The organism is Peribacillus sp. B65, from assembly GCF_058513295.1.
Genome location: NZ_CP195840.1, coordinates 1,469,014 through 1,526,684, shown reverse-complemented (window position 1 = coordinate 1,526,684; position 57,671 = coordinate 1,469,014). Strand labels below are relative to the sequence as shown.

Genomic DNA, 57,671 nt, shown 5'->3' with positions numbered 1-57,671 from the left:
AAACTTATGTAACTATGCCTCTATTTTGGAAAAACGATTATTCAGCGTTTTGTCATCCGATATAATGATGTTAAAAGCAAGTTTAAATACGAAAAAAGCTTAAGAGTATTGGGCTCTTAAGCTTTTTAAGCATCAATCGATATATCTTCTTGCTCCGGCATATTCCTCCCCGTATCCCGATGTTTTTATTTCATCTATCCTTACATGTGTTGAGCTGTTAGGCGAATGGATCATTTTGCCGTCACCAATATACATTCCGACATGATGGACCCTCCCTTTCCCTTTTTCATAGGCAAAAAATAGTAAGTCACCTGGTTGAAGATTTTCTTGTTCTACCTTTTTGCCATGTTGCGCCTGAACGGAAGAGTCCCTTGGGATCGTTATTCCATTAGCATGGTACATTGTATAGGTAAATCCCGAACAGTCAAATCCAAAACCGGACATTCCAGCCCATAGGTAAGGAAGCCCTAAAAATCCTTTTCCTGATTCAACGATGTCATTTCCGGTTGGAGCAGCTATTTGTTTGTCATTTTGATAGACTGATACGTCCTGCTTTTCTATCCATTTTGCTCCATTACTCGGTGTCATCACCTTCACTTTATCTTTTTTCACCTGCAATAACGGGAGGCGGGTATCGAAGCTGACCTCCATGAATTTGGACCGAAGTTTCGAATCCGAATAAAGCCAAGTCTTTGGGGCATTTACAAGGGCATATCCTCGTTTAAATTGCTTCTCAAAAGAATTTCCGTCTTTTAATTGTGCCTTTGGCATCCATCCTGGATAACCAATATCATTGCGAGGCGTTGGTTGATTGGCAACGGCTACTTTCACCCATTCACCCCGTTCTTCTAAAATCGTCACTTTAGAACCGTATACTGCTTGTGTTTCCAGGTTACCAACAAGCCATAGCTTGTCTTCATATTTCATCGAGCCGATCCATGCATTCATATCAACGGGATTCGATGCAGAAGGAGCATCGATTTCCCTTAGTAATCCCGGCTCAGTCCAAAGAGTGGCCACGCTTACATCAACATAGGCAATTCTCTCCTTCTCTCTTGAACTAGCTTCATTAGGACTGAATACTAAAATACCAATAGCAAATAAAGACAGCACAAAAACGGTTAACCTTTTCAAAATAATCACCCTTTCGAATTTGTTTTTATTGAGAAAAAGAGGATTTCCTCTTGACTCCCAGTCCAGGTTTATCGGAAATTAGAAGTTGATCTTTCATAAATTGAATGCCTACATATGGCTCATTCTTAATCCATAATGGGGCATCTAAATCAATCTTCGTTATATTTGGGTGGGCGGTTGCCAGATGAGCCGCGGCCGCTACACTCACGGATGATTCCATCATACTCCCGATCATGCATTCCACCCCGGCTGCTTCTGCCATATCGGCAATTTGGAGTGCACGTCTAATTCCGCCTGTTTTCATTAATTTGATATTAAGGAGATCAACAGCATGTTCATTAAGGAGTTTCATGGCGTCACGAGGTGAAAACAAACTTTCATCGGCCATGATCGGCACTTGGACAGACCTCTTTATTTCTTTCAACCCTTCGATATCATGGGCTTTGACGGGTTGTTCCACTAAATCAACATTCAGCTTTCTTTCTTCGAGTTCATGAATAATGGAAATCGCTTGTTTTGTTGTCCACCCTTGATTTGCATCAATCCTGATCATAACCTGGTCGCCAACAGCAGCACGAATGCAGGCAACCCGCTCCACATCACTCTCCCAATCTTTCCCCAGTTTTATCTTCATCGTAGAAAACCCGCCATCAATGAGGGACAATGCCGCCTTTGCCATTTCTTCGGGTTCTCCAACGCTGATTGTCATATCATTTTTAAGGACGTTCGATTTACCGCCAAGATATTGATATAAAGGGAGTTGCCATCGTTTGCTGACTGCGTCGTACATAGCGATTTCAACAGCCGCTTTTGCACTTGTGTTACCTACACAGGATCGTTGGATAAGCTGAGACAATGCATTGATATTCTCGATGTCGTGCCCAATTAGATGTGGTGTGATCACTTCTTCAATGACCGTCATGATTCCTTTTGTAGAGTCACCTGTGATGGCAACCGTAGGGGCTGCAGCCCCCAAACCTTCCGTCCCATCCTCCAACTTTACGGAAACCATGATATTTTCAATTTCCATTGCTGTACGTAATGCAGTCTTGAATGGCTTGACAAGCGGCAAGGTTTCCACTGATACTTGTAATCTTTCTATCTTCATATTAACAACCCTTCCTTAAAAGCTTGAGAGTATATATGATGTAAGAATTCCAAAATAGGTGCCCAGAAGACTGCCCAGTACAGCCATCAATATCCCGACCGGTATTAGCGCCCGGTTGAAAGAACCTGCCAATATAGGAGCTGATGCCACACCCCCTATATTGGCCAATGAGGCAACTCCCATTGTAAATAGATCCAATTTAAAGATCTTGGCCAAAATGACCATGATCAATCCATGAAAGAATAGAATCATAAATCCGGATAAAATATATACAGGTGCTTGAAACAGCTGTGAAAAATCGGCATGGGAAGCAATTAATCCAATGACTATATAAAGCATGACTTTGGAAATTTCCATAGAACCGGCAATACGTCCAACCTTTGTGACAGCCAGAATTAAACCTAAGGTAGAAGCGATGATGATCGTCCAAGTGGTTCCATTCACAGCGGCACCGAGTACCGGCAGTCTCTCCCCAATTTTTGTTGCCCCTGCTGAAACAATTAATGCCAGCGCCAAGAAACCGATCAATTCCACGAATCCAAATTCCGCGTTGGCGGTTTCACCGGCTTCAAGCTCGGAAGTCATTTGATCAATGAAAGATGTATCCGCTTTAGTCCAAATGTTGAATTTTCCAGCAAGAGGCACCAGCCAAAACAAGAACATGACCCAAATGGAATAATTGACTGTATCCATGATCAACGCATAGCCAAAAATATTTTCAGGCACATCGAGTATGCCTTGCAAGATCACCATATTGGCAGATCCCCCTGTCCAGCTTGCGCTCAAAGCCGAGAATGCCTTCCAAGTTCCTTCCGCATAAAAGCCATTCATTAAAACGTAAGTAAGTGTGAACCCTCCAATAATGCTGAATGAAGCTGCAAAAAATGTTAACAGCATCTTTGGGCCAAGTCTGATTATTTTCCGCATATCGCATTGCAAAAGCATCAGCATCAACATGGCTGGCAGCAGGAGTCCTCGTATGGTGCTATATGCACTTTCGACTGACTCACTATCTGAAAAGACCCCAAATGTTTTCATCAGAGCCGCTCCAATATAAATAAGGACAATCCCAGGAACATACTTGAAGAACTTTCCTCCAATCTTTTTTTCCGCTACGGCAATCACGGCAGTAAATGCCAATAAAAAACAGACAAACATCACACCATCTTGAATCATATTCCATACCTCCTTATATTTAGGGATTTAGGGGATTTCATGATAATAAAATCTATTCAAACCCGCCAATGAAGTCTTCATGGCCCTACATAAAAAAATCCAGCTGCCAAAGAGCGCCTACACACTCTTTAACAGCTGGATTTCAATTGCGATTGACAAAAGAAGCAGCTATAACTTATAAAGTTGCTGATATTTAATGCTGGCATTTCTTAGGGCGACGGTCAGTGCTTTCTGAGATGAACCAAAGTACCGTTGCTCAATTTCTTTCTCCAATTCATCGGGCCTAAGAATGGATTTACCAACTAACATGGAATGAATGAAGCGTGATGTAATCGATATCGTGGTCGAGCATTCCGCATCCACTATTTCATGCGTTTCTCGATCAATGACGAACCCGATAAAAAAGCAGTTGAATTGCTGTGTAATTGGATTATTGGACGCCGCCTTCGATTCGCCGACTATATATACTGTATTCTGCTGAAACATACTTATTGTGCCTCCTGCCATTACAGACATCATAACAGGTATAAATAGGGTGACTATCTATATTATTACAATATGAAATGGTTACATATATTCTAATATATATAGCCAGCATTTGACAATATATTTTGTATATTAAGTCAATTACCGATTCCTGCGCAATAGGGTCATGATTCGACTTCCCCCGCACTTTATTCGGCCGTTCATGGATTAATTCGGCCTTCACAATCATTATTCGGGCTATGGTTCGGGATCCAACAGATCATTTCAGCCCTTCATACGGCTTATATTTCGCATACAACTCTTTTCGGCGATTGCGATCCTCGAAAGTGGTTGCTGCACCACTTTTTCGATTCTCATAAAGCTCGTCCATATCGACTGTACCGGTTATGATCGTATGTTCATTCATTACCGCCTCGGCTACTATTCCATTTGCTGGCCAAGCGCTATCACAGGGGCTAAGAATACTGGCGCTGCCATACCCGTTCGGCAGGGGTGCCCCTGGTTCTCCAACAGTGGGGCAATGAACAAAATATACCTGATTCTCGATTGCACGCGCATGAGCGCAATGGCGAACTCGCCAAAAACCAGCCTCTGTAAATGTGTATGATGGGCAAAAAATGATGTCGGCCCCATTCACTGATAAAATCCTTGAAATTTCAGGTATCTCCGCTTCATAACATACCGCTATCCCTATCTTAACCGGACCCACGGAATAAACTTCCAAATCATCACCTTCAGAAGTATGCCAATTTGCTTCAGCGGGAAAGATATGAGTTTTTTTATGCTCACCGACTGATCCGTCTTTATCAAAAATGTATGCAATATTGAAGTATTCCTTTTCGCGTCGTTCCAGATGCGTGCCGGCAATGATGACCTGTTTTCTTTTTCTTGAGAGTGACCTGAAAAGATCTTTGTATTGATTGGTATATTCATCAATCCTGGTAAGGGACGAAGCATCCTGTTCTCCAAAGGCCGCTGATAACCCTATGGTTAACAGTTCAGGAAAAATGATATAATCCGAGTTTTCGGGAACTTGGGTAATCAACTCTTCTACTTGTTCCTGAAATTCATTGAAGGTTGACACCTTTTCTACACGAAATTGACAAGCCGTTATTTTAATTTTCACAAAAGCCCTCCCAAATCATGCTTTTATCCGTACTTCGATTAGTCTTGTTTAAAAGAAATCAGGATATCTTATCCAGATCATTCATTTCGGTCTGTTGCATAGAGATATGTTTAGTCAGTGCACTTACAATGAATGTTACTAGTATATTAATCAATAAAGCTATGACGCCTGTACTGATATCATTAATTACATGTGGGGTATCCGGCAGGAATGTAGCAACCTTCACATCTGCAATTGTCGCATATAAAACAATCAGGACGCCTGCCAATATTCCTGCCATTGCACCATACTTATTGATAATATTTGTTTTTGGCAAGCTGCAAAACAAGGAAGGTGCCAGTTGGGTAATTAAACTGTATGACATGATATTCAAGATGGCCAAAGCCTCGCCGCCCGTTACCGTTACAATTAAAGCAATGATTGAGATACCAATAATAATGATTCTTGAGACAATCAATTGATGTGTTTCAGTTGCAGCGGGAACCAGAACTTTATAAAAGCTATTTGTCAGACCTACCGATGCAGCCATTAGCATGACTGAAGCCGGTACAAGTGCCGTCAATAAACCTGCAGCTCCGATAACCCCAATCACCCATGGATCGAATGTTTGGATCGCCAGCCTTAAAAGTGAGAGATCCCCATCAGCTCCTTGCAAACCCGGGATTTCCATGATGGCTGTAAACCCAATGAAAAAAACGAAAAGCAATAACAATGTGTATAACGGTAAAGCAATCGCATTTTTGCGAAGGGTTCTTTCTCCATTAGACGATAAAACGACCATGAATGTTTGTGGCAGCAAATAAAATCCTAGTGCATTCAGCAAAACGGTGGACACAAACCAGGACTGACTCAATCCCTGATCTGCCAAAACCAACATTTCCGGTTTAGCAGCCTGCACGGTCTCGAACATTGGCTGTATGCCTCCGAAATAATGAAATGGAATGTAAATCCCTAAAAAGATAACGACAACCAAAATCATGAAATCTTTCAGTATGGCTGTCCATGCTGAACCATGAATGCCTGAGATCATCACATAGGTAGTTACAACTACAGCACCGATGACACTTGCAGCAACTGGTGAAATTGCTCCGTAAGACGCTTCGGAAACAATGATACCTAATCCTTTGAGCTGTATGACTATGTACGGCACGAGGGCTAAGCTTCCCAACACAGCAACGATCATTCCCATTGACCTGCTTTTATATTTAGCCGCAAAATACTCTGGCTGAGAGATAATGGAATGACGTTTTGAATATCTCCATATTTTAGGAACGAGCCAATATGATAGGACGTAGGCTAAGAATATATAGGCGGGAACATAATAAGCAGCGGCACCTTTCGAGTAAGCCCACCCACTTCCGCCCAGGAATGTAAAAGTTGTATAAATTTCACCTGCTATCAGCAGAAAAATGAAGAATGTACCGAAGCCCCTGCCTCCTACGGCAAATTGCTCCATGTCCATATCCTTTCCTTTTCTTGCTTTTATCCCTAAATAAAGTGCTAGAACCAAGAAGATGGAAATGATGAGTAATGAGATATTCATTCAGAATCACTCCCTTTATTATCAGGATCGAACTTATAGACAATCATTAAGATAATCGATGCCATCACCATCCAAAATGCAACCCAAAATAACAAAAAAGGCATCCCCAATATGTACGGTTCTATTTTATTTGCGTAGGGCAATAAACCTAAAAACCCTATAAACGGAACAAAAAGCAATAGCTTAATAGCATCCAAATTATACCCTCCCCCATTTAGGTTCCTTACACGGATGCATCACCATCAGTCAAGCTGACTTTCATACTGAACTGATGGTTTGAAGCACCCTTTGTTTACTTTCATTACCTGCTTACAATCGACCATATTTTCGTCTTAAGATGACTGGATGGCCAGGACCGTTTCCAGTATTACATTGACGCCTTTTTCACAATCTTCCCAACTAGTAAGTTCCTCTTCACAATGACTTTTACCGTTGATGCTTGGAACGAAAACCATGGCAGTAGGTATATAACTAGCTATAAACTGTGCATCATGTCCTGCACCGCTTACCATTCTTTTATAGGGTAGGTCTAGATAATTGGTCGATTGCTCAAGCAAATTGCAAATGGATTTGTCGAACCAAACGGTATCCCTGTCCCACAATTTTTTCGCTTGGATGTCGCAGCCGTCTTCTGAACCTGTAGTTATAAGGCTTTTAATGACTTCCTCCACCTTTTCGATGACTTTGGAATCCTTATGTCTTGCCTCTAGCGAAAAAACCACTTTATTAGGGATCACCGTATGGATATTGGGAAACACATTCACCCTGCCCATCGTGAAAACCAAATCGTCATCAAGCATGCCTAGCTTCTGACGAGCCTCCATAATCAAGCTATTCGCAGTGAAGAAAGCATCTTTTCTCATATTCATTGGGGTGGTTCCTGCATGATCGGATTCGCCTGTAACTTCTATCTCATAGCACACCATACCAAGGACACATTCAACGACACCGATCGTGAGAGATTCACGTTCAAGAATGGGCCCTTGTTCAATATGCAACTCTAGAAATGCAGTCGCTTCTTTTAAACGAGACTCTATATCCCCTGCATATCCAATGGCATTCAAAGCACTCTTGAAAGTGGTTCCTTCACTATCCGTCTTTTGCAGCATGATGGATTTTTCGAATTTACCTGAAAGAACTCCCGACGACATCATGGAAGGCTCGAATCTGGCTCCCTCTTCGTTCGTAAAATTGACGATCATTACCGGAATTTTAGGTTGGATATTATTTTCGACCAGAGTCCGAACGACTTCCAAGCCAGCAGCTACACCCAAGATACCATCAAACCGACCGCCTTTTTTTACTGTATCCATATGTGATCCCATTACAATAGGAGGTTTATTTTCAAGTCCCGCCAAAGTAGCGTAAATATTCCCCATATCATCAACCTTAATTGTCATACCCAATTCTTTACAGCAAGCGCAAAAGTAATCACGGACTAATCGATCTTCTTCGGAAAGGGATAGCCTTGTGACTCCGTTGTTTTCTGTTCGTCCAAAATCAGCAAATTTCTCAAGCGTTCGACTCAGCCTCTCACCATTAATTAATAATTTTTGCTTTTTCATAGCGTATATCCCCCTTTTTTAATAACTTGCTAAATCCCACTTACGTTCGCTTAAGCCAAAAAAATGAAAGTGAAGGTCTTGTTGTTTTAGAGTAGTTACGCTAGATTATATTTCTACCAATGTTTCCCTATGATAAAGAATCTCCCCATTCAGAATCGTTGATTCAACTTTCAAATCCTTGATATTTTGGGAATCCACTTTCAATATACTATCATTCAATACTACTAGATCGGCCAGCTTACCTGCCTCCAGGCTGCCTTTGACATCTTCATCGAAACTCGCAAACGCGCCATTCCAAGTGTATAGTTTAATGGCTTCCAATACGCTAATCGATTGAACCGTACCTATTTTCGTACCTGACCTGCTTGTTCTATTAACTGCAACGTGTATGCCTAATAAAGGGTCGTGATCAGTAACCGGAGCATCGGAACCGCCTGCGGCCAAGATTCCATTATCAATAAAATCACGGGCGGCGTACATGTGGTTGACCCTATTACCGTAATGTTCAATATATATATCACCGAATTCATAAGGAAATGGGGGGTTGGGGATTGGGATGATTTCAAGTTCTTTCATCCTCATTTGTAAATCTGGAGAAGATATTCCGGCATGCTCGATCCTATGTCTATGATCTTTTCTTGGCGATTCATTCAAAGCCTTTTCCACGCAATTTAAATACATCTCTATCGCTTTGTCTCCTTGGGCATGGACTGTGATCTGATAGCCTTTTTTATGTGCTTGACCTAATACTTGATAGATTTCCTCTTCTTTATAATAAAGAATTCCGGAATAACCTGGATCACTCGAATAGGGCTTACGGGTAGCAATTGTCGGTCCGGTACTGCTGCCATCCGTAAACAATTTAGCTGGTCCGATTTTGAATCTTTCGTCCCCAGTTCCGGTTATGACTCCCGAATCCACCATTTTATTTACAAATTCATGGGAATTATTCAATGAACCGACCATCGCATAGATTCGGACACGAATATCCTTATTTTTTATGGCCTGCTGCATTAAACGGAAACTTTCAGGACCATGGGCACCTGCTTCATGAATGCTTGTTATGCCTGCTGCTATGAAATGCTCAGATGCTATTTTCACTGCTTTCAACAGTTCACTCTCAGAATAACTTGCTCTGTCGGCCATTATCATATTTGCTGTTTCAATGAGTTTGCCTGTAATTCTTCCCTTCCTATCCTTTTCTATGATCCCTCCAGTTGGATTCTCTGAGTTCTCATCTATTCCGGCAATCTCTAACGCCCTGCTATTCACCACACTAATATGGCTGCATGTACGGGTTACAATAATGGGATGGTCCGTTGAAATAGCATCCAATTCCGCTATTGTAGGATAACGTTTTTCTTTCACAGCAGTCTCATTGAAGCCCCAGGCACGAATCCATTCACCTTTAGGGATTGTCGAAGCTTGCTTCTTCAGATCGACTAACAGATCTTCTACCGATTTGATATGCTCAGCTTTACAACTTACTGCCAATTGATTGACACCGTACAATATAAGATGAATATGAGAATCTATAAATCCAGGTAGTAATGACTTTCCCTGCAAATCAATCACATTTGTTTCATCACCGATAAATACCTTGATTTCCTGATTCGTTCCGACTGCCAAGATACGATCACCTTTAATAGCAAGGGCTTCTGCTACTTCATTTTTTTGATTTACGGTTATGACCTCGCCATTTATGAACACAATATCTGCTTTCAAACAACACACCCCTTCCTTATTGGTCATACTCATTACCACTTCATCATCATTTACTGCCTTCCACTTTCACATATCGGAATATTCTGTTTTTAATAGATTCATTATATCCACACCAGTTAGTGAAATCATTAGACAAATAGTCAAAAATTCAATTGTTTTTTTATACCTTTTATATAATTATGTCTTATTTCCAATGGTTTGCTGGCCCAGTCGCCTAAAGGACAAAAAAAAGGATAGATAGCTGCTGATATGCCTATCTATCCCTCCATTTTTCAATTTACAACCCATTCAATCTCCCGATAATGCCAATGGTCAAATACTGTTTGTTAGCATTAAAATCCCATGTCCAGTATCGAAGGCTTAATTCACTTTTTTCCACTTTTTCAATAAACGTTTTTACCCCTATCAATGCTGCCCCGTATCCCACGTTCGAGGCCAATGCAAAGATGGCATTCAGCCCTTCATTAATGGTATCCATATACTCAGGTTCGATTTTTAAGATATCAGACCATGTAATACAGAATCCTTTTTGCTTGGCACATTTAGATATAGAGTGATTCATTGTACGAACGATTTCATCCCTTAAATCTAAAATTCCATTTTTCAGCTCTTCTGCGTCTTTATTCTGATAGTGGTTTGCATGATCAGAAAGCAGTTCCTTGGCCCAATTATAAAATAGTTGGGTATAAATGGCGGAAGTTGCCACGATATCAAAATCATTATAATAATTAGCAAAAACCCTTTCAGAAAGCTGACCTAACCGATTCTCGGTATCCTTTAAATATTGAATAATTCCCTTTGCCGTTTCACCACGATTCAGCATGGAAGATAGGTGGCGATCAAAATCCACTTTATCGAGGCCTGTTACATCGATTGCAACAAGTTGAATTTTCTCACGGGTACGTTCAGGCAAATTCGCCGTACCCTTTTCCATACTTTCCATATCAATATCAAATAGATATATGGAGTTGCACTTAGTTGCCAGATATTCTAAATCCAAATCATCGCAATTGCCTGCACCAACGATAGCCACTTTATCAACGAACGCTTTTTTCGAAAATACGGCATCGAATAAACCTGTAACTTGTAGACGATGCTGTTTCCAACGCAACTTTCTGTATTCATCCCGATTATGATTCATTTTTCTTTGATAGGTTTCCAAGTTGATCTCCCCCTTTGGGTATTAACCATTTAAATATTGTAACAAAGTATCCCGATATTTTGGAGGTAAGGTAATTTAGATTTCGCATAGTAAAATAAGCGGTAAAAATGTTAGAATAATATGGGAATTATTGAGAAATAGCAGAGATAACAGGAGGGTGTTCCTTGAGTAAAACAAAAAAGATTTTACTGGCTTTACTAGGTGTTTTTTTAATCATCTTGTCCGGTGTGATGCTTCTTATGTTTTCATTCACACAAAGTATGAAAGCAGATCCTGATGAAGAAAAGAAAGTCCGGGATCAAGCTGAACGATATTTAGAGAAAACTTTTGATGAAGGAACCGAAATATATGATGTCTTATACGATAATATGGGAAACTGGGGCCATTTTGAATACGCAGCTAAAGTGAAACATGAAAAATATGGGACTCAATTTCTAGTTTTCTTCAATGATGAAACAGGGGAAATGGAGGATACATTCCTATCTGAAAAATGGCAAGATGATGCAGAAAAAGAAATCCGGCCTTATGTTGAAAAAGAACTAGGTGACGTGTTGATATCCAAGGAACTGGGAGATATTACAGAGAATGAAGATTGGGAGGAGATTCAAGAAGAAATAGGCGATTATAATCAATTACTCTTGGTGTTTGATGAGGGTGTCGGGAAAGAATTGAAGATTGATCCGAATATACCGGCCAGCTATATAGATTATGATGTTTCCCCAACCATACGGATTACCCTTTCACGTAAGAAACAGGACGCAGATGAAGACCGTTTTACCGCAGTCATCAATGCCTTAAAAAACGATAGAGTCCTTAAACATGGAAACATGATTGTAGAATATATCAGTACTAATGGTGTGCCGCTTGAAGATGAGGAATGGAGTGAAAAATTTTAAAACAATCATATAGTTTAACAGTAAGGTAAAGAGCAGCAATCCAGCCTGCCGCTCTTTATCCTGTTTTGTTTAATGGAAAACAAACCCTTCCATATGACTTTTAGCCCTGTCAAATTATCCAATTTTTTGGTCGGAAATATTTTTGATTCTTCTGATCGTCTTTTTTTTCATGCTATTTGCCGCTAGTACACAAACCATACTGAAGATGAATAAACAAAGAAAGAAGATCCATGCTGCACGGTAACTTTCTGTCAAATCATAGATTACACCCGAAACGATCACACCCAATGAGCCTGCCGCCACAAAAAAAACTTGCACTATGCCAAAGATGGAGCCGAAGTCCTTCTTTCCAAAGATATCATTTGTCATGAAGGGAGGCCCAAGAGTGGATATCACAATGCTAAAGCCAAAGGCGATGGCGAATAAGAATGCGAATGCCTGTGTCTTCGCTAACAATAGCGCTGCCATAGCAATCGTCATGCAGGCGCCTACATAAATGGCGCCGCCTGCCGTACCGTACTTATCCAAAACAGCTCCTAAAATCAATTTCCCAACCGTATTTGCCAAAGATAGTATTCCAAAAATGGTGCCAGCAAATATGGCTGGATGCCCTATATCGATCAAGTATGCCGGGATATGCATTTGCACCCCGCCAGCGACTAATGCAAAACAAACGATTCCAAGTACGAAAATCCAAAACATTGCTGTCTTCTTTGCTTCCCCCATCGTTAAGCCATTCTGTTCAGATTCCACATTAGTTTCGGCCATTTCCATTTTGTCAGAGCCCAATGGAACAAGGCCCTTTTCTGCGGGACTTTTCTTTGCAAATAGAAGAACCAAGGGTAATGTTAAGACAATTATCAGTATCCCTGCTATTACGTAGGCCGTTCTCCAACCATAATTTGAGATTAATTTTGTAATGATCGGACTGAGTACCGCTGCCCCAATTCCAGATCCCGCAAATGCCAAACCCATGGCCTTCCCTTTTTTCTCATAAAACCAATTGGTTAACATGATTGATATGGGAATATTGGAAAAGCCTGCAACACAGATGCCAATTACAAAGCCAATGATACTAAAATATACAGCTGAGTTTGCAAGCGAGTATGACATGAATCCTGCTCCGGCCATTACTACGCAAATTGACATGATCAATTTCATATTCCCTTTAGTGAGTAATTTACCCATGATCGGAGAAGCAACGGCCACTCCAAGGCCAGCAATGGAAAGTGCAATGGAAAAAGTGGTTCTGCTTATTCCTAAATCCTCTGTAACCGGGACCATGAACAAACTGTGCAGGGAATTTATTATCGAGAAACCGGCGAACATGATGAAAAAGCCACACAACACTACATACCATCCATAAAAAATGCCTTTAGAATCTTGTGCCATTTACAGAACCCCCAGTCCACTATTTACAGCAAATTCCCTGCTAATCTCATAAGAAATCATCCTATTTCCATATAAACGGTCTTTTCACGGGTATATTCAAGAATGGTATCCGTTCCAAATCCACTGCTTTTTTGGCCTCCAAATGGGAGTTCAGGCCCCACCCTGCGAAACAAGTTCACCCACACATTACCCGATTCCAGTTTGCGGACCATACGGTGTGCCCGATCCAAATTCGAAGTCCATACTCCAGCTCCTAAACCAAAATCACTGTCATTGGCTATGGTAATGGCTTCCTCTTCCGTATCAAAGGGGATAACGGTCGCTACCGGACCGAAGATTTCTTCTTGACAGATACGGAGAGAATTACTATTGACCTTGATCAATGTTGGCTCAACCCAATAGCCGTCAGCTAATTTGGGTTCATCAGGTAATAGGCTTACACCTCCATGACGGCCACCGATGATGATTTCCCCTCCTTCCTTTTGGCCTAATTCTATATATGAGAGGACTTTTTCATATTGAGCAGCGTTAGCGATCGGTCCCATTGAAATGGCTGGATTCATTGGATCACCCAGTTGAATTTGCTGTTCCATCACTTCTTTCATCCTAATGATCATTTCATCGAATATGGACCTTTGAATTAGAATCCTCGATCCGCCTACACATAGTTGGCCTGCGTTGCCGCTAAATATCCCAAAGTTTGTCACCCCTTGTGCTGCTTTTTCAAGGTTTGCATCCGCAAAGACTATGTTTGGCGATTTCCCGCCAAGTTCCAAAATCATGGGCTTAGGATTTCGTGCGGTCGATTGTGCTATCGCCCTTGCCGTTCCTCCAGAACCGGTCAGACTGATTTTGTTCACATCTGGATGGCTTACTAGAGTATCTCCCACTTCCGCTCCAGTTCCTGATACGACATTGAGGATTCCTGGCGGGAGGATTTCATTAATCAGGTCTCCGTATCGTAATGAAGCGACAGAAGCCAATTCAGATGGTTTGATAATGACAGCATTTCCTGCCGCAATCGCATAAGCCGCTTTAATGGTAAAAGTGAAAAGCGGTGAGTTCCATGGAAGGATTCCTACTACTACCCCTAGAGGTTCCCTCAATGAATAACCTACACTTGAAGGTCCCAATTGGACGGTATCTCCCTTACTTCCAATAGCTGTAGCACCTGCTGCATCATACCAAAGGCTTGCTAAACTGGGAATGAGGCCGTGGCTCGTTTCCCAGATCACCCAACCATTGTCTCTCGATTCCAACTCAGCTAGCTCTTCACCATGCTTTACGACCAAGTCACCTATTTTCCTCAGGTAAGCAGCCCGGTCCATAGCTGGTCTCGAAGACCAATCGGCAAAAGCGCTCCGGGCTGCTTCTACCGCCGCTTCAGCATCTTGAGCCATACTGCAAGGAATGGTTGCCCAAACCCTGCCTGTTGACGGATCGTAGCTCTCAATCCGCTTCCCGGAAGAAGCGGGAACCAGATCGCCATTAATCATATTCTTGTACTCTTTCACTTTATATGAAATTTCCAACCTTCATCTCCACCCTTCGGCTTAGTAAGACATGAATGTAACCCCTTCTGCTTTTCTACCAACCTAATGCCGTAGCGGCCTGTTTGTAATATTGTTCAGTGCTTCCTAAATAATTCTCATAGAACCTTGCACGCTTAACAAAAAGGTGACAATCAATTTCCTCTGTAAACCCGATTCCACCATGAATTTGAATATTGTCTGACGAAATACGTATGAATGCTTTCGTGGCAAATATTCGTGCACAGGATATGGCTTGAACTCGATCTTCTGCACCGCTTTCCAATGCCCAGTTAGCATAATAAGCTAAAGATCTGGCTGTTTCGAGATCCATTTTCATATCGACGATCCTATGTTTAATCGCTTGGAATCTCCCTATCGGCTGACCAAACTGTTCACGAATCTTCGCATACTCTGCTGCCATTTCCACCACTTTCTCCATACACCCGACTATTACTGCCGAGAGAGCCGCATTGAAAGAGAGTAATCCTTCTTGGATGGCATCCCACCCTTGATGCATCGATCCAAGTACCTGATCCATTGGAATTTCAACATCATTGAAGGCCAATGCTGCCAATTGTCGGGTTTCGTCAATGTTTTTCTGGCTTTCAAGCGTCAAATTCGTTTCATTTCGATCGACGATAAGTAATGTAATCCCTTCATTTCGGTTACCTTTGCCTGTGCGGACTAACACTATATAATGATCAGCCAACTCAGCATCGGGAACCATTGTTTTCACTCCGCTTAATATCAACTGACCGTTTAGGGATTTTGCCTCCAGGTTGATACCAGAAGGACCGTAACTCCCACCTGGTTCTAACCAAGCTAGCGAGAATGTTTTTGTACCAGCCGAAATTTCTGCTAAATACCTACCTTTTTGTTCTTCAGTACCGAATTTCTCTAATAATGGCACAGCTAGTGCATTGGTTTCTAAGTATAAACCCGGGAATAAAGAACGGCCGGTTTCTTCAAGTACAGGTATTAAATCAAGGTGACCTAAGCCCATTCCCCCGTAATCTTCCGATATATTAATGCTTGTACATCCTAATTCGGCAAGCCCCGAAAATAAGGCCCTTAGAGATCCAGTTTCACCCTCTATGTATGCACGGGCCGTTTTTGTTTGCCCGGCACCATCTAAATATTTCCGGACATATCCGCGGAACATTTCTTGTTCTTGATTTAAAGAAAAATCCACCTTCATTCCCCCTTTTCAACTTAACGCCCCATATCTTTTGGTAGACCTAGAATTCTTTCCCCAATAGTGTTCTTTTGAATTTCGCTCGTTCCACCTCCAATTGTTTGTCCAAAAGAATAAAGATAATTATCCTGCCAATATGAGTTGGAGGTGATTGCATCTTCTTTCCACAGAATACCCTTATGTCCTTGTAATGAAATGGATTGGGACAACAGCTCTTTAGTAAGTTCACTTACCATCAATTTATCCATCGAACCTTCTGCACCAGGATGACCATTTTTTAATGTCTTAGTTAAATTACGATAATAGTTCAAAAGTGAACCGCGTGAGCGAGTATATAAATCTACCATTGTATGACGAACAAGCGGATTGTCCATCAATGGCTCTTCATCTTCCTTCAATTCTTTAGCTAACCCTACAAGTTCATTAAATTGTTGCTCCAATGTAAAAACTTGTGCTCCGATTCCCGTTCTTTCATGCATAAGCAATGCAATCGTAACTTTCCAGCCTTCATCTACCTCCCCAACTATTTCAGCATCGTATGCAATCGCATCATTCAGATAGACTTCATTAAAATCATGCTGACCATCCATTTGAATGATGGGCCTTGTTTCCACCCCCGGCTGATTCATATCCAATAGGAAAACCGTTATCCCTTTATGCTTTTTATCAAAACGATTCGTCCGAGCCAGTAAAAAGCATCGATCAGCTAAGTGGCCAAAGCTTGTCCAAACCTTCTGACCATTAATGATCCACCGATCTCCGTCCTTTACGGCGCTTGTTTGAATGGCGGATAAATCGGATCCAGCATTCGGTTCGGAATATCCTTGACACCATACTTCCTCCCCTGTGAGAATTTTTTGGATATATTTTGCTTTTTGTTCGTCCGTTCCAATCTGCATTAGAGTGGGTCCCACCATATGGATGCCTACATAATTCACAAGCGCCGGAGCCTTTACTCTAACCATTTCCTGTTGATAAACTATTTCCTCCATCAACGTCGCTTCTCGTCCGCCATATTTTTTTGGCCAGGCAATCGCTGCCCAGCCTCCTTCATATAATTTCCTTTGCCAATTCCTGAGGAAAACGGCATACTCTCTTTCATCTTTTGAAACATTACTGGTTCCTTCATGCCAACCTTCAGGTAAATTTCCTTTAAGCCACGCTCTCAATTCAAGACGGAATTCTTCTTCCTTGGTTGTAAACGAAAAATCCATAGATATCTTCCTCCTTTAATGCTTGCAAATTACACTTCTATGACTGAATCCATTGCGGCAGTGACCGTTCATCCGTAATTTCCTTCCAAACCATCTTAACTGGCATACCCATTTCAATATCTTCTGGTGAACAATGCAGAATATTTCCGATTAACTTGACCTGGGGCAGAGTATCTAATTCGACTATGGCAATTACAAGCGGTAAATCATCCTGGAATCCAGGTAAGAAGGGCCGATAGGAAACGATATATGAATAGACTTTACCGTTAATATCGCTGCCTTGGCTTTCCCAGCTAAGTTCCGAACTGCCACATTTTGCACAGCTCGGACCGGGAGGATGGGAATATTGATGACAGCAATTGCATTTTTGAAGAATCAGTTCATGACGATCTGCGCCATCCCAATATGGACTATTATCCTGTGTTTTTAGCGGAATAGGTTTTTGGTATTCCATTTTGTTCCCTCCTAATTTCTTAAAATCATGGCACCGGCCATATCCGGTCCAGCCCAGCCAGTACAGATTCCGATTTCACAATTTTCCACTTGCCGATCGGTTCCTTTGTATTCGTGACGAATTTGACGTACGATTTCCAATACGTTATTCATTCCATGTGTATATCCTTCCGATAGCATTCCTCCTGCTGTATTCGAAGGTAATTTCCCGCCGATCCGCAAGTTTCCTTCGGCTACAAAGTCACCGACCTCTCCGCGCGGTGCAAATCCATAAGCCTCCAACTGCCGAAGTACAACCCAGCTATAACAGTCATATATGGATGCAACGTCAATATCTTCAGGTTTCACTCCAGCCATTTTATATACTTCAGGCGCGACATAGTCAGCAGCCACTTCGGTTAAATCATTCCAATAATGTGCATGGGACACACACTGCCTAGCAGATAAACCCATGATGTATACCGGTCTGGACTTGCATCCTTCAGCACGTTCTGCTGAAGTGACAATGATTGCATTTGCTTCATCGGATTCCAGGCAGAAATCATGTTTTTTAAATGGATAGCTTAAATAGGGCGTTTTAAGATATTCCTCCATCGTTAATGGTTTACCATAAAAGTATGCTTTAGGATTCCTTTGAGCATGTTCGTAAAAAGCTAAACAGACATGCCCAAGATGTTCCTCTGTCAGCCCGGTTTCATGCATATGTCGCGTCGCAAAAAGTCCGAACCACTGAGCCGGACTGCCAGCACCGTAAGGAATGATGAAGCTTCCGCCTTCTATGGCTGTTTGAAGCATATTTACATCCCATCCGCCTCCGCCCATCCTTACGCCTGAGCGTCCATTCATGGAACGATAAATCAACACCGTATTCAATTGACCTGATTCGATTAATCCAACAGCGTCAGCTATCAGCATTTCGGTACTGCTTCCCCCGCCCAAAATATCCTTAACATATTTGGGACGGACCCCTAAATATGTTGCTAATTGATGAGATGTACAAGAATCGTTTTCCGAATAGCTCATGAACCCATCAATATCTTTCGCTTGAAGCCCAGCATCATTCAATGCAGCTCGAGCAGCGTCCAACGCCAAATGTAACGGGGTTGTACCGGAATTCTTAGAACGCTCACTTTCCCCTACACCGACAATGGCATAGCGATTTTTAATGCTTTCCATAATAAACCCTCCTACTATTTGATAACTTGTAACCTTTATTTAATCCGTAAAACCACTTCACCTGTACCGACAACTTGTTCTGGTTCCTTTTCTGCAATAACGTAGAGCCTTACAAAGCGTTGACCTCTTTCTTCATACAAATTTTTAACGAAAGCAGAACACGTGATCCGATCTCCTGGTACGGTTACAGCACCAAATCTCATTTTAAAATTTGCCGGTACAGCTTGATCACCAGCCAGTTTCATTACATATTCACCGAGAAAGCCCATTACAAGCATTCCATGAGCAATCACACCCTGCATGCCAATCTCTTGTGCGAATGCATCATCGGTATGTAATGGATTAAAATCCCCTGAAGCTCCGGCATATTTAACAAGTTGTACCTTGGTTACAGGTGGCTTGAAGAGAGATTCAAGTCTTTGACCTTCATGTAAACTTTCATAGTTCAACATCCCTGATTCCTCCTGTTTTCAGTTTGCTGGAATTTGATATTGATACTTTAATGCCATTAAATATCATCATGTTTTTTCAGACAGGAGCGTGATCACTCCTAATGGGCCGATAGATGATATTTGTTCGGCTTATGACCACCATTTCACCTGACTCATCTTTCATTTCTGTATCAAGTACCAAGAACTGCATCTTTCCTTTTCTTCCTTCCCGTTCGTATACATTTGATACTTTCATCTGACAATGCAATCTATCACCTGGCCTAATGGGGCGGGAATAAATAAACTCCTGTTCACCATGCAGCATTCTCTTTTGTTCGAGGCCCAAGTCAAGGCTTTCGCCGCTATCCTGACCAATGGCAATCGGGAAGGTTGGCGGTGCTATAATGCCACCATATGAAGTTTTCGCAGCATATTCTTCATCCACATATAAGGGATTAAAATCACCAATTGCCTCAGCAAATTGGCGGATATGCCTCTTTTCGACTTCAAATATAAATTCAGCTCCTGTTAATCCGGTCAAATGATCAAGTTCCATTTGCTCTCTACCCCCTAATAACGGTATTATCATCCACATTATTTTTTACAACAATCATGGCATCAGCGGCCTTGATTCCATTTTCATAGACCAGCAATGGATTAATATCCAATTCGTCAATGGAATGTTTATAATCTGTAACTATAGAGGAAACCTTTAATAACACATCAATGATGGCTTCAATATCAACCGGTGCTTTCCCGCGTGCTCCCATTAAAATGTCCTTGCCCTTGATTTCTTCAATCATTTCAAGTGCATCTTGCCTTGACAGTGGAGCAATTCTAAACGAAATATCTTTGTAGATCTCAACGAATATTCCCCCTAGACCAAACATGATAACCGGTCCAAATACAGGATCATCACTTGCACCAACAATGATTTCCACTCCATCAGGTAACATTTCCTGAACGGAAATGCCGTTTATTGTAGCTTCAGGTTTATAATTTAGTGCATTCCGCTTAATATCTGTAAAAGCTTTCCTGACCTCAAGATCGGTCTTTACATTCAATCGAATGGCATCAGCTTCCGTCTTATGTGGTATATCCGGTGAATTGACCTTTAACACAACCGGATAACCGATACTGTTAGCGATTTGTACTGCATCGTTTTCATTTGCAGCTATAACACGCTTCGTGGTAGCAATCCTGTATCTTTCCAAAACCATACTAGCTTCGGATTCACTTAAAGCAGTACCGGGCTTCAGCATGTCCTGTAAGTTTTGTTTCTCTATTTTCTTTGTACTATTGGAAACTTGATTTTCAAGATTTTTTCGATAAAATTCACTGTATTCAACTAGTTTCGCCAGCCCTCTTATCGGATTAAGGTTCCCAGGGATCACCGGTATGCCATTTTTCACGAGCTCATCGGTACCAAGGGGAAGGGTCATGCCGTCTAATGGAAAAGTGGTAATGAAAACAAATTTATCTGAGCTTGTACAAATTTCAATAAACTCTTGAAGTAAAGGGTGCTCGGCAGTCCAATTAAAGGGAAACTCAGTAAAAATGATGTTATCGACATCCGGATCTTCTACAAGTGCCCTCAATGGTGCAAGAAATAACTCAGGATTGGAAACAGATGCGGCCGCTGTTAAATCCACAGGGTTGGAAGCGCTTGCATATTCGGGTATATTACGTTTGATTTCTGTTATTGTCTTTGAGCTCAGTGGGTTGATGGTAAGTCCGTATGATTCACAGCGATCCGCTTCATTTATTCCCCTCCCGCCTGAACTGGTGATAATAACCGTATTGCGTCCATTTGGAAGCTTCTTTGATAGGAATAGCTTTGAAAAAGATATGATATCTTCATAATCATCGGCCCTTACGATGCCAGCCTGCTTAAAAAAGGCATCATATACTTGATCCGATCCCGCAAGTGAACCTGTATGTGAAGCAGCAGCTCTGCTTCCAGCCTTGCTCCTTCCGGTTTTCATGACAATTATGGGTTTATTTCTATCCAATGCCTCTTTTGCCAGGCTTCGTAATTTTTCCGGGTTTTTTGCACCTTCCAAGTAGCCGCTTATCACACTTGTTTTTGAATCATGGATCATATATTCAATGACATCCGAGAATTCAGTTTCCATTTCATTTCCTACACTCACGAAATAATTGAAACTCAATCCATTCTGAGCTGCTGCCATATAAGTCAAAACACCAAACGCACCGCTTTGGGAGACATATCCTACCCCTCTTTGGTCATTTATTGGCACTGATTGAATGGCAGGGGAAAAAGTGCCAATCAAGCCATTCGACAAATTCACTAATCCAACACAGTTGGGACCCACTATCCGTATTCCATTCTTTCTTGCAATATCTGTTAACAATTCCTGTTGCTTGATGCCTTCTTTTCCTGTTTCAGAAAAACCAGCAGCAAAAATGATGGCTGCTTTCACTTTCTTTCGTGCACATTCCTCTAATCCTTGCTGCACCTGATTCGCCCCAAGGCAAAAAATGGCTAAATCAATTTCATTCGGAACATCGGACAAAGATTCATAGCACTTAATCCCTTCAATCTCTTTTGCTTTACGATTGATTGGGTAAATCTCCCCATTAAATTGACCATCCAAAAGGGCTTTGACCTGTAAATTCCCGATTTTGTATTCACTCTTGGAGGCACCTAGGATTGCGATGGATCTTGGATTGAATAACGGCTCAAGCGTTTCATGAGAATTGTTTGAATGTTTATTTTCTATCATGAATCTTCCCCCCTACTAAAAAAAGATATCTTTGAACTAATCTTACATGGAGGGGGTTAATATTCTAGAAATTGATAGTTTGTTAAATTCATTTAAAACATTAGGAAGTTAATTATTTTTAAAAGACGAAAATTCTCATATACAGCAGGGTTAAAAGAATAGAATGAAAAATATGTGTTCTGGATGACCCCGACTTCTTACATTCATAGCCCCGACATTGGAACAAGATAAACGCCAATGCTTTTTATGTATATAGCAACACAAACAACCCTCCTCCTGATAAAGGAATAGGGTTAATTTGTTCATGATCAATTAATATGTTCCTGTTTTTCCAGCCATTTCTTCATTTTCGTTTGAATTTTGGAGGATGGAATTTTCATCCCCCTCTCAATGTTACTGACATATGGGGCTGATATCTCCAGTTCTTCTGCTAATTGATATAAAGAGAGGTTGAGTTTTTTTCTTGTAATTCTTATTTGCTCACCAATATGATCGCTGCTCTTCAGGTTAGCCTGGTCTTGCTTTGCAAGACGATTGCCAGTGTGTGATTTTTGTTTCTTTTCTATGGAGCGATATTGCTCTTTTATGATATCAGGCGGTTCTATTAATATCATCGAATTCAGCCAAATACTGGCCCATCCTTTATAATCGGCTATGGATTCATCCCACTTTTCATAATGCCATGATGCAATTACGCCATCATCCAGTAGAACATCCAAAGCTTTCTCGAAACGTTCCCTAGTTCGGGATGGTGTTCGGTCATTTAATTTTTCACCGATCGATTCCAATAGGGTACTGGTTTTATTCGGCTGTAAAAAGTCACCTTTTCTTGCTTGGGTCCTCCAACGCCAGCTTAGATATCTTGTAAGCCGTTTTTCCCGAAGTTGCCTATATGGATTATATTGAAGTGCTTTTATTGAAAGTAGGGCAACTTGCCGTGCAGAACCATTAAGATATTTGGCGAAAACCTTATCGATCGTGAACGTTATCTTTTTCCTGTCTGCTTCTTCTGATATATCATATTCAACGCCATTACGATCTTTAAAGATAAACGTCCTCCCTTGTAGTTTTGTCTGAACAGGCTTACCTTTTTCATAGATGGTAGCTTTGTTAATGTTAATCCATATGCTTTGTATATTTGTAAGCGATTTCAAAATTTGAGCACGCTGTTTGGCCTCGTAACCACCTCGACGCCCAAACCCACCAAGTTTTGGCTTTAATCCTCGAATTGAAAGGAGGTCATTTAAATAAATTTCCACTGTTTCCTCATTATGAGCAGCCTTTGACAGGAAAAGGCTGCAAAGAGCATCAAAAACATCTACATCCACATCAGATAAAGAGTGGACTCGGTTCCAGGCTTCTTTCACATTCGTCTGTCCATAGGTTATATGATCGTTACCAAAAGGGATTATTTGTATGAAGCCTTCTGTATTACCCTTTAATATTGGGGTTGCAGGCCAAGGAATGTTTCCAATGATTTCGAAATTTTTTTTATAAATTGCATCTCTAACTGACTGATATGGAGCACTATTCATAACAAGCAAATGATCTTGGACGGTAAAGTTGAAAGTAAAATCCCTCATTGTGGATATTAATAAATCTGATGTCTGAAAATCCCTCTTAAAACATAGCAGGTTTTCTATCTTTTCGATCGTATTGTTTTCGATATTAAATTCACTCATGATTTTATCGATCCACTCTTTAATATATTCATTAACGATATCTGTTACTCTCGATAAAAATCCAGTGTTTTCAGTAAAATGTTTTGTGAGATGCTCGTAAAATAACTTATTTAATGCTTGATCATCAAGTCTTTCCATTTCATTAAAGCCTATTGATAAGGCTATTTCTTCAAGGACCCATTCTTTTACTAGCAGTCTAAACCAGCTGTAAAATTCCTCCCAAACCGATCTCTCTGCCAAAAAAGTTTCATTTTTTAATTTTTTTTCCATTTGGTAAATTGAATCTTCCATTAAATGTTTTTCTTTTAAAACAGCATGATTTTTTGTAGAAACCCTTTCATATTCACTTAATAGATAGAATACGACATGTTGGGCAATATGTGACAATGTTTCGTTTCTCGCCGTTAACCTCAGTTTGGCAAATAGCTCTTCATTCTCTTTATATGCTTGTTCCCAAATAACAAAACTTTTATTGTTCAATCCATCTTTAAAGGTTAGAAACCCCTTCGAATTTTTTAATTTGTGTGTTTTGAATTTATTATTGAAATCATGATATTGATTGTTTTGCTCATATATGCAAAGAACCAAAAAATTATTAATTTTGCTTGACCAGCGTTTCGATAAATACTTAAGGCTCTCATTCTTTTGGTTCGATTCCATTTTTCCACTCTGTCTATCATTGCTATTCAACATGAATACCTCCTAGTTCAAACTGCGTCTAAATACAAAGTACTCAGTGTGTTTAGATGAAAAAAAGTCGTGATATTCTAACTGCAACTAAAATATTTTTAGTTTTTTTTATATATTCCATATAAAAATGAAAAATCCTTCCATACATTATAGGTGTAACGGCCCCATTTCCTGAATAAATGTATCTAGTAAATTATATTCAATATCTCCTGAATCACCCTTGGCGAAAGATTCTGATTGGCAGCGCTATCACTTCCATTCCTGGAATAAAAATCTCAACAATTGCAGAATTTACAAGGAATCATCCATTGTCACTAATACCCCATAAGGTATAATATTATGTTCATAAAAAATCAATAATAGGAATTTTAACCCAGGACCTTTACCCTTTTCTCAATCGTATAAATATTCAAAAAAATGTCGAGTTGAGTCATCACTCCTTTTACCCTTATACTAGGGAAGAAAAATCGAAGGAGGAATTACATATGAAGAAGGAAATTTCAATTATTGGTGTGCCGATGGATCTTGGTCAAACTAGAAGAGGAGTAGATATGGGGCCTAGTGCCATTAGATATGCAGGGTTGAGTGAAAGACTTGAAAACATTGGCTATACTGTCCGTGATGAAGGTGATATTAAAGTAGAAATACAGGAAAGAGCACAAAGTGATAGTGACACAAATTTAAAGAATCTGCAGGACGTAGCAGAAGGTAATGAAAAATTGAGTCAAAAAGTGGATGAAGTCATCCAAGCAAATCGTTTTCCTTTAGTTTTAGGTGGAGATCACAGCATTGCTATCGGGACATTAGCCGGTTTAGCGAAGCATTCTGAAAACTTAGGGGTAATATGGTATGATGCACATGGAGATTTAAATACTGCCGAAACATCCCCATCAGGAAACATACATGGTATGTCCCTAGCAGTAAGTTTGGGCCTTGGCCACCCTGCACTGACTAAAATTGGCGGATATTCTCCAAAAGTCAAACCAGAGAACATTGTCATCATTGGTGCCCGTTCTTTAGACCAAGGTGAAAAAGAGTTAATCAGGGAAAAAGGAATTAAAGTCTATACTATGCATGAGATTGATAGAATGGGTATGACAAAAGTGATGGAAGAATCGATTGCCTACCTGAAAGAACGTACGGACCTTGTCCATTTATCACTTGATCTTGATGGTCTTGATCCAGATGATGCACCAGGGGTAGGAACGCCTGTAATGGGAGGTATTAGTTACCGCGAAAGCCATCTTGCCATGGAAATGCTAGCTGAAGCTAATATCATTACATCAGCAGAGTTTGTTGAGATAAACCCAATATTGGACGAGCATAATAAAACGGCTGAAGTTGCTGTCGCATTAATGGGCTCATTGCTTGGGGAAAAATTATTATATGGAGCGGAAGATCATATCACTCCTGATTTATTGGCTCATGTTAAATAATCGGACTCTATGATTTTGATAGAAATATAGAGAGTTCGTTAAAGTGATGCTCCATAGGGAAAAGCCCATACTTCTTTTATGAGCTTCTTCCCATTGGCGGATGATCGACATGAATCAATTTACATCCCTAGTTTCCTGACGCTTGGCTTCTCTTTCTTTATTAAGCGGCGCTTTCGAAATTAATTCTGCATAGGTACCTATGTTCATTGAATCATGCTTCTTTAATGCAGAAGTAATCTCTTTTCGGAGGGAATTCGACATCATCTAAGAATCAAAATCAAAAGCTATTAGACTTGTAAGAACACAAATTCCCTAATAACGTCCCAACATAAATGAAACCGTTTGCACCCATCAGGTAAAGGAGTTTTTCAATGAAAACAGCAGAAAATCAACCAAATGAATTAAAACGGAGCATGAAAGCAAGACATTTATTTATGATTTCAATAGGGGGATGTATTGGTACGGGCTTTTTCATCGGTTCAGGCTATACCATTCATGAAGCTGGAGCCTTCGGTGCCATCCTCTCTTACATAGTCGGCGGCTTCATCATGTATTTAACGATGCTTTGCCTAGGTGAACTATCCGTTGCCATGCCTGTTTCCGGTTCGTTTCAGACATATGCGACTAAGTTCATCGGTCCAGGAACCGGGTTTGCCATCGGATGGCTATACTGGTTAGGTTGGGCCGTTACAGTCGCCTTAGAGTTTCTGGCAGCAGGACAGCTAATGCAAAGATGGTTTCCTGAATCACCCGTATGGATGTGGTGTGCAATCTTTGCTTTTCTCATCTTTTCACTAAACGCCTTATCAGCAAAGGCATTTGGCGAATCGGAGTTTGTTTTTTCCAGCATAAAAGTATTAGCCATCATTCTTTTCATCATCGTTGGCGGTGCTGCTATGTTTGGTATGATTGATATGAAAGGTGGACAAGAAGCTCCATTTTTCTCAAACTTTTTCGCTGAGGGTCTTTTCCCCAATGGGATATCGGCCCTGCTAATCACAATGATTACAGTGAACTTTTCCTTCCAGGGCACTGAATTAATCGGAATAGCCGCAGGAGAAAGTGAAAACCCGGAAAAGGTCATACCAAAATCCATCAAACAAACCGTTTGGAGAACCCTTTTCTTCTTTGTTCTTTCTGTCACTGTACTTTCTGCGCTGATCCCAAGGGAAAAAGCCGGTATCTCAGAAAGTCCATTCGTTGTTGTACTTGATAGTCTCGGAGTTCCGTATGCAGCTGACATCATGAACTTCATCATTCTTACAGCACTTTTGTCAGTGGCGAACTCCGGTCTTTATGCTGCGACACGTATGCTCTACTCGCTTTCAAGGGAAGGTATGGCAAGTCCGAAGCTCGGTTTGGTGAATAAGAGAGGGATTCCGCTCAATGCCCTGCTCATCACCCTGGCGATTGCCGGTTTGTCATTACTTTCAAGTGTAGTAGCTGCGGACACAATATTTGTCTTTCTTCTCTCCCTTGCAGGGTTAGGTGCACAAATTGGCTGGATTGCCATTTCGGCTAGTCTTCTTGCTTTTAGAAGATCCTATACCCGCCAAGGCGGCAAGATAGAAGATCTGAAATTTAAAGTTCCGCTATACCCATTCATCCCCATACTTGCATTAATAACAAACTGCATCGTAATGATCAGTTTAGCATTTGTTCCTGAGCAGCGAATGGCCCTTTATTGCGGGGGAGCATTTTTCATTGGATGTTATGCGGTTTATCACTTTAGAGTGAAGAAAATCAAGAAAATTGAAACTCCCAAGCAGGAAGTTGAATTAAATGCCGGTAAAAAAATGGTCATTTGATCCAGAATACCGTGGAGTATAGTTAGTGGTGAAAAGCGATCTTTGGCTTTTCATAGAAGAAATACCCTGGATGTAATCACACCCAGGGTATTTCTTTTATATAATCACCATTTCCTGCATAGCTAGTCAATTGTAAACCCCTGTAAGAACTCTTCCTTTTCCCTTCCAGCTTTTTTAGTTCCCCAAACTATACCCTGACTATAATAATGCGCATATAATAGGAAGTTAAATTTCCAGCTCCATCTAGGCAATAAAAACAAATATCAAAACAAAAAAAATCATCTTAATCGATGATTTTATATTGTGCAAATTCTTTTAATTTAGGCAGGATTGGCTCTAAAATTTCCTTGGCTATGTAATCGGTATCCAATCCAATGAAGCGTTCACTTTCCATGTCGACCGATCTCGCATTTTCCGGGTCATCACAAAAAATGAACGATATGATTCCGTTCTCTTCCGTCATATCTACATACTTAAATGTAATGTCATGTTTCGTAAGACAACTTTCAAACGCAATGCACAATTCATCTATATTTGATTGACTAATAGATGTGAATTTCATATTGATCATCCCCTCTGCTAAAGGATAGCAAAATAAAGCATGAATTTCAAAGCGAAATTCATGTCCCATTCTTATATTCATGATTCATCTGACACTTTTGAAAAGGAAAATGACATAAAAACTTGCCCTTGTTTGTAATTTCACCATATGAAGCCATTTGATGAAGATGTATGGGTAAGGATTTCCCCATTATAAATGTATGTAACCAATCGATTTCATACAATTTTCCACCTTTATCCTGATTTAATTTTTAAGCGATTAATAAGGATTGCCATAGGCATAATCGCATTTTGTATCGCCGGGATATGCAGTTCCTCATGAATATTCCATGGCATGTCTCATATCTTTATACAAACACCTTGTTAGGAGTGGTCCAACATGAAGTCTTTTTATAAAGGAACGCTCATTTTGATTGTTGCAGCGTTTTTTGGTGAATGTATCGAATTTTTAGTGAACATGCTCCTAGCCAGGGAATTACACGAAGAGGGCATGGGGCTTTATATGTCCATATTGCCAATTTTCTTTTTGATATATGTGATCGCCAGCCTTGAATTACATATTTCCATTTCAAAATTCGTCGCGGAAAATAAACAGGCAATGCATTATAATCTTATCGTTCATGCACTTAAAATGGCTGCAGTCGTCGTATTGGTAATGTGTGTAGTCATGCCTTTCATACTTTCCTTCTCATCCATAATGGACAAATACCATCCCTATATTAAATGGCTGCTCATCACAGTGATCCCAATAGTTGCCTTTTCGTCGATTGCAAGAGGCTATTTCATGGGTGTCCAGCAAATGGGGAAGATTGCTTTTTCCAACTTTTTGAAGGATATCATTCAATTCGGCTTGCTTCTCCTTATCTTTAACTTATTTCATTTTAACCAGGAAAAGTCATTATTGATGGCCTTTTTTGTTTTGATTGGCAGTGAGTTCCTCGTTTTTCTATACTTGATCAACCTTTTGATTCTTCAAATGCGAATCATGAGGCGCGGTACAAACTCACGGACAACCGGTAAACATGCCCGGCAAAAGTTATTGGCGGTTTCGCTGCCCACCATGGGGTTAAGGATCTTTCATGCGATAACAAATGCGATCCAACCTTTTTTGATCCACACTGCCCTTCTCTCGGCAGGATTCGGTGCGGTAGTGGCTACAGAGCATTTTGGGATGCTTACTGGAGTAGCGATGACGATCGGCTTCTTCCCAGCCTTTATCGCACATTCCTTAATGATCATGCTCATTCCGAATGTTTCGAATGCTTACAAAAGACAGGATAAGGAAAAATTGAGGGTTTTATTGCAAAAATCGATGTCTTTCACCGTACTGTATGGAGTTCCGGCTGTGATCTTCATTTATTTCTTTGCGGAACCTTTGACCTCCCTCTTTTTTTCTTCAACATCTGCCGCATACTATTTAAAATTATTATGTCCTTATTTCCTTTTTCATTTTTTTGTCATTCCCATGCAAGCCTATCTCATCGGCCTTGGTTTAGTGAAGGATGCTTTCATTCATACCGTATGGTCCCATATTGTTGCCTTTTTAATGATGTATATCCTAGGCTCCCAGGCTTCTCTTAATATGGGAGGAATCATTTTAGGAATGAATACTGGTGCTGTATTATTAACTTTCATGCACTACTTGACCATTTGCAAAAAAATCGGCATAAGCATCTTACTGACGAAATCAAGATCGATATCGATAAAGTGAGGCAAAAACCAAAGCAAAATCTCTTGCTGTTATTGGTATATAAAGATTTAGATTAAAAAAATTGAGCCTTTCCCTGTACATATCACCTTCGTTACTGTATATTTCAACATACTTGGGTAATAATCAAGTAAAATGGTTTAAACTAACCATACAATAGTAATGGAGTGATTTCATGAGTAAAGCTAAGGCTAAGAGCGGAACGGGTAAAGGTACCGGCACAGGAACGGGCAAGAAGGGCTGGAATCGTTGGAAAACAGGTGCCAATAAGAAAAAAAGCGCCAAACCATATGTAAGTAAAGGCATCAAACATTCCAATGACTCAAAAGCATCCGGTCATGCTGAAGGTGACAAGACAGATAAATAATTGCTTGTCCTAAAGCCCATAATTTTATGTTTGTTCCATATTCTCATACAGGGTGTTAAGTGATCTGTATGAGAGAAATGGGTCTTATATATAATAAACCACGGGCGATATCCATATCACGCCTATTATACATATCATCAAAAAAGACACTCCAATTCCCGGTAGTGTCTTTCACTTTTTTTAATATTTTCTTTTTATCTAGATTGGCTTTTGGGTTTAATGGCATTGATTTTTTTCGGGGAAAAATCTGTACGGAAGCCGTTAGTGGCTTTTTTAACAGAGTCTGTAACTGAATGTATCGCTTCACCAACATCCTGTGCAGAATCCAATAATGGTTCAACCGTTTTCATTTTAGTTTTTACATCGTCTGTGATTTCATTTGCAGTTTGCAATAGTTGTTTCGATTCGCCGGATAGATCATGAATGGCATTTCTCACTTCAGCCAAGGTTTGATTGGCTTCTCCTATCGTGGCCATTCCCTTTTGAAGGGTACTGATTAAAAATACGACCAACCAAATGAAGGCTAAGGCTATCGCAGCCACACTATATTCAATAATCATGATAAAGCTCCCCCTCTAAAATAAATGATAGAAACGATTGCTTCAAATATGTTAGTGTATCCCGGGGTGCCTGTTTTTTATGTTAAATGGTACTACTTGATTTTGATTTGAACCCCCTCAGCTTCAGTTCGAGTCAAAGGAGCTGTCGGAGCGGATAATTCCTTGTGGCGGCCTTCCAAACTGGCTTCTTTCATGGAATTGGTTACATTATGAATCATTTCCCCAACATCTTGAGCGGATTCTAGTAATGGATCGACATTTTCCATCTTCCCTTTTACATCCGCTGTAATTTGATTGGCAGAGTGGATCAATTGTTTGGACTCTTGCGTCAATCCATGTACTGCATTCCTTACCTCTTCCAGTGTCTTATTTGTTTCTTCAAGCGTTCCCATTCCTTTACGCAGTGTCTGGTTGACATTATATATCAAATACACGACGGCTCCGGAGACACTGGCAACACTTAATTTAATAAACATTTTCATATATCCACTCCCTTCATTTAAATTTATGCACTGTCCCTTCCATTCATTCCCTAAAGTCCATCACTTGTCCGTTCAGTTTTAATGAACCTTTTACCTTTATCCTAAAAGAAGTTTAAAGGGTAGTTTAAAGGTTAATAGTAAGGGTGAGACCATATTTAGGAGGAGATTTGTTCATGTCACATGAGTATCATTCATCTGTTATCCAAACTTTAAATGATTGTATGACCGCGTGTAATCATTGCTACGACGCATGCTTAAAAGAAGATCATTTAAACATGATGGTGGAATGCATTCGCTTGGATCGGGAATGTGCGGATATTTGCTCTTATTTAGGACAGGCGATCGGGAGAGGAACACCGTTTATTTCAGAGTTGGCTGAAGTTTGTGAAAGCTGCGGAAACGAATGTAAAAAACACGATCATGAACATTGTCAAAAATGTGCTGAGGCCTGCTTGAGATGTGCAGAAGAATGCAGAAAATTAGTCGCTTGATGTAAGGAATAGCAATTAAGCTATTCCTTTTATTATCCTCCCCCCTTACCTACCTATTATTTTGTTAGTACTATTAAAGGATGATGATATTATTAATATATTCTAGCGAGGTATATGTTAAAATTTATATACCAAGAAATTTTAACAATACGAAAAACATATATTGAAAACCGCCCTTTTTAGGCACACTAGTATTAAAAACAGGAGGATATTATGACACCTCGGAATGTTCCTGCTAAAGATGATGCAGAAGTGAAAGATACCACGGCTTCACCTGATAAGGAAAGCGAAACAGCCAAACTCAATCGGTTACTAGGTGCGGTCATGCGATATTTATCAGATGATGAGCAAGAAGAAATTGATATAGAGTATCTTCTCGAAAACACCGAAGGGCTGCGTGATTGGTGGAGCGAATATAGGGAGCTTGATCGAAAACGGGTCGAAGAAGAAATAAAAAATTCCCTAACGAACCTATCCCTTGAAGAACTTGAAAACATCCGTGAACAAATCCGCACAAAGGAATAATAAAAAATTCCCTGGATCGGGATTTAACCTAATCATGCAGGGAATTTTTCTTTCCTATTATATATAAACACATATTTTTTTGTATTTACGATCATGCGACACCAGAAATCCTTTATTCAACACTCAATGACCTTAGTTCCAGTTGATCGATCATGTAATCCACTAATGCATGTAATGGATTTAAAACTGCCTTTCCTGTCTCAAGCTCATAACTCATAGCTGCTTCGACCATTGACAGTTGAGCCACCGACATCGGTCTTTCTTCGTTATTAAACTTGTAAAGGAAGTTCATGATTTCCTGGTTATATTTCTCTACCAATCCCTGCATAATCAATTCAAAGGCATTGTCGATAATGATAACTTCAAAATCCACAGCGGCATATTCTTCAGCATGGGCATTTAAACGTTTGATTGTTCCTTCAACAGTTGCTGGGTTCGTGAATAAAATGATTTGCGGTTGCTGCAATTGGCAAATTTGCTCAAAATATGGTTCATCGATTTTAATGATAGGCATGGGTAAGGATAGTTGTTCTTCGTTTAAAAAGGCGATGTAGTTTGTACAGGTTATCAGAATGGCATCCACTTTACATTCGGCAATCCATTCGACTTGTTCTTTTACCCTTTTTTGAGCATCCGAATTGTTAAAAGTTGCATCAGATGACACCCGATGCATCAATCCCGGTTCAACAAAATGAAGCCATTCAATATCAAATTTCGAGAATGCGGCTTCGATGTATTTTATATTTGTATAGTGTGCATGCAAACAGCCTATCTTTTTTTTCATAAATCTCCCGCTTTCATCAGTTAGTATTCTGATTATTCTAACACAAAAAGCGGCGGTACATTGACCGCTCCGGGAAAAACGATCATTTGCCATAGCCCTCTCCTGCCATTATCGGGGGCAAAAGACTGCTTCTTTGAGCCAGAAGGCTCAGTTGGTATGAATCCTACTCTCGAGCATATATTTATCAAGTCGATAGCAAGAGGTATCATCAGAAAAACGGAATAAAAAAATTATCAAAAAGAGAGAATTATACTGTAATAGTAGATAAAAAATATTTATATTGGAGAGTGTTCACCATTCTTTATTTAATTGCGATTATTTTCCCTCCATTAGCCGTATTATTAGCTGGTAAACCCGTTCAGGCAGTGCTAAATTTGGTCCTCACACTATTTTTTTATGTACCTGGTTTAATTCATGCAATCTTAGTGGTGCATGATAAGAAAGCTGATAAACGAATGAAGCAGCAAGCAGCAATTATTTCTAAATCGAAACAAACAACTAAGTGATTTAGACAACCACTAATAACCCGAATGAAGCACAAGGTGCATCTTATTCGGGTTATTACTATCGAAAGATTCGTTTAATTGAATCTGTGCGTCTTCCTAAGCCCTCTATGATAACAAGCGTCACATATTTGAAAACGCGAGTCATCCGGCAGCCTTTTTCCACAGCGCTTGCATTTTTTTTGATAATTCAACATTTCGTCTTTTAACTGATCATGAACGCCATCACTGATTTCTTCACGGATACGCTCCCAATAAACAGCTTCGGTCCGCTTACCCATGCGATATAAAAATAATAGATGAAGACCTATCGCTTTATAAGATAGCTCCAATTCCTCCAGATTCCTTGTTTTGATGACCGGTTCAGGAAGGTCACTGTTCTCGGCAATCGCTTCGACTGTCTCCAGCCACTGTCTGATAAGACTTGGTTCTTTTGCGGAAAATGGAATATGCAGGAAACCATATAAATCCATTAATGAAAAACGCGCTTCGATTTCAGTATCCCGTATTAGTTCGTAAAGCTCCCTTTCTTCCGATAGTGATGCCTTTTTCGTGCCTTTAGGGGGCTCAAACCTCTCCCACATTTCGAAAAATGTCCCTAGGTTCCGGTAATATTTTTGAAAACGTTCAAATACAGCAGAAGTTGGGGCGATTGTAAAGGTTTGAACTGGCTCATCAACTTGTTCCAGCAACTTATTCATAATTTTGATATCTGCTGTAAATGCTACCTTTCCAGTGTCATAAATCCCCTTTCTACCCGCTCGACCTGCGATTTGTTTGATTTCTTGAGAAGTCAACCTTCTTCTTCGTGTCCCGTCGAATTTTTCATTTTCAAGAAAGACGATACGGCGTATTGGCAAGTTCAATCCCATTCCAATTGCATCGGTGGCAACCACAACTGATGTTTCACCGCGATTGAATAGCTCTATTTGCCGTTTCCTATTTTCAGGAGGCATACTTCCGTATATCATGCTCACATTATGTCCACTCTCTTTTAGCCGGGACGCGGTTTCGAGTACCTGCCTTCTCGAAAAACAAATAAGCGCATCTCCTTTTTTCGTATACTTCAGGCCAAACTCCCTTTGTTCTACCTCAAGCGGTATTTCCCGTCTGTATTCGTGGAGTTCCAAATCAGCTTCATTCAGAAGGTTCAGAAGCATCTTTTTGATATTATTGCTCCCGATAATGTGTACTTCTTTCGCATTAGCTTGCGTGATTGCCCTAAACCATGAAAAGCCTCGATCTTTATCGGCAATCATTTGTGCTTCATCTATGACGATTACTTCGTGGTAATCCTTTTCATGAAACATTTCAACGGTGCTGGATACATGTTTCGCACCCGCCACTGCCTTTTCTTCTTCACCTGTTTTTAATGAGCAAGGTACACCGTCAGCATTTAATTTATCAAACACTTCAAGGGCCAGCAGTCTAAGTGGAGCTAGGTACAAACCGCTTTCCGCTTCTTTCATTTTTTCCAGGGCCTTATGCGTCTTCCCGGTATTTGTCTCTCCTATATGCAAAACATATCGAACTTTTTTCCCTAATGATGGAGTATAGGCCTTACCGATGATGTCATCGATCATCCTTTGCTCTTCTGCCAGCTTCCTGGCTTGCTCTGCCAATACTTCAGCTTTTCTTCTCTCTCTGTTCTCCACGTCTTTTTCGTATATTTCTTCGTGCAATGTTTCATTAAAAGGAATTCCTTCCAGCTTCAGTAAATCAGAAAGGTATTCTTCCTGAAGTTCATCAAAACAGGACTGAGACAAATCGGCCAATTCATCGCTTAGTATACCTTGAAGGGCATCAACCGTCAGCCTTTCCCCATATGACTCCAAAAAATCATGATGCAGTGCAGCAGATAGATTGTTCAAGTATTTGTCAGGGGCTAATTTCATTATGAAATCCGAAACTAATCTTTCATACCTGAAGAAGTAATTTTCATATTCATAACGGTTCCTTCCCCAACCGACTAACGAGTGAATATCGCCTGTCAGCTCTTCAAAAAAATCAGTGACCATTAAGTATTCGGCAGCTTGAAAGTCCCCCTCTTCCACCAATTGTTCTTCAAGCAAGTATGGATCGACATATTGGAATTTAGGCTTATTCTTAAGATCTTTTGTCAATATACCGGCAATATAATACCTGGCATGTAAATATAATAGAAGGGAGTTATTTTCGAAAAATGTATTTGCCTCTTCTTGAAGCCTCGCACGTATTTTCCAACGCTGCTTGGCAAGCCGCTGTTCTTCTTGTCGCCTAAAGAATTTTCCCCTTGCATTTTTATATCTCTTTTCCCAATCTTCCTGATTGTCAGCAAAGGTTTTTTTAATCCATGTTAAGCTATCAAACGGACGATACTTCTTTAATTCGTTCCGGAACATGCTATTGATCAGTTTATGATCTGAACCTTCCGTTACAAAGCCCCTTTCGCTTAAAAATGCCTTTTTTTCCTTTCTGGGCACATCATTTGACGCTTTATTTATCCAAACATTTATCCAAATTTGCTCTATAAAGGTCGTCCTGTCTGATATATATGCTGAATAAGAAGGCATTGTCTCTTGATTCTCTAAATAAAAATCCATATCCTGGATTATTTTTTCCTTTGTATTCTCAATCGCAATAGGATATATACTTTCTAATTTTCCCATAATGATCCCCTTTTGAATTATCCAATATGTACTTTAATACTTCCTTTTATCCTCCCCAAATTATTGTTTAAAATGAGCGTGGGTATATTCGTTTTATCTATTTAAATTCAAGTGCTCTGTTATCATGAGAAGGTTAAGAAATGCCAAATACTATTCTCTCCAAGGTAAATATGCAAAAGCTACCAAATATGTACCTCGGAGTTACTCTTACCAATTCATTTAAAGTATAATTCATGAAGAATAGACTGATCATTGATTTGGAATTTTTGGTTTATGCCCATCCCGGAAACCCGGAAATGGATACATAGGTTTAGTAATTTTGTAATCAGGTAAATTAAAATTTAATGATATTAAAAAAAAGCCGAAAATAAAGTAAAGGTCAATTTTTAAACTTTCTCGATAACATTATTCATCCATAAAACGAACCCATCCCCTTAATTGAGTTTAGTGGAAATTCGGACAACTGTCACGGTATTGAGATTCCGATTTTGTGTCCTTGGCGTTCAATATAAGAATTAACATCTGGAAATCTAAAAAGACTATAAATAAATGAGGAGCCTGAGAATGATTCAGCAAGATATCAACTATTATAAGAATTTCGATTCCATCGCTAAAGAAGTATTAGCACTATTAGATCAAACCATCGAGGTCAATACATTCTTCGTTTCTATATTGAATCCGATACATAGTTTCATGATCAAATCCTTAAATAGAAATGCAAAGTTGATTTGTGAAGGTGACATCCTTCCTTATAATATGGTTTATTGCAAATTAGTTGCTGAGAATGGCTTGGAACCACTCGTTATCCCGAATTTGGGGGAACATGAATTGACTAGTTGTCACCCCGTAACGAAGCTTATAGGAAATGGGTGTATTATGGGAGCTCCCCTTACTATTGAGGGTGAAATCGTTGGAACATTATGTGCATTTGACATTAAACCTCATGATTTTAAAGAATATGATCTGATCCTCATTAAGTCTATGGCAGCTTTGATTAGTCATACCATCAATCTTGAAAAAGGGATTATCAGGGATCCTTTGTCAGGTCTATATAATCGGAACTTCATTTATAATTATTTTGATTATCATAAAGATAAAACAAACGATGAAATGGCTCTTCTTTACATCGATCTTGATCATTTTAAATTTTTCAATGATTCCTATGGTCATGATACTGGTGATGAAGTTATTAAAAAGGCAGCCGAATGTTTTTTGCAAGCCGTTCCCGAAGGCAGTCATGTGGCTCGAATTGGTGGTGATGAATTCATTGTATTATTACATCCAGCACATTGTGAGGATTTAATGAAAAGCACTCAGCAAAACGCTGAATTAATATTGAACCGTTTATCCACCATGCCCATTACCATTAATGGAAATGATCAATTTGTATCAGCTAGCATAGGGATAAGCTTTTACCCTCATCAAGGTACGGAAATGGACTCACTTTTGAAAAAAGCGGACCGTTCCATGTATATGGCTAAGAAATCCGGCCGTAAGAATATTCAATACTACCACCCGCAGTGATTATCTTAAAAATAAAAAAACCAGTTCTCCTTAGAGACTGGCTTTCTTTTACCTTAAAAAAATCCAACGTTTAGCTTTCAGCCTTTGCAAAAGCTTGAGCAGATCAGCATTTCCCTTATGTATCCGTTTTTCAGATGGTGAAGCGGAGGGGATCGGGATGTTAACTCTCTCGGGTTTTTTGTTCATATTCTGAAAGACCCTTCCTATTCTTTGATTTTGAATAGTATATGCGGGTTTTCCATTAAATATCATAAGGAAAGGAAAAACCCTTCCCCTTATAAAACATTTTTTAACCGGCTGAAGCGTGCAGCTTTTTCTTTTTGATTCAGGATAATGCGTTCGTTCTGTTTCATCACTTTTTTAGTGTGGGGACTTAAACCTACATCAGGTATTTTCACCTGTGGTTTAATTACGGCAACTGACACATCATTGCCGGCTTTATCATAAATGCTCATTTATCCTCACCACCTGGTTTTTGTTTTATGACCATATCGAACATCATGATTAGTAATGCTATTAATAAACAATCGACTTCTGAAACGAAGCTTTCCGATTTAACGTCAAGGATATAGGGTTCCATCAAAATGCTTACTGGCTGCAAAGCCATTTTTTCTTCATCATTATAATACGTATCTTCTCTTTCCAATGTAGCACGGATGTTACTGCCATTCAAGTTCGGATGCCCATTAATCACCAATTGCTTGTCCTGTTCCGTTTTGAAAGGAAGAATTTTCACGTTCATGCCTTCCTTAGCTGCATATGCTTGAAGGAGAATGCTCAAATATGCCAAGTATTCCTTATTCGATTGATAATACTCAGGTATTCCTTCTTTCTTTAGGAGATGAAACATATTTTTGACCTTTTCCCTATTATCCGTTAAAAGTTTGTCACTTTCCGCAACCGCTTTTGTTGCATAGGACAGCTCGTTATCGCCAATCTTCGATATATACATGCTCAAGAATACAAACATATCAATAAGGATGAATACGATAGCCATAATCAAGAAATTTTTCCACTCATTAAAAATGCTCATCGGATAGAAATTCCAATAAATCAAAGCTCCCAGTACAAAAATGATATACCAGGTTTTTCGAATCGCTTCAATCCTTTTACTTACCTTGTCCTTATATTTCCAAGAAAGTATGACATATGCCAATAAAGCAATAAATACTACCCATACAAAGACTCTGAAAAACATTAACAATCGATTTATCACCCTACCCTTCAGCACCTACATTCATTATCCCGCTCTCTATATTATTCATTATATATACCACTATTCCCTGCCTAAGACGGGTGAAACTTAAACACTTGCCAGAAGTTTTCACTAACTGAATGACATCATAGTAAATAACCCTATATATTCTGTGATATGATATGTTTTAATAAAAAGGCATGATTAATATGGGAGGAAACTATCATGATGAAAATTATTAAGATCCTCATTTCTTCTTTTATAATATTATTACTTTTTTTAAACCTCTATCCTCCACTTGGAAGACGGACAAACAAAGAAAAAGTGAGAAGTTTCACTACAAAAGAGAATTTTTCCAAGGGAAAATTCCAAAATCAAATTCCAGCCAGTCAAGCGATGAGTCTTAAGCATACTGGTTCAATTTTACGTGATTTCATAAAACCTAATCCAAAAAGGAGGCCCGACCAGCCAATCGTACTTGGAACAAAAGAACCTGTATCTATGAATTCCAATATAATTACCTGGTTTGGTCATTCTGCATTCATGTTGGAATTAGATGGGAAAACCATTTTAGTGGATCCCATGTTTGGCAAAGCACCAACCCCCTTTCCTTGGTTCGGGAACAAGCGTTTTAGCGGGGAGCTGCCTATTGATTTGGATATGCTGCCTCCTATCGACGCCGTCCTGCTCTCACATGATCACTACGATCATTTGGATTATTACTCAATAAAGAAACTAAAGGATAAGGTCAGTCAGTTCATTGTTCCACTGGGTGTCGGCGGACACCTTGAAAGATGGGGAGTTAAACAAGAACTGATTCAGGAACATAATTGGTGGGATGAGGTTTCATTCAAGGGTTTGCGATTTGTCTGCACGCCTGCAAGACATTTTTCTGGAAGAAGTTTACGCGATGGCAATAGGACACTTTGGTGCTCTTGGGTAATTAATGGTAAACAAGAAAAGGTATTTTTTAGCGGAGATAGTGGATATGGCAGCCATTTTAAAGAAATAGGCGAAAAATTCGGGCCTTTTGATATAACTTTAATGGAATGCGGCCAATATGATGAACGCTGGTCAACCATCCATATGATTCCAGAAGAAACTGTACAAGCACATATAGATGTACAAGGAAAACGGATGCTCCCCATTCATTGGGCTGGTTTCACATTGTCTTTTCATGACTGGACAGATCCGATAGAACGGGTAACAAAAGCGGCCAATGATCTTGGAGTCCAGGTCTGCACACCTCAAATAGGCGAACCAGTGGTCATTGGTTCAACGGATTTCCCTCAAACAAGATGGTGGAAATGAAAAAGATCCATCCCAAATGGGATGGATCTTTTTCATTCACAGTTTCCCTTCATTATATTCAAGATTCACTTTTATTGAATGCTCTTTCTTCACTCCAAAATAATTCGTTCCTATTACACCTAAAATGATTAGTATCGAACCCAATATATCGTAGATTGTAATCTTTTCATTTAAAATGAGAGCCCCTGCTGCAATCGTGACAACAGTGGAAAGATTTGCAAACACACTCATTTGGGACGCTTTGATTTTTGATAAGATCGTATTGGATAATAACGAAGTGACCAATGAAGCCAATATTCCCAAATACAAAATGGAACTGATGAATTCGATGCTCGACCATGGTGTAAAGAAATTCGGCATCGTTCCTTGTTTTAAGTGGGTGAAGAGCGCAGCTACGTTAAAAATGACAAAGCCTGTTCCCATCATGAAAAAGGACATTTCACCTGGTGTATAGTCCTTGGCAAGGGAACGGGTCATCGTTGTATAACATGCAGTTGCAATACAGGATAGCAGGATCAACACCATCCCTAGCATGTCGGAAAAATTGATTGTGCTCCCTTTCATCACAAAAATGAATATGACCCCAACTACCGACAAGACAATCGAAAGTTTTTGATATAAAGATGTTTTCTCCTTAAGGAAATATCCAGCTATCATCAATGTTAGAATCGGGGTGACCGCAGACAGAATTCCAGCATCGGTGGATTGCGAATACTTAAGTCCGAAAGTTTGAAAGGCAAAGAAAAGAGTTGGGAATAACAAAGATAACGGAACAAGATTTTTAACCGACTCCCAGGAATAGTTCACCTTAATGACTTTATAGACGACCAGGAATAAAATGATGACGAAAGAAACAGAGAACCGGAACGCCAAAGTATCCAGCGGATTCGATTCTGCAATCGCCATTTTCGTAAATAAGAAAGATAGGCCGACAATACTTGAATGAATTAGCGCTAACATGTATGCAAATGTTCGGGTTTTCATGGCTGCAACTCCTCAACTAAATTACTATATTCCTATTTAGGTATAGTACCCTTTGCATCTGTATTGCAATCCAAGTTAGAGTCAAAAAATAAATATGGCATTTTTTTAAGCTAAACTGTTCAACTATCAACAAAACCAACCTTTTAAAAAATAACTTTTTAAAGATTAAGATCATTTTCATGCCTTAATGGAAATGCTCCAGTTAACTTTCAATTATTAAGAACTCTTTAAAGTATGTCATTTGCAGTTTCATATATGATAAAATTTCAAGCAGGAAGAGAGGTATACATATATGTTAGTTACTACCGTAATATTCCTTATGGCTGGTCTAGCTGAAATTGGCGGCGGTTACCTTATTTGGCTTTGGTTAAGAGAAGGTAAATCCATTTATCTAGGTTTAGCCGGAGGTTTTGGGTTGGTGTTATACGGCATCATTGCAACTTTCCAAACGTTCCCTACCTTTGGACGTGTTTATGCTGCATATGGCGGGGTTTTCATCGTTTTATCGGTTTTATGGGGATGGGGCATCGATAAGAAAACCCCTGATTTATATGATTGGATTGGAGCTTTAATCTGCTTGGTCGGAGTTTCAGTCATTATATGGGGCCCCAGACAATAAAAGAATTAAAGGGCATAAGGCCCTTTAATTCTTTTACCAAGATCTCCACTTGTTGATTGGGCCTATCTTCATTTGAACATTTTCATAAAGTGATTAAGCTGGGTGTTTATTATATCAATTTCTTTTCCTGCCTATTGGCGGTCATATTACTGAAGTTATCCTGAATGAACCAAATCGCCATTGCTGCAATGATGCATGGTATGGCAAAAGCTAAAAAATTGATTTGCAAGGATAACTTCATATCAAGCAGGACCCCGCAGAAAGTAGGAGCGAGTATTCCGCCAATTCTGCCGATACCCAATGCCCATCCGACTCCAGTAGAACGGATTTCATTCGGATAATACTGAGATACATATGCATTCGTTACAATTTGTGTACCTGTTGTCGTACCTCCTGCAATTGCAATCAGTATATAAAGCATGATCATGCTTGGCTTGAAGCTCAGCATCGTAAGGGTAATGAATCCAATGACCAAGAAAGTAACAAGAATCCTCTTGGAACCATATCTATCTGCAAGCTTCCCTCCAACGATCGCTCCAAAAACCGCTCCAAGGTTCAATACGACTAAGAATGTCAGGCTTGAACCTAATTCATATCCTGCCCCACCCATGATCTTTGGAAGCCATGTACTCAAGCCATACATTACGAACAAACACATGAAAAATGCAATCCAGAACATGAGCGTGCTTAAAGTCCTCCCATTTTTGAATAACTGTTTTACTGGAAACCCTTTCATTTCACTTTTGAGTTGCTCCTGAAGAACATAATGATCATTCATCGTATATTGACCGTTTACATTCACTTGATTCAGAACGTCCACCAATTTGCTTTTTTTATTATTTTTCATGAAAAAACTTATTGACTCTGGCAACAATTTATATAATATTGGCATGAATATTAATGGAAGTGCACCGAGCCAAACCACTGCCCGCCAACCAAAGTTCGGAATCAGGTACATCGCTCCCAGTGATGCTACAACTCCCCCTAGAGCGTGCCCGCTGAACATGATCGCTACCAGGGTACTTCTAAGTTTTTTAGGGGCATATTCAGTAATGATTGCAATTAGATTAGGCATGACTCCTCCCAAGCCTAGTCCTGCAATAAAACGCTGTATTCCAAAAGATATTGGATCATCGGCGAAACCTGAAGTAAATGTAAATACGGAAAAAATGATCGTACAAATCAATATGACTTTCTTTCTGCCGGATTTATCGGCCAGCGGTCCAAAGACCAACGCTCCTATCATCATTCCAAACAAAGCATAGCTGCTGAATAACCCTGCCTCTACGGCAGTTATCCTCCACTCCGCCATCAAAGATGGCAGGATCGTCCCAAGCATGAACATATCATACCCGTCACAGATGATGATAAAGATACAGCATAATAAAATCTGTAAATGAAAACGGTTAAATTTTTGTTCATCCATCATTTCAGACATTTGGATCGTGCGCATTTCCTTCCCCTCTTTCTGCTATTCCTTTTGACGTAGTCTTAAGGATTTCTCTTTTTTTGGTTCGAGCTAACATTTAATTACATATAAATTATATGTATATAGAACAATGTTCACTATATATTAACTTAGTTTCCAGAATATTGTCAATAATCATTGATGATTTGCCATATTAATCAACAAAAAACCCTCTTATCGAAGAGGGTTCAGGCTATAGACAAACTTGGAAGAAATTCCAGCTTACCTACAATATTTCTTTAAACATTTCAGTTGATTTCAGAAATCCGCTTCCTATCCGCCAGCTGTCTGTCAAGCCTCCTCAGCGTAAGCGGCTGTGGGGTCTTGGCTACAGCGATTTTCAAGGAGTTCCATCCATTAGAACCAGTACATATAGTACTGATATATTTATCGCCATACCATTAAACCTATTCAATCACTTCATTAATTAGCGCTGAACAGAATTTATGTGTTGAATATAGTATATTCCTTCTTCATGTTTTCCTCTTTGTACACGCTTATGATCTAACGAAAATCATGGGCGAACTGAATATAACTCTTATGACTATCAGTGCAAAGGAAAGAGTTATCCCCTATATGGCCATTAAAGAGCTTATTCTTGATGTGTCATTCTGCCCATCCATAGTTTACCTTGTTTAATTTACCTTTGTCTATCCCATTCCGAAACCCTTTTGGACACAAACTAAGCCCTCTTATCAAAGAGGGCTTTTTAATGAAGATAAGATTAAGCGTCCAAGGCTTCTTTACGCTTTCTTTTCCTTGATTCTGTTATAAGATCATAACCTAGATAAAGGATAATGGCTCCGCCTAACAATTTAACATATAACGGAATGTCCGCTACAAAGAAATAAATCATAGAGAATAATGTCCCTATAATGCTTAACCAAAAAATTACATGTTTTAAAATTTTCAAAGTAATGACTCCTCACAAAAGATGAGATTAATTTATAGTTCGCTCCACTTCAAGGAGGAATTAATTATCCATATCATCATTCTAACATTTATTCTTTATATTAAGAGTGACTCATATTGCGAAATTATGAACATTTAAGCAACTTTTCTCAAGGATAGGTCAAGCGAAACAATTCCCGGAAAATCTTTACACTAATTCTTGTAAATTTGCAGTTTTTATATAGACCATTTGCTAAGGAAAAAAGGAAGCTAATACAAATATGCATGAAATGACAGCGAGGGTATCCCAGCACTGCATTTCATGCATTTAAATCACAAGACGTTCATTTTATTGGATTCTACGACCATTTCTTCAGTTGGCTCCGAATGATCATGTTTATAATAAGCCATTTTCACTGGAACGAATGATAAGGCAACCGCAGCAATGAGACCAGGTATGGCGAAGGCAATGAAATTCAATTGGATGGGTAGCGAGATGGATAATAAAAATCCGCCGAGTATGGGCCCGAGCATACCGCCAATCCTTCCGATACCAGATGCCACCCCTAGTGCAGTCGATCTTATATTTGGTGGATAGTACTGGGAAACATAGGCTTGTACAAGGTTTTGGGCACCAATGGTACAGGCTCCTGCAACCGCTACCAATGTGTAAATCACGAAGGAGCTTCCGCCCATTCCCAATAACGTCAAACTGACAGCCCCAAGCGCATACATCGGCACAAGCATTTTCTTGGATCCATAACGATCACAAAGTTTAGCGATGATAAGCGTGCCTACGATAGCGCCCCCTTGAAGGACGATCAAGAAACCTAAGCTTGAATTCAGCGCATACCCTGCCTCGATCATTAGCTTTGGAAGCCATGTATTCAATCCGTATACCATCAATAGGCACATGAAAAAGGCGATCCAGAACATCAATGTGCTAAGGGCACGGGAATCCTTAAACAATCCAACAATCGGCATATTGGCTTCTGTTTTTTTTACTTCCACAAGTTCGTCATTGATGTTGAATTTACTTTCAGGACTTACCTTGGTTAATATTCTGATAAGTTCTTCCTTTTTGTTTATTCTGATCAGATGCGTAGAAGCCTCGGGTAAACGCTTCATCATGAAGGGTAAAAATAACAATGGTATTCCTGCAAACCAGAATATTGATTCCCAACCTAGTGTCGGCATAACCAGGATACCCAGTATCGGAGCAAGCATCCCTCCGAATGAGTAACCGCATAATACGATTGAAACGACCATGCTCCGCATCGTTTTCGGTGCATAATCCGTCAATAAGGCAATGACGTTCGGCATGATGCCCCCAAGCCCTAATCCCGCTAGAAATCGGAAAGTTGAAAACATCGTAGGCGTATCCGCAAATCCACATAAAAGCGTAAATAAACTAAATAAAATGAGTGTAATCGCGATTACGTTTTTTCTGCCAATCCGATCTGCTAATGTACCAAAGAAGATCGCCCCAAACAACATTCCAAATAGACCGTAGCTGCCCATAGCCCCCGCTTCCACGGAAGTAAGGTTCCATTCCTCCGTCAATAACGGGACGACCGTACCGTAAACGACAAGGTCATAGCCGTCAAAAAGGATAATGATAAAACACCATGCCAGCAATCCAAAATGAAAGCGGTTAAATTTACTGTTGCTAATTACCTCGGTCGTATTAATTTTAGCCATAAAATTTTCTCCTCTCTAGGTGACTGCAGTAATTCCATCCAAATGATAGCGCTTACGTAATCATGTAAAAAATATTCGACTCACTTATTTTTATACAAATAGTGAACCGAGTTATCTAATTGTTATTATAAATGCTAATTATCTGATATTTCAATAAAAACTTTCGCATATTTTTCATAAAATCTTAATATGTTTTCTGATGCTATCGTTAATTACAAGTTTTGAACATGCGTAAAAACAACAAAAAACCAGTCCCTTATCGGAACTGGTTTCTAATTAGTGAAGTAGGAAGCCGCCATTGCCGTATTCAAGTAAGAAAGTTTTAAACCACCACTCCTCAAAGTGGGTGTTTGCAGAAGCAATCCTGTTGTCCAAGTCAGTGACGAGGCATAACATTCCTGTTTCAATATAAAACTCCCTATTACAGCTTAAAGGTTAAAACTTAATTATCATTACGAACAACACAGCTTGTATAGTTATAATACCGAAATATCTTCATTCTTGCAAGTTAAATCATTCCCAGACAACAAAAAAATTTCATATTACACATTAAAAAGGTGGAGCCAAATTATTCATGCCCAAACGGCAAAACTAATGGCTGCACTCTGATTTATGTTACCGTCCCCCACTTTCATTGATAAATTATTATGTAATAGCATACTTGGGTAAGTAATTTTTAGATAGAATGTGCAAGATAAAATTGGACGGAATTGAAAGTGTTGTCTTGTGAGAATCATCGGTTGCTGAACTCTATAATATATCCTAAATAACATTGGCAAATACATGGAAGGAGTCTATAATATTAACTAACAGATTTGATTGGAGTGACTAGTTATGCTTTCAAACATTGGTTTTCCCGGTTTAATTTTAATACTTCTTTTAGCTTTAATTGTTTTTGGACCGAACAAGCTACCTCAAATCGGACGGGCAGTCGGCACCTCGCTTAGGGAGTTTAAGGATGCAACTAAGGGAATAACAGAAGAAATACAAGAGGAATTCAAGGATGACGTACAAGCTGCAAGAAAAGAATCGATAAAATGAAAAAGACGCCTGCACGCAGCAGGCGTCTTTGATGCGTTTGTGGCGCAGAACCGTCAGGCCACATCCCGACGTTTAGCTAAAAGCATGTTCTTCGACTTACACAAATTAGCTCATCGCTTTATTAATATAACATTAAACTTATTTTATATCAAGTGATTTATTGAACAGCTTGTTAACGGCATCCTTATTCCTATGCTATAAACCGCTTGGGGTTTGATCAGAAATATTCTATCGAGTTGTTTATTAAAATACGAATGAGCACCATTAAGCTGTTCTTATAAAAATGTTGAACTTCATTACAAGTTCATCGTCATTTGAGTCAATTGATCCGAGGAAAACGCCACTTGATTGAATGCTTCATTAATTTCGTCGAATATATCATTCAGCTCTGTCATTTCCTTGGTGATTTTAATATTCTGCTCTTTAACAGAAAGCATGTCCTTTGCTATATCAGTAAAAAATATGCCAGTTTCTTTTCCTTGTTTCGTTCCTTTAGTAATTTCCCCGCTAACCATGGAAATTGATGTGTTCATGACATTGGTAAAATGAGCAATTCCATTAACCAGTTTCACTACTTCCGAAACTGAATCCTTGGTATTTTCCGACAGCTTCCTTACCTCACCAGCCACAACCGCAAATCCTTTACCATTTTCACCAGCTCTTGCCGCTTCAATCGCTGCGTTCAACGCCAACAAATTCGTTTGCTCTGCAATTGAAGTGATGATCGTGACAATTCGTTCAATTTCCTTTGAAGTATTGGATAGCTGTTCCATATCTTTTGAGATGATCGTCATTTGCTCCTGCGTTTTTACCAATCTTTTCTCTAATCCCTGTAACAGTTCGACTCCCTCTTTTGATTTTCCCTCTGCATGTATCGCAATCTCTGAGCCCTTTTTAGTGAAATCATGAATTTCGACTACCTTATTTGCCATTAATTGAGTTGCTGAACTAGTCTCTTCACTGATTGCCGCCAATTCCTCTGCATTATGATTGACCTGCAGTTTAATCGTTTCTTTTTCTGCTTGGTTTTTTTGGCGAATCTTCTCATTTTCAAGTTCATATGCCTCTAAAACTATTTGCTGCTCCAGATTAAAAATTTTAGTGACAGCCAGAATGTTTTCTTGATATTGCTCAATATTTTTCATATTGGAAATCACATGAATGATTAATGACTGCAATAAATCCTGAAAAGCACTCATATACCATTTTGGCTGCAATCCAATTCGCACATGTACTTGTGCGATAATATAACGTTGTTTAATATACGCATCATCAATGTTCCCGCTAAACATTTCGTACATATGACGATGAAGTGTCTTTTTCAACCTATCAACAGAACTATTGTCTGATATGATTTTCATTAATGAGGGTTCATTTTCTAGATTTTTATAGAAATTTCCTACTATTTGGGTCAAATGTTTCTTCACTTCTTCCTGTAAAGAACGAATTATGCACAAATCCCCCATCGTCAAATGAATCATTTCCACTTGATTCAATACGCTCGGATATTCCCTGATATTGATACCGACGTGTTCCTTATATTGCATATAGTCCATCGAATCTATCTTTTGTTTACTTCTCCATATACTTTTCATGATTGAATTGCCTCCAATTTTTTCTACCCATATATACTATTTCGACATAAAGTCTGTTAATCTTAATTCACTTTGATAAATTTTCTTCTTACAAACTAGACTTATGAACTATTTATGTCCAAATAAAAAAAGACACTCCAAAGAGCATCTACAGTTTTTTTTGCTTGTACAAATTTGGACGTTGATTGGAACGTAGGGCACTCGCTTTCCGCGGGCGGTCCGGGAGCCTCCTCGGCGCACTTGCGCCTGTGTGGGGTCTCCCTTGGACTCGCTATTCCCGCAGGAGTCTCGCACACCCGCTCCAATCAACTATGTTTAAAAATTTAGATAGAGCTCCTTTTGTCTACAAACTGGAACACTCCAGAGAGTGTCTTTTTCAATGTTCATTTTCCTGCTGCTGGCTAAGATTCGAGTGTTTACGGGAATAAGTGAAGTAAATGACTACTCCGATAGCCATCCAGATCAAGAACCTCATCCATGTATGACTCCCTAGCTGAACCATCAAGAATACGCAAAAAACGATGGCCAGGCCTGGAACAAGCGGTACAGCCGGACAATAAAAAGCACGTTTCATATCAGGCCTTGTTTTCCGTAACACGATGACCGCAATGGAAATCATCGTAAACGCAGTCAATGTTCCAATGTTGACCAGCTCAGCCAATTCACCAAGCGGTATGAATGCCCCCAATAAGGCCGCTAATAAACCGAATATCCATGAAGCCGCATAAGGTGTTTTATATTTTTTATGAAGTTTTGATAAGGATTTAGGCATCAGACCATCACGTGACATCGCAAACATGATTCGGGTTTGTCCATACAACATAACCAAGATCACCGTTGTCATTCCGAGGAAGGCACCTAGATCAATGATACCTGCAATCCAATTTTGTCCTGCGCTTTGCAATACCAAAGAAATCGGATGGTCAAGAGCCTGGCTGAATTGTGCATACGGTACCACACCGGTCATGATCAAACTTACCGCCATATAAAGCACTACACAAATGACTAATGAACCAAGAATTCCCCGTGGTAAATTCCTACCTGGATTTCTTGTTTCTTCAGCCGCAGATGCAACTGCATCAAAGCCGATGAAGGCAAAGAACATTAATGCGGCAGTTGAAAATACCCCATCGATTCCAAATGGCATGAACGGCTGCCAGTTTTCCGGTTTCACATAATATATAGAAGAAACGATGAACAACAAGACTACCAACACTTTAATAACGACCATTATATTATTGATTCTAGTCGTTTGTTTCGTACCTATGGAAATCAAAAAGGTAATCGCCATGACTATCAAAAAGGCTGGTAAGTTCATATAAGTCGTGACTCCTTCGACCGAACCCGGTGCTGCCGTCAATTTCTCCGGAAAGTTAATTCCGAATCCACTTAAAAATGATTGGAAATAGCCCGACCACCCCGCCGATACGGCACTGACAGCCAATAAGTATTCAAGGATTAAATCCCAGCCGATTATCCAAGCGGCGAATTCACCTTTGCATAAGCATACGTATAAGTCGAACCGGATACCGGCACGGAAGCTGCAAATTCTGCATAAGAAAGTGCAGCGAATAAACAGGCAAGACCAGCAATGACGAACGATAATGAAAGTGCAGGACCAGCATTCACTGCACCAGTGCCTGTTAGAACGAAAATGCCAGTCCCAATAATCGCTCCAATTCCTAGCATCGTTAAATCCCAAGCTCCCAGTTCTCGTTTCAATCCCTTACCGCCGGAACCTGCGTTTTTCAACAAGTCCTCAATGGACTTCTTTCTAAAAATACTCATGTTCTCTCCTCCATAATTTTATAATTATTCTGAAAACTATAGACAAATAATTTCACTTACCATTTATATCGGAGAAATTTCGACAAATTTCTTCAATTCCTGAATTATCTGACTTTTAAATTATACGTATTAACCTTTTTAACGTCAATGATTTATTATTTTAAAATTCTGTTTTTTTATTTCCTTTGGAAGGCAAGCTATAATATTCAACAGGTTTATCCATAATTAACAAAGAATGATTAACAATTCATTATTTTAATATTAATAAAGTGAGCTATTGGTGTATGTACTGTATTCCATTAATTAATTTTGCAAGAGTTCTAATATTTTTAATCCTATAAAGAATCATTATTTATTTTTCTCTATGTATTATTATGAAATAACACTTCAATATTATTCTGATCATTTATGCACCAATAGTTTGACGGAATCAAAGTACATCACTATACTTATTAAGTCTTAAAAAAAGTACGGGAATTATGCTTAATATTTGAAGAAGGTGACATTCATGGATTTTGAGATTACCTATCTGTCTTTTTATTTAATCCAAGTCGAAGGAAAAGGCGATCAGGCTGATAAGCGTTTTAAACATTTCCAAACTCTTGATACTGAAGAATACGAAGAAAGTCCTCTAAAGGATTTTTTGGATGGGGAATTGATGAAGATTTCCAAACGGAAAGTCGACCGTCATCCAAAAACTGAACAAATACCGACGAAAATTGGTTCTTTTATTGTCGAAGAAGGACATGCACTTGATTCCAACCCTAATTACAATGTATTTAACCGTGTTCGATATGCTAAAACAAAACAGGAATTCCAGGAGGAAAATGAACAATTCACTCGGTCTTATATCGATACAAGTGCCGTCCGTGGCGGAGTCTTCATAATCGCATCGGCAAAATTAACGAAATATCTTGATGAACCATTCGTTTTCTTATTAAAATGTGATTTCGAGCCGAAAGTTGCTTCCATATCGGATGAACGAACTTTGATTAGGCACGTTGAAATGGCAATCACCACTAAAAATATGAAATCCATTCAATACCCATACATGCCCGAAGAAGGAATGGTTGAAGAAGGCGAGCTGAAAATCCATCAGGCCTCACATGCCCGCTACTTCGAGGACTTTTTGAAATTCGTCGAATATGGCGAATCGATGCCTGAAATCATGAAAAACCAGGTCATCCACATGGTCCATGAGCATGTATCTGCTCAATTCGAAGAAAACAGTGACGAACTGCACAAGTTCGAACAGGACCTGGAAATCTGGGAAACGAGCGATAAACGGGAAATCCAGGAACGCCTTGAAACCCACCAAGTCGTCGAAGCCACAGCCCAGATTGTCGAGCATACACCTGAAGCCGAAATGCGAATGAAGCTTGGCAGTACATCCGTCAAAGGACTGTTAGCCGATTTTGGCGAAAGCATCCATTTAGGAAAGATTAATGGGAAATATGTATTGATGATAGAATCCGATACGATCGAGTTCGATAAAGGTGTTTCGCCGATTGAATTTCATAGGCCGGATGATTTACAAGTACTAATTGAAAAGATCATAAATAAAAGTTGATAATAGCCCGAGTCACAAGAAAATATGATCATTTGTGACTCGGAACGTGACTCTTGAGTCACACTATACATGTGTTATATCCCGATAATGGCGGTCTTTGTGACTGCCTTTTTTATTTTTCTTCTATTATTACTCCTCCTGGTTTTTATTGGGGGAACTATATTTCATCCCCTAATGTAAATTAAGATTTAGTTGATAACCCGGTATTCACAAATATAATCCTCAGCATCTTCGTAATCTTTTGACTCTGAAACCACTGAACTACCCCTTCGGATGTTTCAACGTTGTATGTAAAATATTCACCTGAAGCGGATCCCTCCTTTCATTGCATAATAAAAAGCCGTTCCCTCATTAAGAGACGGCTTGTATTTTGTTGATTTATCGCAAGTTTTCAAGCATTTTTCAACGCATTAACTTCCCTAATCCAAATCTTCTTCTTCTACTTTCAGAATCTTTCCTGTCTTTGCATTTATCTCAACCTCATAAATTCTGTTTTGGTTTGTCAAAATAAAGAATTCGTATACTAGAACACCATGTTCCATATCCATATCAACATGTAGAACTTGGCCAGGCACTCTCTGAAGTGCGATTTCTTGTGCCTGTTGCATGGTTAATCTTTGTCTATATAATGGCGTTTGATTATTGTAGTAATTATCATACATTGGGAACATTCCCCTCTTTTATAATATATTCAATTTACACTATGCATTTGACCCAAGTTCTGTGAATATATGTTTAGGAACTACAGAAGATTCCCATGTAGTAGTCTTACTACAGATTAAAAAAACATAAACAAAAGCCAGCATCAAAATGTTGGCCCTGTTAATAAGTATTATTTTTTACATTAATGAATATCTCTCTTTTTGAACCGTCCTCCACGTACTTCTGCAATATTTGCTATTGCTAAGAAAGATGAAGGGTCAATCTCTTCAACAATAGTAGTTAACTTAGATTCTTCAAGTCTGGTAATTATACAGAAAATAACCTTCTTGTCCTCTCCAGAAAAGGCACCTTCACCATTTAAGTATGTCACACCCCGTCCTAAGCGACTATTGATTGCATCACCTATCTCTCTTGCTTCATCGCTAATTATCCATACTGACTTTGTTTCTTCCATTCCAGTAATAACAATGTCAATGGCTTTAGCAGCTATTACATAAGCTAAGATTGAATACATAGCTCTATCCCATGTGTAAACGAATCCGGCAGAACCAAGTATAAATAGATTGATGAACATAACAATTTCGCCAACAGAAAAAGGCACTTTTTTACTTATTACAATCGAAAGTATTTCTGTACCATCAAGTGCACCACCGTTACGAATTACTATTCCTACACCTACACCTAAAAAAATGCCGCCAAAAATTGTAGCAAGAAGGATATCTTCAGTGAAGGGTGGAATAGGATGAAAATATGTTGCAAAAATGGAAAGCATTATAATTCCATATATAGTAGATATAGCAAAAGTTTTTCCGAACTGTTTATATCCCAGGTATACAAATGGTAGATTCAATAGAAAAAGAAAGATTCCTAGTTTTATCCCAGTAATGTGAGAAAGCATAATTGAAATACCTGTAATGCCACCATCAATTACATGGTTGGGAATTAAAAAGATTTCCAATCCCGTGGCCATTAGCAAAGCACCAATTGTAATAAGAATGGTCCGTTGGATAATTATCAAACTAGATAACTTTCTATGCTGCTTTTTTAGTGCTTCCGTCAGAAAAATCACACCTTTTATTCATTTTTTTCTATTATATCCTAATATCAAATCAGGAAAAATAAATTTAAATAAAAGAAGTTCTAACCTACCGCACAGTTTGTTAACATTTCATGGATGATTTTTTATGTATACTCATTTTCAAGTGAGGGTAAATAAATGAAAAACAGTTTTAAGTTACTTGTTACACCTGATGAACCCTTTCCAATGCTACTCAGGGAAATAGGAACTCATTATATAACAGATATAAGCATGCCGTACCTAGAAGCATTAATAACACTTAGAAGGCGAGCAACATATCATCAAAAGAGGTTGAATAAATGTCTAGATGATCCGTTAATCGATTCCTTAAAACATAACTTATTAAGGAATTTTGATGCTGAATCTGTGTCTGTTTATTAGGATAGGATGTTGCCACTAAAGGATATTATTGATGCAGAGTTAATTTGGTCTACTGGTGCTCCTAGGTTATCTAAGTCTTGTGAAATATTAAGAATGATTAAATATCTCCACTCGTTTTTAAGTTTCCCTAAGTCCACAACCTGATGAACCTCTATTTCATCATTTTCATACTCTTTACTAGTCTCGCAAATCTCATATAATCTTTCTACTAACTCTGTATTATCCCAATTCCTTATGTCTAACTGTACGAATTTTTGGCATTTTTTTATTTTCATTTTCTTCACTCCTAGTTTTTAAAGGATAAGGAATATTGAGTACTCCTAGTTGATTTAGTTTTGTTAATTACAACCCTATGGATTTTGTTGACGTATCCTTAGTGCTACTATTGAATCATGACTCTTAGCATAATGAACCTGAACTTGATTAGAGTCTTTGTCTTTAGTTGTCCACTACTTTACAGCCAAATTTGTTCCATCTTCATACATGGGATTATATATAACTTCACTTGTTGTACTCTTTTCGAATGCGGCTCCTCCTTGAAATTTCAATCTCTCAAACTCCGCTCAATCCCAATCTGTTTCTTCTGCAAAAGAAATATTAATATTACTAAACGTGAACACTCCTACTAATACTTATACCAAAAAACGATTAACATATTTGTCCATCTCCCTTCCAAATTTCAATTGGGAAAAACACTAATTATACCCCGAAAAATAATTTTTGTTTATTTTTCATTAAAAGTAAAAAAAAGATAATTTTATTAAAAAAATCACCAATCATATTGACTGGTGATTTCTAAATCTGTCATTCTGAACCTTTTTTTAGTTTTGAGTTTCCTCCAGATCGATAAATTTCTTCGATTGTCTGTCCCTTCGCCCGTGCAAGGATTTCAATTCTTGCCATTAACTGTTTTTCTGAGTATTTCTTAATATCAGAATGGTATTCCTTTACTTTTTCCCCTTCTCCAATAACGCCCTCTGCATTTAAGGAGATAGAAATTGGTGCCAATTCCTCAAGCTTCTTAACCACCCTGTCAAAAAGATGAGGATGTTCACAAATCAAGCGCTGAAGAAGATATGTTCCATATGCAATATGCCTTGATTCATCTTTCTTTAAGTGGTCAATGCCCTCTAAAAGTCCGGGCATTTTACCCATCTTTTTAAGTCCATCGTAAAATGATTTATATCCAGTTTCCGCCAACACTCCTTCTGCAAACATATTGTACACTGTAGCTGCGTCAGCTATTACCTCAGGGGTTTGTTCATGCCATAGCCGTTCCATTGTTTCGGGGAGAATTTCATAAAATAACTTACGATAGGTTTCAGAATGCAAGTGGGAAAGATCGCCTTTTTCACCAATAGCATTTAACACCAGTCGAAAGAATTCAGTATGTTTAGCTTCATCACATAAAAAGGTTGTAAGGAACATCTCTTCTTCCAATCTACCTTCTCTCGCAATCACCCTAAGCAATGGGAGTAAGTCAAGAGTAACCGCCTCTTCCCCTCCTTGAAATTGAGCGAGAAGTTTCAGCACCCAGTCTTTTTCTTTAACAGATAGTGTTTTCCAGTCCTCTTGATCCTGTGAGAAATTGATATCCTGGGGATTCCAAATTCCAAACTTTTTTGCCTTTTGATACAACTGGTAGGGATATGAATCTTCCATCAAACCCTCCGAGCTCGTCGTTAAGAGTTTCTTTCTCAAGTATAGTCCTCCTTCAAATTATACATTTACCATTTTATGCAAAAAGGGGATCATACGTATGGACAAATTCAGGACTGATGCAAAAATTAAAATAAAAGAGAATAACGGGCTCTGCACTAATGGGTATTGCACTCTATAAGGAGTAATAAAACTAATTAATAAATCAATAGTCGCCTCTCATACCACTTTTTCAAATTGTTAAAAATGTGTTCAATATTTTTGCTCAACACAAAGATCGTATAAGAAAACCTGGGGAGATGGAAATCCAGGAACGCTTTTAGACCCACCAAGTCACCGAAGCCACGGCCCAGTTAGTCGAGCATACACCTGCAGAATTGGCATGAAGCTTGGCAGTTTTAATCACTGTAACGTAAGATTAAGATATAGAAAAATGGAAATAAACAAATTAGGAACCGATTAGAATTGGCTTTTGCAAAGGTAATGGAGAGATTCCGAAGCTCTCCTTCCCTGCTTGTTCAATAATAGGGCAATAATTATTTGTGCTTTTTCTATTGGTTAACGTCATTATTCGGAATGGAAATAGTATCTAAGATCATAAGGAATTAAATTACATTTTCTATTGACTAAACATTCATTCAATAATAAAAAAACTGAAAATTCAGTTAAAAATGGAGGGGTTGCATTGGATTTACATTTCGAGATTTATGGCAATGGTCGTCCTGTTGTTCTTATTCATGGTGGTGGGACTGATTTGAGGCAATGGACATTTTTAGCATCTCTTTTATCTAAGGATTACAAAGTTATTGCTTTTGATGGCCGTGGTGCCGGTAAATCACCATCCCCTATAAAACATGTAAACTATGTAGACGAAGTACTGGCACTAATGAATTACCTGGAACTTCATCAGGCAACGATTATTGGCCATTCCATAGGCGGGCAGATTGCAACTGATTTCGCTCTTAATTTCCCTGAAAGAGTATCGAAACTTGTGTTAATTGCTCCTTCTTTAACTGGTTTTCCCTATTCAAAGGAGTTTGAACAATATCATGACAGAATATTGGAAAGTGCACCCAATATAGATAAGATGTTAGAGCTTGCCCTTCAATCACCAACATATCAGGTGGTAATCGATAGTCCGCACAAAGATCTCATTGTTCAAATGCTCAGGCATCATTTTGAGCGCATGCTTAAGTGGCCCGCTGATTTCTGCATGAAATGGCCACAGCCGCCAGCAATAGGACGATTAGAAGCATTGAACGCCGAAACCTTATTTTTTATCGGCAAAAAGGACTTGGCAGACAATTTTCGAGTTGCTGATTGTTTCCGAAAGGTTCCAAATATCCGTTTCATCGAAATAAAGGATGCCGATCATATGCTGCCCCTCACCCATCCCGAAGTTTTATATGAAGAATTCACTGCTTTTATGGAGGATTGAAAATAAAATGCCACGTACACCTGAAGAAAATGACCGTATTCGCCAAGCATCAAAAGAAAATATTCGTACTGCAGCCATGGAGTTATTTATGAAACAAGGATATTACGCTACTTCCATAAGCGAGATAGCCAATCAGGCGGGCATTTCAAAAGGGTTACTCTATAACTATTACAAAAGAAAAGAAGAACTGCTTTCTGAAATGGTTGAAGCCAGAATCAGGAGTGGTGGAAGTCATGAAAGTAGCGTTCGCCTTAAATACACCTCGTGAACAGCTTGAATATATAATCAATGGTGCCATTGATAATATCCACCAAAAACCGGAAATCCATCGCTTCTATCTACACCTTCAAACTCAGCCAGAGTCAGATGAAGAGTTGATAAAATACAGTCATCTCATTATTGAAGAAAATGCTAGACAATTTGAGTTTCAATGTAAAATATTTGAAAGTATGGGTGAAA

Annotated in this window: 50 protein-coding genes, 1 other RNA gene and 5 pseudogenes (1 of these 56 running past the window's edge); 15 read left to right on the top strand and 41 right to left on the bottom strand. The window is 39.2% G+C overall.

Annotated features, from left to right (window positions below; genetic code table 11):
* Positions 1-132 precede the first annotated feature (132 nt).
* From ACSR9O_RS07460 to ACSR9O_RS07415, 10 genes are all read right to left on the bottom strand, one after another.
* Entirely contained in the window at positions 133-1,140 is a 1,008-nt protein-coding gene (locus tag ACSR9O_RS07460) for a C40 family peptidase (protein ID WP_491725456.1), read from the bottom strand.
* 19 nt (positions 1,141-1,159) lie between these two features.
* Entirely contained in the window at positions 1,160-2,242 is a 1,083-nt protein-coding gene (locus ACSR9O_RS07455; protein WP_101222097.1) for a dipeptide epimerase, read from the bottom strand.
* Between the two features lie 15 nt (positions 2,243-2,257).
* On the bottom strand, positions 2,258-3,418 hold the full coding sequence (locus ACSR9O_RS07450; protein ID WP_230176317.1) for a DUF819 family protein: 1,161 nt from the start codon (positions 3,416-3,418) through the stop codon (positions 2,258-2,260).
* A gap of 168 nt (positions 3,419-3,586) precedes the next feature.
* On the bottom strand, positions 3,587-3,904 hold the full coding sequence (locus ACSR9O_RS07445; RefSeq protein WP_101222095.1) for a DUF3870 domain-containing protein: 318 nt from the start codon (positions 3,902-3,904) through the stop codon (positions 3,587-3,589).
* A 259-nt stretch (positions 3,905-4,163) separates the two neighbouring features.
* Entirely contained in the window at positions 4,164-5,030 is an 867-nt protein-coding gene (locus ACSR9O_RS07440; RefSeq protein ID WP_230176318.1) for a carbon-nitrogen hydrolase family protein, read from the bottom strand.
* Between the two features lie 58 nt (positions 5,031-5,088).
* Positions 5,089-6,573, bottom strand: coding sequence for a sodium:solute symporter family protein (locus ACSR9O_RS07435; protein ID WP_101222093.1), 1,485 nt, complete (start codon positions 6,571-6,573; stop codon positions 5,089-5,091).
* Positions 6,570-6,770, bottom strand: a complete 201-nt coding sequence (locus ACSR9O_RS07430) for a DUF3311 domain-containing protein (RefSeq protein WP_095393819.1) — start codon at positions 6,768-6,770, stop codon at positions 6,570-6,572. Before ACSR9O_RS07430 ends, ACSR9O_RS07435 begins: the two co-directional genes overlap by 4 nt.
* A gap of 135 nt (positions 6,771-6,905) precedes the next feature.
* Entirely contained in the window at positions 6,906-8,138 is a 1,233-nt protein-coding gene (locus tag ACSR9O_RS07425) for a Zn-dependent hydrolase (RefSeq protein ID WP_230176319.1), read from the bottom strand.
* 105 nt (positions 8,139-8,243) lie between these two features.
* On the bottom strand, positions 8,244-9,863 hold the full coding sequence (locus ACSR9O_RS07420) for an amidohydrolase (protein WP_101222091.1): 1,620 nt from the start codon (positions 9,861-9,863) through the stop codon (positions 8,244-8,246).
* Positions 9,864-10,140: 277 nt separating this feature from the next.
* Positions 10,141-11,025, bottom strand: coding sequence for a hypothetical protein (locus ACSR9O_RS07415; RefSeq protein WP_101222090.1), 885 nt, complete (start codon positions 11,023-11,025; stop codon positions 10,141-10,143).
* Positions 11,026-11,189: 164 nt separating this feature from the next.
* On the opposite strand from ACSR9O_RS07415, the gene ACSR9O_RS07410 reads away from it, so the two are divergent.
* On the top strand, positions 11,190-11,921 hold the full coding sequence (locus ACSR9O_RS07410; RefSeq protein WP_491724222.1) for a hypothetical protein: 732 nt from the start codon (positions 11,190-11,192) through the stop codon (positions 11,919-11,921).
* A 114-nt stretch (positions 11,922-12,035) separates the two neighbouring features.
* On the opposite strand, the gene ACSR9O_RS07405 is transcribed toward ACSR9O_RS07410, so the two are convergent.
* From ACSR9O_RS07405 to ACSR9O_RS07360, 10 genes are all read right to left on the bottom strand, one after another.
* Positions 12,036-13,313, bottom strand: coding sequence for an MFS transporter (locus tag ACSR9O_RS07405; RefSeq protein WP_101222088.1), 1,278 nt, complete (start codon positions 13,311-13,313; stop codon positions 12,036-12,038).
* A 56-nt stretch (positions 13,314-13,369) separates the two neighbouring features.
* Positions 13,370-14,845, bottom strand: coding sequence for an aldehyde dehydrogenase family protein (locus tag ACSR9O_RS07400; RefSeq protein WP_230176321.1), 1,476 nt, complete (start codon positions 14,843-14,845; stop codon positions 13,370-13,372).
* A 55-nt stretch (positions 14,846-14,900) separates the two neighbouring features.
* Positions 14,901-16,043, bottom strand: a complete 1,143-nt coding sequence (locus tag ACSR9O_RS07395) for an acyl-CoA dehydrogenase family protein (protein ID WP_427671462.1) — start codon at positions 16,041-16,043, stop codon at positions 14,901-14,903.
* Positions 16,044-16,057: 14 nt separating this feature from the next.
* On the bottom strand, positions 16,058-17,254 hold the full coding sequence (locus tag ACSR9O_RS07390; RefSeq protein ID WP_491724221.1) for an acyl-CoA dehydrogenase family protein: 1,197 nt from the start codon (positions 17,252-17,254) through the stop codon (positions 16,058-16,060).
* Between the two features lie 37 nt (positions 17,255-17,291).
* Positions 17,292-17,708: a Zn-ribbon domain-containing OB-fold protein gene (locus ACSR9O_RS07385; protein ID WP_063593503.1), complete on the bottom strand. Its 417-nt coding sequence runs from the start codon at positions 17,706-17,708 to the stop codon at positions 17,292-17,294.
* 11 nt (positions 17,709-17,719) lie between these two features.
* The gene (locus tag ACSR9O_RS07380; RefSeq protein WP_230176323.1) at positions 17,720-18,883 is read right to left on the bottom strand and encodes a thiolase C-terminal domain-containing protein; all 1,164 of its coding nucleotides are present in this window, start codon (positions 18,881-18,883) and stop codon (positions 17,720-17,722) included.
* Between the two features lie 35 nt (positions 18,884-18,918).
* A complete protein-coding gene (locus ACSR9O_RS07375) occupies positions 18,919-19,335 on the bottom strand; it encodes a MaoC/PaaZ C-terminal domain-containing protein (RefSeq protein WP_230176324.1) in 417 nt (138 codons plus the stop codon).
* Between the two features lie 76 nt (positions 19,336-19,411).
* Positions 19,412-19,870, bottom strand: coding sequence for a MaoC family dehydratase N-terminal domain-containing protein (locus tag ACSR9O_RS07370; RefSeq protein ID WP_063593500.1), 459 nt, complete (start codon positions 19,868-19,870; stop codon positions 19,412-19,414).
* Between the two features lie 7 nt (positions 19,871-19,877).
* Positions 19,878-22,061 (bottom strand): acetate--CoA ligase family protein, encoded by a 2,184-nt coding sequence (locus tag ACSR9O_RS07365; RefSeq protein ID WP_491724220.1) that lies wholly within the window; start codon positions 22,059-22,061, stop codon positions 19,878-19,880.
* A 308-nt stretch (positions 22,062-22,369) separates the two neighbouring features.
* Entirely contained in the window at positions 22,370-24,433 is a 2,064-nt protein-coding gene (locus ACSR9O_RS07360; protein WP_491724219.1) for a helix-turn-helix domain-containing protein, read from the bottom strand.
* Positions 24,434-24,918: 485 nt separating this feature from the next.
* On the opposite strand from ACSR9O_RS07360, the gene rocF reads away from it, so the two are divergent.
* Positions 24,919-25,869 (top strand): arginase, encoded by a 951-nt coding sequence (rocF, locus tag ACSR9O_RS07355; protein ID WP_101222081.1) that lies wholly within the window; start codon positions 24,919-24,921, stop codon positions 25,867-25,869.
* 114 nt (positions 25,870-25,983) lie between these two features.
* Here rocF and ACSR9O_RS07350 read toward each other — a convergent pair whose 3' ends face one another.
* Positions 25,984-26,130, bottom strand: a complete 147-nt coding sequence (locus tag ACSR9O_RS07350) for a hypothetical protein (RefSeq protein WP_260357598.1) — start codon at positions 26,128-26,130, stop codon at positions 25,984-25,986.
* 110 nt (positions 26,131-26,240) lie between these two features.
* Here ACSR9O_RS07350 and ACSR9O_RS07345 point away from each other — a divergent pair, with 110 nt between their 5' ends.
* Positions 26,241-27,677: an amino acid permease gene (locus ACSR9O_RS07345; RefSeq protein WP_096339573.1), complete on the top strand. Its 1,437-nt coding sequence runs from the start codon at positions 26,241-26,243 to the stop codon at positions 27,675-27,677.
* 283 nt (positions 27,678-27,960) lie between these two features.
* On the opposite strand, the gene ACSR9O_RS07340 is transcribed toward ACSR9O_RS07345, so the two are convergent.
* Entirely contained in the window at positions 27,961-28,320 is a 360-nt protein-coding gene (locus ACSR9O_RS07340; protein WP_101222080.1) for a hypothetical protein, read from the bottom strand.
* 297 nt (positions 28,321-28,617) lie between these two features.
* On the opposite strand from ACSR9O_RS07340, the gene ACSR9O_RS07335 reads away from it, so the two are divergent.
* Complete coding sequence (locus ACSR9O_RS07335; protein WP_491724218.1) at positions 28,618-29,949, top strand: oligosaccharide flippase family protein; 1,332 nt, start codon at positions 28,618-28,620, stop codon at positions 29,947-29,949.
* A gap of 172 nt (positions 29,950-30,121) precedes the next feature.
* Entirely contained in the window at positions 30,122-30,313 is a 192-nt protein-coding gene (locus tag ACSR9O_RS07330) for a DUF3934 family protein (protein ID WP_260357596.1), read from the top strand.
* 194 nt (positions 30,314-30,507) lie between these two features.
* Here the strand turns inward: ACSR9O_RS07330 and ACSR9O_RS07325 are convergent, their stop codons facing one another.
* Both ACSR9O_RS07325 and ACSR9O_RS07320 read right to left on the bottom strand, forming a co-directional pair.
* Positions 30,508-30,873 carry a DUF948 domain-containing protein gene (locus tag ACSR9O_RS07325; protein ID WP_491724217.1) on the bottom strand — a complete coding sequence of 122 codons (366 nt, stop codon included), beginning with the start codon at positions 30,871-30,873 and terminating at the stop codon, positions 30,508-30,510.
* Between the two features lie 92 nt (positions 30,874-30,965).
* Entirely contained in the window at positions 30,966-31,355 is a 390-nt protein-coding gene (locus tag ACSR9O_RS07320; RefSeq protein ID WP_101222076.1) for a DUF948 domain-containing protein, read from the bottom strand.
* Between the two features lie 173 nt (positions 31,356-31,528).
* Between ACSR9O_RS07320 and ACSR9O_RS07315 the strand changes: the two genes are divergently transcribed.
* Together ACSR9O_RS07315 and ACSR9O_RS07310 are read left to right on the top strand one after the other, a co-directional pair.
* Entirely contained in the window at positions 31,529-31,846 is a 318-nt protein-coding gene (locus tag ACSR9O_RS07315) for a four-helix bundle copper-binding protein (protein ID WP_491724216.1), read from the top strand.
* Positions 31,847-32,059: 213 nt separating this feature from the next.
* Positions 32,060-32,371, top strand: a complete 312-nt coding sequence (locus tag ACSR9O_RS07310; protein WP_101222074.1) for a hypothetical protein — start codon at positions 32,060-32,062, stop codon at positions 32,369-32,371.
* Positions 32,372-32,483: 112 nt separating this feature from the next.
* Here the strand turns inward: ACSR9O_RS07310 and ACSR9O_RS07305 are convergent, their stop codons facing one another.
* A complete protein-coding gene (locus ACSR9O_RS07305; RefSeq protein WP_491724215.1) occupies positions 32,484-33,155 on the bottom strand; it encodes a hypothetical protein in 672 nt (223 codons plus the stop codon).
* Between the two features lie 296 nt (positions 33,156-33,451).
* On the opposite strand from ACSR9O_RS07305, the gene ACSR9O_RS07300 reads away from it, so the two are divergent.
* Entirely contained in the window at positions 33,452-33,661 is a 210-nt protein-coding gene (locus ACSR9O_RS07300; RefSeq protein WP_101222258.1) for a YqaE/Pmp3 family membrane protein, read from the top strand.
* A gap of 74 nt (positions 33,662-33,735) precedes the next feature.
* On the opposite strand, the gene ACSR9O_RS07295 is transcribed toward ACSR9O_RS07300, so the two are convergent.
* Positions 33,736-36,306, bottom strand: a complete 2,571-nt coding sequence (locus ACSR9O_RS07295) for a helicase-related protein (RefSeq protein ID WP_491724214.1) — start codon at positions 36,304-36,306, stop codon at positions 33,736-33,738.
* 564 nt (positions 36,307-36,870) lie between these two features.
* On the opposite strand from ACSR9O_RS07295, the gene ACSR9O_RS07290 reads away from it, so the two are divergent.
* A complete protein-coding gene (locus tag ACSR9O_RS07290; RefSeq protein WP_157830981.1) occupies positions 36,871-37,830 on the top strand; it encodes a sensor domain-containing diguanylate cyclase in 960 nt (319 codons plus the stop codon).
* Positions 37,831-38,105: 275 nt separating this feature from the next.
* Here the strand turns inward: ACSR9O_RS07290 and ACSR9O_RS07285 are convergent, their stop codons facing one another.
* Positions 38,106-38,285: a hypothetical protein gene (locus ACSR9O_RS07285; RefSeq protein WP_230176330.1), complete on the bottom strand. Its 180-nt coding sequence runs from the start codon at positions 38,283-38,285 to the stop codon at positions 38,106-38,108.
* Complete coding sequence (locus ACSR9O_RS07280; RefSeq protein WP_230176571.1) at positions 38,282-39,028, bottom strand: type II toxin-antitoxin system SpoIISA family toxin; 747 nt, start codon at positions 39,026-39,028, stop codon at positions 38,282-38,284. Before ACSR9O_RS07280 ends, ACSR9O_RS07285 begins: the two co-directional genes overlap by 4 nt.
* 225 nt (positions 39,029-39,253) lie before the next feature.
* On the opposite strand from ACSR9O_RS07280, the gene ACSR9O_RS07275 reads away from it, so the two are divergent.
* A complete protein-coding gene (locus ACSR9O_RS07275; protein ID WP_491725455.1) occupies positions 39,254-40,336 on the top strand; it encodes an MBL fold metallo-hydrolase in 1,083 nt (360 codons plus the stop codon).
* A gap of 36 nt (positions 40,337-40,372) precedes the next feature.
* Here ACSR9O_RS07275 and ACSR9O_RS07270 read toward each other — a convergent pair whose 3' ends face one another.
* Complete coding sequence (locus ACSR9O_RS07270; RefSeq protein ID WP_491724213.1) at positions 40,373-41,320, bottom strand: DMT family transporter; 948 nt, start codon at positions 41,318-41,320, stop codon at positions 40,373-40,375.
* Between the two features lie 292 nt (positions 41,321-41,612).
* On the opposite strand from ACSR9O_RS07270, the gene ACSR9O_RS07265 reads away from it, so the two are divergent.
* On the top strand, positions 41,613-41,939 hold the full coding sequence (locus tag ACSR9O_RS07265) for a YnfA family protein (RefSeq protein WP_101222067.1): 327 nt from the start codon (positions 41,613-41,615) through the stop codon (positions 41,937-41,939).
* 109 nt (positions 41,940-42,048) lie between these two features.
* Here the strand turns inward: ACSR9O_RS07265 and ACSR9O_RS07260 are convergent, their stop codons facing one another.
* From ACSR9O_RS07260 to ssrS, 5 genes and pseudogenes are all read right to left on the bottom strand, one after another.
* Complete coding sequence (locus ACSR9O_RS07260) at positions 42,049-43,392, bottom strand: MFS transporter (protein ID WP_491724212.1); 1,344 nt, start codon at positions 43,390-43,392, stop codon at positions 42,049-42,051.
* 457 nt (positions 43,393-43,849) lie between these two features.
* Positions 43,850-44,001, bottom strand: a pseudogene (locus ACSR9O_RS07255) (IS1595 family transposase); the annotation flags it as partial.
* 130 nt (positions 44,002-44,131) lie between these two features.
* The gene (locus ACSR9O_RS07250; protein ID WP_063233876.1) at positions 44,132-44,320 is read right to left on the bottom strand and encodes a hypothetical protein; all 189 of its coding nucleotides are present in this window, start codon (positions 44,318-44,320) and stop codon (positions 44,132-44,134) included.
* Positions 44,321-44,631: 311 nt separating this feature from the next.
* Positions 44,632-45,999: an MFS transporter gene (locus tag ACSR9O_RS07245; protein ID WP_491724211.1), complete on the bottom strand. Its 1,368-nt coding sequence runs from the start codon at positions 45,997-45,999 to the stop codon at positions 44,632-44,634.
* Positions 46,000-46,284: 285 nt separating this feature from the next.
* A non-coding RNA gene (gene ssrS / locus ACSR9O_RS07240) (6S RNA) lies at positions 46,285-46,472 on the bottom strand.
* A gap of 361 nt (positions 46,473-46,833) precedes the next feature.
* On the opposite strand from ssrS, the gene tatA reads away from it, so the two are divergent.
* A complete protein-coding gene (gene tatA, locus ACSR9O_RS07235) occupies positions 46,834-47,040 on the top strand; it encodes a twin-arginine translocase TatA/TatE family subunit (protein WP_101222064.1) in 207 nt (68 codons plus the stop codon).
* A gap of 296 nt (positions 47,041-47,336) precedes the next feature.
* On the opposite strand, the pseudogene ACSR9O_RS07230 reads toward tatA, so the two are convergent.
* The 3 pseudogenes from ACSR9O_RS07230 to bcaP all read right to left on the bottom strand — a co-directional run.
* Positions 47,337-47,807: pseudogene (locus ACSR9O_RS07230) on the bottom strand (methyl-accepting chemotaxis protein); the annotation flags it as partial.
* A 288-nt stretch (positions 47,808-48,095) separates the two neighbouring features.
* Positions 48,096-48,587: pseudogene (locus ACSR9O_RS07225) on the bottom strand (protoglobin domain-containing protein); the annotation flags it as partial.
* A gap of 424 nt (positions 48,588-49,011) precedes the next feature.
* Positions 49,012-50,423, bottom strand: a pseudogene (bcaP, locus tag ACSR9O_RS07220) (branched-chain amino acid transporter BcaP).
* A 508-nt stretch (positions 50,424-50,931) separates the two neighbouring features.
* Between bcaP and ACSR9O_RS07215 the strand changes: the two are divergent.
* Positions 50,932-51,993, top strand: coding sequence for a DUF3900 domain-containing protein (locus ACSR9O_RS07215; protein ID WP_491724210.1), 1,062 nt, complete (start codon positions 50,932-50,934; stop codon positions 51,991-51,993).
* Positions 51,994-52,412: 419 nt separating this feature from the next.
* Here the strand turns inward: ACSR9O_RS07215 and ACSR9O_RS07210 are convergent, their stop codons facing one another.
* The 4 genes from ACSR9O_RS07210 to ACSR9O_RS07195 all read right to left on the bottom strand — a co-directional run bounded on the left by ACSR9O_RS07210 (position 52,413) and on the right by ACSR9O_RS07195 (position 55,816).
* Positions 52,413-52,655 carry a PepSY domain-containing protein gene (locus ACSR9O_RS07210; RefSeq protein WP_230176337.1) on the bottom strand — a complete coding sequence of 81 codons (243 nt, stop codon included), beginning with the start codon at positions 52,653-52,655 and terminating at the stop codon, positions 52,413-52,415.
* Positions 52,656-52,837: 182 nt separating this feature from the next.
* On the bottom strand, positions 52,838-53,716 hold the full coding sequence (locus tag ACSR9O_RS07205; RefSeq protein ID WP_230176572.1) for a YitT family protein: 879 nt from the start codon (positions 53,714-53,716) through the stop codon (positions 52,838-52,840).
* Between the two features lie 395 nt (positions 53,717-54,111).
* A complete protein-coding gene (locus ACSR9O_RS07200; protein WP_491724209.1) occupies positions 54,112-54,390 on the bottom strand; it encodes a hypothetical protein in 279 nt (92 codons plus the stop codon).
* Positions 54,391-54,919: 529 nt separating this feature from the next.
* Entirely contained in the window at positions 54,920-55,816 is an 897-nt protein-coding gene (locus ACSR9O_RS07195; RefSeq protein ID WP_491724208.1) for a R2-like ligand-binding oxidase, read from the bottom strand.
* 643 nt (positions 55,817-56,459) lie between these two features.
* Here ACSR9O_RS07195 and ACSR9O_RS07190 point away from each other — a divergent pair.
* Both ACSR9O_RS07190 and ACSR9O_RS07185 read left to right on the top strand, forming a co-directional pair.
* On the top strand, positions 56,460-57,212 hold the full coding sequence (locus ACSR9O_RS07190; protein WP_491724207.1) for an alpha/beta fold hydrolase: 753 nt from the start codon (positions 56,460-56,462) through the stop codon (positions 57,210-57,212).
* Between the two features lie 7 nt (positions 57,213-57,219).
* Positions 57,220-57,671, top strand: a pseudogene (locus ACSR9O_RS07185) (TetR/AcrR family transcriptional regulator); it runs 131 nt beyond the window's last position.

Coding starts and splice junctions, on each gene's coding strand:
- ACSR9O_RS07385 (WP_063593503.1), bottom strand. CDS start 17,708: ATGGAATACCAAAAACCTATTCCGCTAAAAACACAGGATAATAGTCCA.
- ACSR9O_RS07270 (WP_491724213.1), bottom strand. CDS start 41,320: ATGAAAACCCGAACATTTGCATACATGTTAGCGCTAATTCATTCAAGT.
- ACSR9O_RS07245 (WP_491724211.1), bottom strand. CDS start 45,999: ATGGCTAAAATTAATACGACCGAGGTAATTAGCAACAGTAAATTTAAC.
- ACSR9O_RS07295 (WP_491724214.1), bottom strand. CDS start 36,306: ATGGGAAAATTAGAAAGTATATATCCTATTGCGATTGAGAATACAAAG.
- rocF (WP_101222081.1), top strand. CDS start 24,919: ATGAAGAAGGAAATTTCAATTATTGGTGTGCCGATGGATCTTGGTCAA.
- ACSR9O_RS07405 (WP_101222088.1), bottom strand. CDS start 13,313: ATGGCACAAGATTCTAAAGGCATTTTTTATGGATGGTATGTAGTGTTG.
- ACSR9O_RS07310 (WP_101222074.1), top strand. CDS start 32,060: ATGACACCTCGGAATGTTCCTGCTAAAGATGATGCAGAAGTGAAAGAT.
- ACSR9O_RS07445 (WP_101222095.1), bottom strand. CDS start 3,904: ATGTTTCAGCAGAATACAGTATATATAGTCGGCGAATCGAAGGCGGCG.
- ACSR9O_RS07325 (WP_491724217.1), bottom strand. CDS start 30,873: ATGATTATTGAATATAGTGTGGCTGCGATAGCCTTAGCCTTCATTTGG.
- ACSR9O_RS07305 (WP_491724215.1), bottom strand. CDS start 33,155: ATGAAAAAAAAGATAGGCTGTTTGCATGCACACTATACAAATATAAAA.
- ACSR9O_RS07450 (WP_230176317.1), bottom strand. CDS start 3,418: ATGATTCAAGATGGTGTGATGTTTGTCTGTTTTTTATTGGCATTTACT.
- ACSR9O_RS07425 (WP_230176319.1), bottom strand. CDS start 8,138: ATGAAAAAGCAAAAATTATTAATTAATGGTGAGAGGCTGAGTCGAACG.
- ACSR9O_RS07345 (WP_096339573.1), top strand. CDS start 26,241: ATGAAAACAGCAGAAAATCAACCAAATGAATTAAAACGGAGCATGAAA.
- ACSR9O_RS07365 (WP_491724220.1), bottom strand. CDS start 22,061: ATGATAGAAAATAAACATTCAAACAATTCTCATGAAACGCTTGAGCCG.
- ACSR9O_RS07380 (WP_230176323.1), bottom strand. CDS start 18,883: ATGGAAAGCATTAAAAATCGCTATGCCATTGTCGGTGTAGGGGAAAGT.
- ACSR9O_RS07340 (WP_101222080.1), bottom strand. CDS start 28,320: ATGAATATAAGAATGGGACATGAATTTCGCTTTGAAATTCATGCTTTA.
- ACSR9O_RS07395 (WP_427671462.1), bottom strand. CDS start 16,043: ATGAAGGTGGATTTTTCTTTAAATCAAGAACAAGAAATGTTCCGCGGA.
- ACSR9O_RS07215 (WP_491724210.1), top strand. CDS start 50,932: ATGGATTTTGAGATTACCTATCTGTCTTTTTATTTAATCCAAGTCGAA.
- tatA (WP_101222064.1), top strand. CDS start 46,834: ATGCTTTCAAACATTGGTTTTCCCGGTTTAATTTTAATACTTCTTTTA.
- ACSR9O_RS07290 (WP_157830981.1), top strand. CDS start 36,871: ATGATTCAGCAAGATATCAACTATTATAAGAATTTCGATTCCATCGCT.
- ACSR9O_RS07390 (WP_491724221.1), bottom strand. CDS start 17,254: ATGGATTTTTCGTTTACAACCAAGGAAGAAGAATTCCGTCTTGAATTG.
- ACSR9O_RS07275 (WP_491725455.1), top strand. CDS start 39,254: ATGAAAATTATTAAGATCCTCATTTCTTCTTTTATAATATTATTACTT.
- ACSR9O_RS07280 (WP_230176571.1), bottom strand. CDS start 39,028: ATGTTTTTCAGAGTCTTTGTATGGGTAGTATTTATTGCTTTATTGGCA.
- ACSR9O_RS07200 (WP_491724209.1), bottom strand. CDS start 54,390: ATGAAAATAAAAAAATGCCAAAAATTCGTACAGTTAGACATAAGGAAT.
- ACSR9O_RS07210 (WP_230176337.1), bottom strand. CDS start 52,655: ATGTATGATAATTACTACAATAATCAAACGCCATTATATAGACAAAGA.
- ACSR9O_RS07435 (WP_101222093.1), bottom strand. CDS start 6,573: ATGAATATCTCATTACTCATCATTTCCATCTTCTTGGTTCTAGCACTT.
- ACSR9O_RS07265 (WP_101222067.1), top strand. CDS start 41,613: ATGTTAGTTACTACCGTAATATTCCTTATGGCTGGTCTAGCTGAAATT.
- ACSR9O_RS07335 (WP_491724218.1), top strand. CDS start 28,618: ATGAAGTCTTTTTATAAAGGAACGCTCATTTTGATTGTTGCAGCGTTT.
- ACSR9O_RS07285 (WP_230176330.1), bottom strand. CDS start 38,285: ATGAGCATTTATGATAAAGCCGGCAATGATGTGTCAGTTGCCGTAATT.
- ACSR9O_RS07315 (WP_491724216.1), top strand. CDS start 31,529: ATGTCACATGAGTATCATTCATCTGTTATCCAAACTTTAAATGATTGT.
- ACSR9O_RS07260 (WP_491724212.1), bottom strand. CDS start 43,392: ATGCGCACGATCCAAATGTCTGAAATGATGGATGAACAAAAATTTAAC.
- ACSR9O_RS07375 (WP_230176324.1), bottom strand. CDS start 19,335: ATGTTGAACTATGAAAGTTTACATGAAGGTCAAAGACTTGAATCTCTC.
- ACSR9O_RS07330 (WP_260357596.1), top strand. CDS start 30,122: ATGAGTAAAGCTAAGGCTAAGAGCGGAACGGGTAAAGGTACCGGCACA.
- ACSR9O_RS07320 (WP_101222076.1), bottom strand. CDS start 31,355: ATGAAAATGTTTATTAAATTAAGTGTTGCCAGTGTCTCCGGAGCCGTC.
- ACSR9O_RS07370 (WP_063593500.1), bottom strand. CDS start 19,870: ATGGAACTTGATCATTTGACCGGATTAACAGGAGCTGAATTTATATTT.
- ACSR9O_RS07455 (WP_101222097.1), bottom strand. CDS start 2,242: ATGAAGATAGAAAGATTACAAGTATCAGTGGAAACCTTGCCGCTTGTC.
- ACSR9O_RS07350 (WP_260357598.1), bottom strand. CDS start 26,130: ATGTCGAATTCCCTCCGAAAAGAGATTACTTCTGCATTAAAGAAGCAT.